The organism is Pseudodesulfovibrio indicus (assembly GCF_001563225.1).
GTDB lineage: Bacteria > Desulfobacterota > Desulfovibrionia > Desulfovibrionales > Desulfovibrionaceae > Pseudodesulfovibrio > Pseudodesulfovibrio indicus.
Genome location: NZ_CP014206.1, coordinates 2167006 through 2223601, shown reverse-complemented (window position 1 = coordinate 2223601; position 56596 = coordinate 2167006). Strand labels below are relative to the sequence as shown.

Sequence of the window (56596 nt, the reverse complement as noted above, 5' to 3'; positions counted from 1 at the left end):
GAGTCCACCTGGTCGGTGAGGAGCATCTGGAGGCGGATGGGCATCTTCTTGACCTCGGTCCGGACGAAGTACCCCTGGTCAACGCCGAGGCTCATTTCCAGCTTGTCGGCCAGGAACTCCATGACCGTGGACTTGGACAGGGCCAGGGAGCCCCCCCTCATACCGCCCAGGTCGCGGTCGCGGTTGGCGGGCGCGAGCGCGATGCCGAACATGGGATAGCCGGGCGTGGTCCGCCAGGAGGTCAGGGCGATGTGCATGGGCACGCCCTGGTTGAGCAGCAGATAGGTGGCCACCAGGTCGCCGAAATAGCCGTCGATCTGGCCGGTCTGCATGGCCGTGTCGCGCTCCAGGGCGGACATGAAGTTGACCAGGGTGACGTCCAGCCCGTTCTCGGCGAACAGGCCGTCCTTCTCCGCCACCTGGAGCGGCAGGGTATCGATGACCGGCAGGATGCCGAACCTGATGGAGACGGCGTCGGCGCGGGCGGCGGTCGCCATGGCCAGGATCAGGGCCAGGGCGAGGAAGAGTTTTTTCATGGTCGTTCCCCTCGAATTTGATGGCGGGCTATTAGCATGTTGCTCGGAGAAAAGAAAGGCGGGACAGCTCGCGCTAGCCCGCCTTCTCGCACGGTCCCGACCGGGACCGGACCTAGCCTCAGCCGTGGGATTCGTGATCCCGCTTCAGAAAACTGCGCGCCACCAGCAGGAGCGTGATCACGGCGGAGGTCACGCCCACCCAATGGGGCAGCAGCTCGCCCACCTCGGAGACCACGGCCCGGATGTCCAGGCCGAGCGCCGCGTAGAGATGGTCCGTGGCGTAGGCCAGGGCCAGGGAGCAGACGATGATGGACCCCACGTACAGCCCGGCGGCACGCCTGCCCAGCGTCTTGAGCATGACCGTGATGGTCGCGCCGTTGGTGGCCGGACCGGCCAGCAGGAAGACCAGGGCAGCGCCCGGCGAAAGCCCCTTGAGCAGCAGCGAGGCCGCGATGGGCGTGGACGCCGTGGCGCAGACGTACAGAGGCAGCGCCACCACCAGCATGGCCAGGTAGGAGAGCAGCCCGGTGCCCACGTAGCGGTCCAGGGCGTCGGCGGGCATGGCCGCGGAGATGACCCCGGCGATGAGCACGCCCACCAGCAGCCAGCGCCCGATGTCCGAGATCATCTCGCCGAAGGCGTACTCCATGCCGCTGCGGAACCGGGCCGCGACCGACTCTCCGGGCGGGACGGCGCAGGACCCGCCGCAGCCGCAGCCGGTGCAGGCCGCCGAGCTGTCGGACAACCCCGCAAGAGGCTGCGGCTCGGCCTTGCGGTCCGGAAAGGCGTTGATCAGTACCCCGGCGAACACGGCGGTCACGGTGGCGGCCAAGGGCCGGATCACGGTCATCAACGGGTCGATGAGCGCGTAGGTCACGGCCATGGAGTCCACCCCGGTCTCGGGGGTGGAGATCATGAACGCGGTGGTCGCGCCCTTGCTCGCGCCCTGCTTGCGCAGCCCGAGGGCGGCGGGCAGCACCCCGCAGGAGCACAGGGGCAGCGGCACGCCGATCACGGCGGCCTTGACCACCGAGCCGACGGAATCGCCCCCCAGGTGGCGGGCCATGAAGGAGTCGGGCACGAACGCCTTGAGCAGTCCGGCCACGAAAAAGCCGAAAAGGACATACGGCCCCGCCTCCACCAGAACGTTCCAGGAAGCGGCCAATATGCCCGTCAACAGATCGATCATTCGAAAATCCTCACACCTACGTCTTGTTCATGAATGAGTAGGTATTCATAAAATTGAACAAAAAAAAGGAGGAGGCGGGCTACGCCTCTTCCTTGATGTGGTCGAGTCCCTGCGAGACCAGGTTGCGCACGTGGTCGTCGTCCAGGGAGTAAAACACGTTTTTGCCTTCCTTGCGGTAGCGCACCAGCTTGGCGGCGCGCAGCAGCCGGAGCTGGTGGGAGATGGCGGACTGGGACATGTCCAGCACCTCGGCAAGGGCGCAGACGCACAGCTCGCCCACGGACAGGGCGAACAGGATGCGCACCCGGGTATAGTCACCCAGCGCCTTGAACAGCTCGGCCAGGAACAGGAACTCCCGCTCGGAAAGCATGGACTGCTTGGCCGAGGCCACGTTTTTGGCGTGCTGCTCGGTGTCACTGCATGCGATGTTCGACATTTCACTCACCTCGTATGAACATTCACTCATTTGTCATAACAGTATAACCAAGCGTTGCCGGATGTCAACCCCTCCCCGCTTCCGCCCGGCGGCGCGCGGTGCGCCGCCGGGCGACGGGGGGCCTAGCCCAGGCCGAGGCGGTCGAGGGTCAGGAGCTTGCGCCCGGAGTGGTCGAGGATGCGCTCGATCAGTTCGGCGTGGGACAGCCCGGCCTGCCGGACCTCGGCCAGCAGCCCGCCGACGACCTTTTCCTCGGCCAGGTAGCTGCGAACCACCTGGCGCACGTCGCGCAGGGAGACCAGCCGGTCGGCCCAGCCCATGCCCTCCTGGTACAGCATCTTGGCCGAGATGTAGGAGGCCAGCAGAGCCAGCTGGTGCGCCCTGGGCAGGTCGTTCACGATCCGCTCACGGAACCGCTCCACCAGGACCTGCGGGCAGTAGGCGAGCAGGACTTCGACAAGCTCCGGGTCGTCGGCCACCCGGTCCACGGACTCCATGAGTACTGCGTCCACGCGGTCGGCCAGGGTGTTGATGGACTCGGACAGGGCATAGGAGAGCTGGGTGATGGTCCGCTCTCCCCCGGCCAGCCTGTACTCGCGCATGAGCACCCGCGCCTCGGACCGGGCGCGCAGCCGGAGGATGTCCAGGAGCTGGGCCACGTAGTCGTCCTTGATCTCCAGGAACTCGGCCTCGCTCAGGATCAGCCCGGCCAGGATCTCGTAGGACGAGCAGATGACCCCGGTCTTGTTCGCCGAAGGGCCGGGCACGACGAGCGCGCCCGCCTGCTCCAGATGGGCGCGGGCGTCGGCGGAGATGAAGATGTTCGCGCCCTCGACGATGCCCCTGGCCGAGGGGGTCCCGTCCTTTTGCAGGAACTCCTTCCAATTGGACATGTTCACGGTGTCGGGCCTGCCGCCGGACGGGATGAAGATGTCGGCTACCACGGTGTTGTGCAGGGAGTTGCGCAGGCGCGTCCCGTCCGGATTGGCGGTGGACACGGCCAGCGCGCCCTGGCCCTTGAGCTTGGCGCGGTTGAAGTCCGCGGCCTTGAGGTCGTTGTCCATCAGCCGGAGCAGCTCGGCGTGGTCCATGCCCTCGGGGTCGTAGACCGCACCGTGGCCGTCGGTCATGGCCACGATGCGGGCGTTGTCGCCGTACTCGCGCATGAGGATGCGCATGACGTTGGAGGCCACGTCGCCCGCCGGGCCGCCCGTGAGCTTGACCGTGAAAGGCTGCTTGCGCGGGTCGATGCCGAGCGTGTGCAGCAGTTCCTCGGCGAAGACGATGACCCCCTCGGAGGTCACGCCGTATTTCTTGTGGGCGATGCCCGCCCCCGGCTTGGAGCTCATGAAGGCGCTCGGCCACTTGTAGCCGCGCTTGGCGGCCCGCTCGGCCATCCACTCGATGTGCGCCGGGGTGATGTTCTCGTCCGGGCCGAGGAAGATGATCTCCTCGCGGCCCAGGTAGTCCACGATGCCGGGCTGGACGAAACCGTCCGCGCCCTCGGGGATGACGAGCAGGTCCAGGAAGGAATCGACCATGGACTTCACCGCCAGGTCGATGTTGCCGTCCGGGCCGAGGAGGATGACCGCCTTGGACCCGCCCTCCGGGATGTCCTTGTTCTTGAACTGCTGCGCCTTGGCCAGCTTGGTGACCTCGTCGAAGAGGCGGTTGGACTCCACTTCGAACTGCTCCTGGCTCCAGGTCCGGACCACCCGGACCCCGCCGCGCGCCATGTCGCGGTAGCGCACCTGGAAGCCCCAGCTGTAGGGGCCGTGGAAGCAGTAGATGCCGAATGGCCGCTCCGCCCGGGGCAGCGGCGCCAGGATAAGCGGGTCCAGCCGGAAACTCAGGCCGAACTTGTGCTCCAGATAGTAGTTGGTCCGCAGGGTGTAGCGGAAGAACTTGTAGACGTAGTTCAGGATGTCGCGATGGATGGCGTTGCCCACGTCCTTGAGGGCCGCGCGCACCCGGCCGCGCAGCGTGGCCATGGCCTCCTCGCGGTTCCCTTCGAAGGCGGGATTGAACCGGGCGTCGAAGAACTCGAACAGCAGCTTGGTCACGTCCCTGTGCTTGAGCAGGGCGTAGACCACGCGGCTGGACGGATAGGCGTGCAGGTCCCTGCGGATGAGGAACTGGTGGGCGAATTCGCCGGCGGCCTGCATGAGCATGACCTGGCCCAGCTCCCACCCGTCCTCATAGGCCAGGGCCTCCAGACCGTGGGCCGCGAACCACTTGCACATCTCCAGCTGGCGCTCGATGCGCCGCCACCGCTCGCCCTCGGGGTCCAGGTCGATGCGGTTCGTGTCGAGGTAGAAGCTCATGATCGAGATGGACGGCTTGTCGCCCCGGTCGAACTCGTCGGCATAGGCCCGGTCGACCGGCACGCCTTCGCGCGCCAGGACGTTGACCACCCGGTGCAACAGCCCCTTTCTGGGCGGCTGGACCATGGCCACGGAGATGCGGTCGAACCCGTCGTGGATGTTCTTCTCCAGCAGGACCTGGACCCGGTCGTGGCCCTCCACGCAGCCGCAGGTCCGGAAATGGCGCACGGCGCGGCCCGGCTCGAACTTCTCCAGGTAATCTTCGTTGACCTGGCCGAGAAACCGGGTGAACCCTTCCAGCTCGCCGGAATCCAGGGAGATGTTCCCGGCCTTGGCCTGGGCCAGGATTTCCTGGAGCTGGACGTTGTCCGCCGCGCAGGCGGGCTGCGGCCCGACCACGAAGGTGTCCAGCCGCAGGGTGTCGTCGCGGCTGGAATAGATGCGCGCGGTCTGGATGTCCATGTCGCGGTACTGCTTGAGCACCCAGCCGAGGGTGTCCATGTCCCCGCCGGGGGAGATGTGCGTCACCCGCGAACCGCACGGGCTGTGCAGGGCGATGGACTGCTTCTCCTCGCGGACCATGCCCGAAAGCAGCGCCCGCAGGTGCTGCAACTGCTCGTCCTCGCTGTGGGTGAGAAAATAATATTCCGGCATCTCGCCGTAAAACCACGGAATGAGCTCCTCGGCCGAGTCTTGCAGGGTTTTCACGAGCTTATCCTGAATTTTCGCTTGCTCGGTCGGATACTTCCCGTTCATTGTTCTTCTCCCTTGTGTTTGGGGGACAGTTTATTTCCCTATCGTTGTGCATGGGCCGATGCATTGCGTCAACCCCCTGCGCCGGTTCCCCCCAACCGATCGAGACGTTATAAATGTGAGCGTTATCAATCTAATGGCGTGGACATAAAAAAGGCGAAAGCGTATGAATGGGTATCACTCAGACTCGGGGACGCCGTCCCGAAACGGGAGACAGACATGAGCAAAAGCGCAATCGATACCGGAATTCTGTTGGAAACAGGCACCAACGAGCTTGAAATCCTGGAATTCTATATCAATGAAATCCGCAAGCCCGGCGAGGACCCGGTTCCCAACTTCTTCGGCATCAACGTCGCCAAGGTCATGCAGGTCATAGAGACGCCCAACCTGGAGCCGCCGGAATCGGCGCCCCACCCTTCCTTTATGGGCACCATCCCCCTGCGCGACCTCATCCTGCCCGTGCTGGACCTGTCGGTCTGGCTGGAGCTGGACATGCCCAAGACGGAACGGGACATCGTCATCGTCACCGAGTTCAGCAAGTCCGTGACGGGCTTCCTGGTCTCCGGCGTGACCGAGATCCACCGCGTGGGCTGGGGCGAGGTCATCCCGCCGTCGAGCATCATTTCCACCAACACGGACGCCATCGTCGGCCTCATCGACAAGGGCGACTACTTCGTCCAGCTCCTGGACCTGGAGACCATCCTGTCCCAGTTCGAGCCGGACGACGGCGTGCAGATGGCCGTGTCCGCCCATGAGTACAAGGTCCTCGTGGCCGACGACTCGGCCACCATCCGGGCCATGATCAAGTCCAACCTGGCCGAGGCCAACTTCAAGCCGCTGATCACCAACAACGGCGACGAGGCGTTGCGCACCATCCTCAACCTGAAGGCCAAGGCAGAAGAAGAGGGCAAGGACATCACCGAGTACGTGGACCTGGTCATCTCGGACATCGAGATGCCGCTCATGGACGGGTTCAGCCTGACCAAGAACATCAAGCAGGATCCGGTCTTGCGCAAGCTGCCGGTGATCCTGTACTCTTCCATCATCACGAACGAGCTGCGGCACAAGGGCGAATCCGTGGGCGCGGACATGCAGATATCCAAGCCCGATCTCCACACCATCCCGCAAGTCGCACTGGAACTCATTGAAGGTGGTGCAGGTTGATTCAACGAGGCGACGAGGTTCTTGAAATATTCCTTGAGGAAACGGCCGAACGGCTCGACTCCATCGAGTCGGGCCTTCTCCGTTTGGAAACGTGCGGCCTGGACTGCAGCCAGGAGACCATCAACTCCATCTTCCGCGATGCCCATTCGGTCAAGGCGGGCTCCAATCTCCTCAAGCTGACCAACGTCGAGGACCTGGCCCACAAGCTGGAGAACGTCCTGGAGATGATCCGCAAGCAGAAGATCAGCCCCTCGGAGATCATCGTCACCGCCTGCCTGGAGTCCGTGGACAAGCTGCGCGAGCTGATCGAGAACGTGGAGCGCAGCGAGACCATCTCCACCCGGCTGCACAAGCACATGCTCGAAGCCGCGGTACAGAAGACCCTGGACGGGGAATAAATTCCTTTTCCAAATGGAAAGGCCGCACCCGGACGGGCGCGGCCTTTTTTTCGTTCTCGTGAAGGCCTAATTCCGGAATTTCGCCAGCAGATCCTGGGCGTCGCTCATCTGGCCGAACGACGTGTTCTTGAAGACCTCGCTCTCCACGGCCTTGAGGAACTCCTCGTAGGTCATGACCCGGAAATCGAGCATCACGCCCTTGACCCGAAAGTACAGTTCGAGGAAGGCCAGCAGCGGCTCGTCGGCCAGGCACCGGGCCACTTCCTGGGCGCTGGCCAGAGTGGTGAACGGCTTGTTCGCCCCGCCGACGTGGAACATGTCCAGGCCGGATTTTCCGTCCGTGACCACGCCCAGCAGGTTGAAGGTGGACAGCTTGGCCTTGAACTCCTCGGTCAGGTCCGGGAAGGCCAGAATCTCCTTCTTGGGGAACATCCCCACAAAGACCATCTGCCCGTTCTCCTCGGCCATGGTGTGGCGGAAGACGCTCTCCTCCCGGTTCTTGCGGGCCGCCTTGACGGTCTCGTAGAGATCGCAGGCAAAGGCGAGTTTCAGTTCCTGGGTGATCTTTTCGTCCATGTGGTTCTCCCTCAGATGATTCCGTGCAGGGGGCCGCCCTTGGCTCCCAGTTCGTCCACGCGCCGTTCCACCTCGGGGTCCGGTTCCAGCGGCGGCGCGTGATAGGTCTTGAGCCGGGCGTCGATGACGATCGCCTTTTCGGCCCCCCAGTGCTTGGCGTGGGTGAAGCCCCCCGCGCCGTAGATGTCCGTGGCCGGGTCCGAGCGGGTGAAGGTCACCCACAGGAAATTGTCCCAGTTCGCGGCGGTGAAGTTCGCGTCGTCGGCCACCACGATCATGGGGAACCGCTCGATGCCCTCCACCCGGGCGAACAGCTCGCCCAGCCGCTCCAGGGCCGGGTCCTGCTGGTCGCGCTTGCGGCGGTGCTTGGGTCCCTTGAGGACCAGGATGCCGGGCGCGAAGACCTGCGGGTCGCGGAACCCGCGCGGCAGGTCCAGGCCGGACGGCAGCTCGGTCCCCAGCTCCCGCTTGCGGCTCCCGGCCGCGGCGAAAACCAGCTTGGACCCCTGGTTCAGGCTGATGCCGGAATAGTCCAGGGTGTCGATGGTGGTCCGGGTGATGAAATGGAGATCGCGGGTCAGGTCCGCCCGCTCCAGCAGGTGGCGGAAGAAGCCCGGCACGTCGTGGCAGGTCAGCCCGTAGGGCAGGTCCTCCCGCGCCGCGATGAGCACGTACTTGGAGAGCGAAGTCTGGGTGTTGCCGAGCAGCGCCATGGCGTTGGTCAGAAGCTCCTGGGGCTGGCGCTCCGCCGCGTAGGGGACATACCGCTCGCTGCCCACGGCCAGGAGCAGCGGGTGCACCCCGGCCGCGTCCACGGCGTGGACCTCGTGCACCCCGGAGAAGACCGACGGGACCAGCTCGGCGGTCAGCTCGTGCACGAACTGGCCGAACATGGTGTCCTCCTGCGGCGGACGGCCCACGGTGGTGAACGGCCAGACCGCGTCGTCGCGGTGAAAGACCTTGTCCACCTTCAGGACCGGGAAGCCGTGGGCCAGGCTGTAGTAGCCCAGATGGTCGCCGAAGGGGCCTTCGGGCTTTTCCTCGCCCAGGGTCACATGCCCGCAGATGCAGAAATCCGCCTGGGCCGGGATGGGCAGCCCGCCGGGCCGGCGGACCATGGGGATGCGGTGGCCGCCGAGCGCCCCGGCGAAAAAGAGTTCGGCCAACCCCTCGGGCAGCGGCATCATGGCCGCCAGGGTCATGGACGGCGCGCCGCCGACCACGACGTTCACCTTGAGGGGCACGCCCCGCCGGATGGCCTCGGCGTGGTGGTGCCCGATGCCCCGGTGGATCTGGTAGTGCAGCCCCACTTCGCGGTCCTTCTCGTACTCGTTGCCGGTCAGCTGGACGCGGTACATGCCGAGGTTGGACCCCGCGAAGCCGGGGTTGGACGGGTCCTCGCTGTAGACCTGGGGCAGGGTCACGTACGCCCCGCCGTCCATGGGCCACGACTTGAGCCGGGGCAGGCTCGAAACGGTCGTCTCGTTGGCCGTGACCGGGCCGGACCCGACCCGTCTGGGCAGGGTGTGCCAGGCGGTCACCGGGGCCTTGAGATACCGCCACGGATGCTTGAGCAGCTCCATGGGGTCGAGCTTGAGCTTCATCAGCCGCTCCACCGTCTCGAGGGTGTCGCGGAAGATGAAGCGCATGCGCTCCCGCGTGCCGTAGATGTTGGCGGCCATGGGGAAGCGGCAGCCGCGCACGTTGTTGAACAACAGCGCCGGCCCCTTGGCCTGGAAGACCCTTCGTTGGATGGCGCCGATCTCAAGCTCCGCGTCGACGGACTTGTCGATGCGGACGAGATCGCCCTTGGCCTCGAGCGCGTCGAGGCAGTCTCGCGTGTTCCTGTATCCCATTGCGGTTCCCGTTGAATTGGTTGTGGCGAGACAATCTAGACGGAAAAGGAGGAAAAGTTAAGCGGAGAATCGGGAAGCGCGCGCGGTCCCCCATGTGGGCGGGAAACCGCTATTGTCGCGACGAGGGCGGCTGCCAGACGCAATCGAAGAGGACGGGGTCCGCCTGCCGGAAGGACGGATGGGAATCCTCGTCGAGAGGCTTCATCCACCTTGAGGCGAGATTGCGGCAGGTGTTGCAGAATTCCTCGGGATACGTGCAGACCAGGCAATAGGGCCTGTAGTCGTCGCAGCTCAAGGAATTCCAGGGACGCTGGTGCCCGAGGATGCACTTCTTGTGGTGGAAGACACACTCCAGGCAATTGTTTGACATCGTTACCATTTTACGCATGTTATACACCTCCGAACCGGGTATGATCTCAGTTTCACATGCAATCACAGGCAGCGCATTTTTAGTATTATAATCCGTCCGGAACTCGGCGAAAAATGAGGCCGTCCCCCCCGTTTTTCGCCCCAACTTACCGAAAAGACGGGCGGTCCGGCGCGTCCCTCCGCCGCCACTTGTCATTTGCGGGGCATCTGCTAGATTCGCCGGAACAAAACCGGAGGGCGCCTATGCCGTTGATGCAATGGGACGAGACCATGTCCGTGGGTTTGGATGAACTGGACGAGCAGCACATGGAGCTGATCGCCCTGATCAACGAGGCGTTCGAGGCGATCCAGCGTAGCGACGAGTCTCGCCTGATGGAACTGGTGGACCACATGCGCGAGTATGCCGAGGTACATTTCGAGACCGAGGAGTCGGTCATGCGCAGCTGCGGCTTCCCGGAGTTGGATGCCCACCGGGAGATGCACGGCCAATTCGCCGAGAAGGCGGAGGATTTCCGGCGCACCATGCGGTCCAGGACCAACCTGACCGAGATCTTCATCTTTCTGAGCCGCTGGCTGACCAACCACATCATGGTCGAGGACCGCAAGCTGCTCCCCTACCTCCCCCCGCGCAACGACGAAGGCGCGTAGCCCGGCTGGTCCCGAAAAAGAAAAAGCCCCTGCATCGGCAGGGGCCTTTTTTCGTTTCGCGGTGGCGGGCTATGCAGGATTCGAACCTGCGACCTCTTGCTCCGGAGGCAAGCACTCTATCCAACTGAGCTAATAGCCCGCGGGAAGGAAGTAGCTATACTTCGCCTACTCCTTTGTCAAGACTATACTATGCGCGCCGGAAATGAAACAACGAACCGCAGGGAAACGGCGCAGGCCGGTTTCCCCTTGCAAAAAAGTCTAAAAAAAGTCTATATCACACAGCAACGGATCAGGGCAGGAGTTCCCATGGGCACGAAACGCATCATCCTGGGGGTCAGCGGCGCCAGCGGCACCCTCTACGCGGAAGCGCTCGTCCGCGCTCTCGGCGGACGCAGCGACGTGGAGCTGCACGTCATCATCTCCGCCGCCGCCCGCAAGGTCCTGGCCGTGGAAACCGACCTCGCCCCCGAGGCCCTGGAACGCGGCGCCGCCGGGGTGCACGCCCCGGAGGACATCGCCGCCCCGCCCGCCAGCGGCTCCTGGAAGCACGACGGCATGATCGTCTGCCCCTGCTCCATGGCCACCCTGTCCGCGGTGGCCAACGGCTACGGCCACAACCTGCTGCACCGCGCCGCCGACGTGACCCTCAAGGAGCGCCGGAGACTGATCCTGGTCCCGCGCGAGACCCCGCTCTCGGACATCCATCTGCACAACATGCTCGCGGCCTCACGGGCCGGGGCAGTCATTCTACCGGCCAGCCCGGGCTTCTATCACCGCCCGGCAACCATCGAGGACCTGACCGCCCACTTGGCCGGAAAGATCCTCGATCAACTGGATATCCCCCACGACCTGTACCGGCGATGGGGGGAGTAGGAGAAGCGCCAATGGAGATTACCTGGTTCGGCCACGCGAATTTCAGACTCAAGGCCGCCGACGCCACCCTGTTCATCGACCCCTTCTTCGTGGGCAACCCGAGCGCCCCCGCCGACTACAGGGACATCGATGAGTGCAACCTGATCCTCGTCACCCACGACCACCACGACCACATCGGCCAGACCCTGGAGCTGGCCATCAAGCACGACGCCGAGGTGGTCGCCATGTTCGACATCATCCGCGACCTCATCGAGCTGGGCCTGCCCGAGCACCTGGGCGTGGGCATGAACATCGGCGGCACGGTCACCCGCCTGGGGCTGGACATCAAGATGGTCCAGGCCATGCACTCGTCCGTGCACGGCATGCCCGCGGGGTTCATCATCACCGACCCCAAGGGGTTGTGCGTCTACAACTCCGGCGACACCGGGCTGTTCGGGGACATGGAGCTGTTCGGGAAATTCCACGACATCGACGTGGCCATGCTGCCCATCGGCGGACGGTTCACCATGGACGCCCGGCAGGCCGCCTACGCCTGCTCGCTGCTCCAGTGCAAGAAGATCATCCCCCAGCATTGGGGGACTTGGGGCATCCTGGACCAGAACACCAAGGCGCTGGCCGAACAGCTCGCCCTGGTCGCGCCGGGCACCGAACTGCTCGAACTGGCCGTGGGCAAACCGGTCACGCTCTAGGCGCGCCTCGAACGCCTCAATCTCCGCCCGGGCCCGTCCCTTGAGGCGGCCGTCCGGTTTCGCCGCCCCTGAGATCGCGGCCATGTCTTCGACGGACAGCTCGAAATCGGCAATCGCCAGGCTTTCGGCCGGCCGCTTCGGCTGCGGAAATCAGCGGGTGGCGCGCAACGCCTGGAGGGCTTCGAATATCTTTCCGCCCCGCTTGGGGCCGATGCCGGGCAGCCCGGCGATCGCCGCGCCGTCCGCCTCCAGCATGGCCTCCAGGGATTCGAAATGGTCCCACAGAATGCGAGCGGTCTTGGGCCCTATGCCGGGCAGGGAGGTCAGCTCGCTGCTCAAAACCGCCTTCTTGCGCGCCCGTCGCTGGCGGCCCAGCACGAAACGGTGGGCCTCGTCGCGGATCTTCTGCAGAAAGAGCAGCTCCGGGCTGCCGGGCTTGAGCGGCATTGGGTTCTTGCGGCCCGGCCGGAAGATCACGTCGCCCAGCTCGCCCGCCCGCCGGGACTCGCCCTTGGCGATGGCCGCCAGCTCCCAGCCGCACTCCAGGGTGCACTCTGCCAGCCCCTTCTCCACCGCGGACAGCTGACCGCGTCCGCCGTCGATGAGCACCAGGTCCGGCCACGGCGGGCCGGACTCCATCCTGCGCCTGGCCCATCCGGCCAGGGCCGCGTAGTCGTCCCCCGCGCCCTCCAGCTCCGGGAAGGCATAGAGCCGCGAGGCCTCCGGGCTGCGCCGCCCGTCCTCGAAGACGACCTGGCCCACGCGCATGTCCGTGCCGCCCAGGTGCGAGGCGTCCACGCATTCGATGCGCACCGGCTCCTCGGGAAGCCTGAGCGCCTTTTGCAGCCGCGAGGCTATGGACTCGCGCACTTCGGTGGCCTGGGCCGCCACGTTTCGGGCGATGCCGAGGAGCTGTTTCTCCTGGGTGGACTTGGGCGGCGCTATGCGCACGCTCGCGCCGCCGCGCTCGGCCAGGACCTCGTCCAGGGGCGTGTCGGCCAGGTCCATGGGGGTGATGATCAGCGACGGAATGAACCGTCCCGGCCCGTAGAACTGGCCGATGAAGCTCTCCACAACCTCCACGCCCTCGTCCAGGGTCAGCCCCGGCCAGAAAAACTGTTTCTGGTCCAGCAGCCGCCCCTGGCGCACGAAGAGCAGCCCGAGCCCGAGCCCCTGCGGGGTCTCGGCCAGGCCGATCACGTCGCGGTCGCGGTTGTCGTGGATCACGGCGGCCTGCCCCTCCACGGTCTTGCGCACGGCCCTGATCTGGTCGCGGTAGGCGGCGGCCCGTTCGAATTCGAGGGCCTTGGACGCCTCCTTCATGCGGCGGGTCAGCCCGTCCACCAGCTCCATGCTGCGGCCCGACAAGAGCATCTCCACCCGGTGCACCATGTCCGCGTATGCCTCGCGGTCCACATCCAGGACACAGGGCGCCCAGCATTGGCCGATGTCGTGGTACAGGCAGGGCCGCACCCGATTGCGAAAGGCGGTGTCCTTGCACTTGCGCAAAGGGAAGACCTTGCCGAGCAGCTTCCAGACCGTGCGCGCGGCCGACGCCGAGGTGAACGGCCCAAAATAGACCGACCCGTCGCGGACCACCTTGCGGGTCATGGACAGCCGGGGGAACTCGGCCGTCCTGTCCAGCCGGAACAGGACGTACTGCTTGTCGTCCTTGAGAACCACGTTGTACCGGGGCCGGTGCTTCTTGATCAGCCCGGACTCCAGGAGCAGGGCCTCCTTTTCCGTGGCCGTGAGCAGGATGTCGATGTGCCGGATGCGGCTCACCAGGGCGCGGGTCTTGGGGGTGTGCGCCGCCGCGTTGCGGAAGTAGGAGGAGAGCCTGCGGCGAAGGTGCTTGGCCTTGCCCACATAGAGGATGCGCCCCCGTCCATCCTTCATAAGATAGACGCCGGAAGTGTCCGGGAAGTTGGCGGCAAAAAATTTGTACTCGGTATCCATGGCGGTGTGGTATTTTTTCAACACAAAATCAGGCGGAACCCACTATACGGGAAAATGCGGAACAAATCACCCTTCGACAAAACGCCAATAACATGTCGTAATTTTTTACATTAATTCAACAACAGGAGCACCGTGAGTTCAATTTTTTGGCCGGTAAAAAAATTTTTACCTTTTTCATTTTTTTGGTCCCAAACCCTTGCAATGGCTCCTGAGGTGGGGTAAACGGAATCCAGTTAGGCGTTAACTTGGTCTTGAATCGCAAAAAAAAGGAAGAACCACTATGAAACGTTTGGTTATGCTCGCAGTCGCCCTGACCCTGGTCCTGGGCATGGCTGTTTCCGCATCCGCCGCTCCCGAGGTTTCCATCTCCGGTAACCTGCTCGTGAACGCCGTGTGGAATGACAACTGGAACTTCGCCAAAAACAATGCCAACAAAGAGTCCATGCGCATCATGGAACGTGCTGACCTGTACTTCACCGTCACCGCCAACGAGAACCTGAAGGGCGTCCTCGGCCTTCGTTCCGACCGCGGCGAGTGGGGCAAGGGCGGCTTCGCTCTGGGTCAGCCCGGCAGCGCTGGCACTGCTCAGATGAACATCCGTGATGCTTACATCGACTTCAACTGGCCCGGCACCGACGTCAACGTCAAAGCCGGTATCTACACCGTTGCTCTGCCGCAGTCCGTCGGCTCCGCTTCCATGATCGTTGCCGAGCGCGCTGGCGCCGTCATGGTCACCGCTCCGGTTACCGACAACGTCTCCGTCCTGGCTGGTTACACCCGCCTGGCCAACGACAACGACACCACCACCATCCCTGGTACCACCATCCCCACCGACAACAGCGCCGCCAACGACGACAACTACCTTGACGGTTACCTGATTGCCGTGCCCCTGAACTTCGAAGGCATCTCCCTGACCCCGTTCTTCCTGTACGGCGCCCTGGGTGACAACTTCAACGGTTCCGGCGAAGATGGCTCCGCTTACTGGTATGGTACCAACTTCACCATGTCCATGTTTGACCCGTTCATCATCAAGGCCGACTTCAACTACGGTAAGGCTGACTACGACACCGACACCCTGGATGCTTCCGGTTGGATGGGCGCCATTGGCCTGGACTACACCGGCTTTGACTTCATGACCGTGTCCGCTTTCGGTGTCTACACCTCCGGTGACGACGACGACGCTACTGATGGCGCCGAGACCATGCCCGTCCTGGACGGCGACTGGGCTGTCGGTTCCTTCTTCTTCGGTGGCGGCCTCATCACCGGTGACGACATCAACGGCAACGACACCTCCCTCGGCTTCTGGACCATCGGCCTGTCCCTGACCGGCATCCAGTCCTTCGCCCAGGGCCTGACCCACGACTTCCACGTCCTGTACGCCGAAGGTACCAACGACACCCGCGCCGCCCTCGGCGCCCGTGGCAACTACCTGACCGAGAAGGACTCCCTGTGGGAAGTTGACTTCAACACCGCTTACGCCGTGTACGACGAGCTGACCCTGTACGGCCAGCTGGGTTACATCAACAGCGACTTCTCCGAGAACGTCTGGGGCGCCAACCTCAAGGACGACGCTTGGAAGGTTGCCACTGGTGTTGTCTACAAGTTCTAAGCTCGCTTAGAACCTTAAGCTGAAAAGCTTAAACGCCAAGTAACGCCAGAGGGCCGGGGAGTGCAAACCCCGGCCCTCTTTTCATTTTGCCGGACAGGACCACCGAACGCTCCCGTCCGAACAGTGAGGAGAACGGCGCGCAACACGCCACGGGCCGCTATTCTTTCCCCCGCCGCTCTCGACTTTTGAACGCCCCTCGGCTATATAATTTCTCCTTGGACGCACACTGCCAATCAATCCTTCAAAAGAGGTCTTCATGCCCTGTAGAGAAATGACCTTTGCCAGCCGGGCCGACTGGGCCGCCATTCAGGGCTGGCTCGAAAAGCGCAAGGACCCGGACACCAAGGTGGACGCCATCGTCCGGGACATCCTCGCCAACGTGCGCGAGCGCGGCGACGAGGCACTGACCGAATACACCCGCAAGTTCGACTGCGAAACTTTCGAAACCGCCGCACTGCGCGTTCCCGCGCAGCTGATCCACGACGCCCTGGAGGCAATTCCTTCGGAAGATATCGAAATTCTGGAAGAAGCCATCCATCGCGTACGAACCTTCCATCTGAACCAGAAGGAAAAATCCTGGTGGACCACCGATGAGGACGGCACGATCCTGGGCCAGATGGTCCGCCCGGTGGACCGCGTGGGGCTGTACGTTCCCGGCGGCCAAGGCGGTGAGACGCCGCTCGTCTCCAGCCTGATCATGAACGCCGTTCCGGCCCAGGTGGCCGGGGTCCCGTCCATCGCCGTGACCTCGCCCCCGCGCAAGGACGGCACCCTGAACCCGTACATACTGGCCACCGCTGCGCTGCTCGGCCTCGACGAGATATTCCTCGCCGGGTCCGCCTGGGCCATCGCGGCGCTGGCCTACGGCACCGAGACCATCGCGCCCTGCGACGTGCTGGCCGGTCCGGGCAACATCTTCGTGGCCACGGCCAAGTCCCAGCTCATCGGCCACGTGGGCATCGACATGGTGGCCGGTCCGAGCGAGATCGCCATCCTGGCCGACTCCTCCGCCACTCCCGCCTGGCTGGCCGCGGACATGCTCTCCCAGGCCGAACACGACCCGCTGGCCGCCTCCATCCTGGTCACCCCGGACACGGAGCTGGCCGCCGCCGTGCGCGCCGAGCTGGTCACCCAGTGCGACGCCCTGCCCCGCTGCGAGATCGCGGCCAACTCGCTGAAGAGCTGGGGCGCGATCATCACCGTGCCCGACCTCGAAACCGGCGCGGAGCTGATCAACCTGCTGGCCGCCGAGCACCTGGAGCTGGCCCTGGCCGACCCGTGGTCCATGCTCGGCTCCATCCGCCACGCCGGAGCGATCTTCATGGGCCACAATTCGCCCGAACCCGTGGGCGACTACTTCGCAGGGCCGAACCACGTGCTCCCCACCCTGCGCACGGTGCGCTTCTCCTCGGCCCTGTCGGTCCAGAATTTCTGCAAGAAATCGAGCGTGATCGCCGCAAGCCCCGGCTACGTCGCCGAGCACGGCGCCAAGATCGCCCGCCTGGCGCGGCTGGAAGGGCTCGAAGCCCACGCCCGCAGCGTGGAACAACGCAACAAGTAATATCATTTTAAAAGAGGGAATATTCATGGCAGCCGTTTTTGAGACCAACATCACCGAGTACCCGCTCATCTCCCGGGGCAAGGTCCGCGACATCTACGAAATCGACGCGGACACCCTGCTCCTGGTGACGACGGACCGTCTCTCGGCCTTCGACGTGGTCATGCCCGACCCCATCGAGGACAAGGGCAAGGTCCTGAACCAGATCACCCTGTTCTGGATGGACATGATGAAGGACCTGGTGCCCAACCACATCATCGCCACGGATGTGGACGAATATCCGGAACCGCTGCGCAAGTACCGCGACCAGCTCCAGGACCGCTCCGTGCTGGCCAAAAAGGCCAAGCCCCTGCCCATCGAGTGCATCGTGCGCGGCTTCATCACCGGGTCCGGCTGGTCCGACTACAAGAAGACCGGCGAGGTCTGCGGCCACAAGCTGCCCGCCGGGCTGAAGGAATCCGAGATGCTCGAAACCGCCCTGTTCACCCCGTCCACCAAGGCGGACCTGGGCGAGCACGACGAGAACATCTCCCTGGACAAGGCCGCCGAGCTGCTGGGCGAGGAGATGATGCGCAAGGTCGAGAAACTGGCGCTCGACATCTACACCCGCGCCCGCGACTACGCCAAGGCGCGCGGCATCCTCATCGCGGACACCAAGTTCGAGTTCGGGACCATCGACGGCGAGCTGATCTTCATCGACGAGGCCCTGACCCCGGACTCCTCCCGGTTCTGGCCCGAAGACGGCTACGTGCCCGGCCAGTCACAGCCGAGCTTCGACAAGCAGTACTTCCGCGACTGGCTGGTGGAGATCGGCTTCAACAAGCAGCCGCCCGCGCCGCGCATCCCGGCCGACATCGCCGCCCGGACCCGCGCCAAATACCTTGAAGCCTACAGGCTTCTGACCGGCGAGGACCTCAAGGTCTAGTGTCGCGTCCTGTTGGTTGCATCATCGGCAATCGGGCGCGGCACGATAGCACCCGTCCGGGTGAAGCGCCGCTGAAAGCGGCGGAGCAAGCCGAAAACCGCGTTTTTCGGACAGCGATCCCAAGCGGAACAATTGTTCGTGTATTTCGCGGACACCATAGGAGGGAGACGACATGCCCGAATGGTTGCAGCTCATAGCCCTGGTGATCGTGGGGCTGGCCGTAGGCCGCCTCATCCGGGGCAAGTTCGGCGGGGGCTGAGGCCCCGGCAGCGACAGGTGCGGTTGGAAGCCGCCCGAAAAGAAAGACGACAAGTAGAGGGATGGGGGGGCCTCTTGACAGACGGCCCGTTTCCCAATATGTAACCCCTCTTGCCTTGCTCTCCCCATGTGGTGGAGGGCCAATGACCAAAAGGAGTACCAAAATGGCAAACAATTACGAGACGCTCGTCCTGCTCTCTCCGGAGCTGGCTGAGGAAGACAGGAGAACCATCCTGGACACCCTCACCGGCATCGTGGATCGCGACGGCGGCAAAATGGTTGAGACCGACGACTGGGGCATGCGCCAGCTGGCCTACCCCGTCCAGAAGCAGACCCGTGGATACTACGTTCGCATGGTGTACGAAGCCCCCGGCGCGCTGGTTGCCGAGCTTGAACGCAACATCCGCATCACCGACGGCATCTTCAAGTTCATGACCGTCAAACTGGCTGCCTAGGAGGTTTCACCATGGCATTTCGCAAGAAATTCACCCCGAGGAAAAAGTTCTGCCGCTTCTGCGCGGACGCCGAACTTCCCCTGGATTACAAGCGCCCGGACATCCTCCGGGATTTCGTCACCGAGCGCGGCAAGATCATTGCCCGCCGCATCACCGGCACCTGCGCCAAGCACCAGCGCCGGCTGACCAACGAAATCAAGCGCGCCCGTCAGATGGCCCTGCTTTTCTACACCACCGTTCACAGCACTGATGTGAAGAAGCGGAGCTCCATGTAGGAGGGAGGACCGATGAAACTTATTTTACGCGCTGACGTCGACTCTCTGGGTCGACTCGGAGACATCGTCACTGTCAAGCCCGGCTACGGCCGCAACTACCTGATCCCGCAGGGTCTGGCCAAGCCGGCCACCAAGGCGAACCTGAAGGCCTTCGAGCTGGAACGCCGCAAACTGCAGGAGCAGGCCGATTCCCTGCGCGCCCAGGCCGAAGGTCTGGCCGAGCGCATCGCCGCCACCCCGATCGAGATCGAGGTTCGCGTTGGCGACGGCGACAAGCTGTACGGCTCCGTCACCACCTCCAACATCGGTGACGCCATGGAAGCCGCCGGCATCGACATCGATCGCCGCAAGATCCTGCTGGCCGAACCCATCCGTTCCCTGGGTGAATACGACATCGAAATCCGTCTGCACCCCGACGTCATGGGCGAGCTGAAGCTTGCCGTGGTCCGTCATGGCGGCCCCGTTGTCGAGGAAATTGAAGAACCCGCAGAAAAGGCCGAGGCCGTCGAGGAATCCGTAGCGAATGCCGAAGACGCCGAAACCGCAGAGGCCTAGATCAGGCCAATACGCTGATAATCCGGAAGAGGCCCTGGACAGGGCCTCTTCCGATCTCTTACGCAAAGTCCCCCCGCACTCCCTTGAAGCGGAGCAGGCCGTCCTCGGCGGCGTGTTCCAGTCCGAGCACATGTTCCACCAGCTGGTGGACATCATCGGCCCGGACGATTTCTATTCTCCCGTCCACCGCGACATCTTCAAGTCGTTCGTCCAGCTCTACGACGACCACCAGCCCATCGACGTGATCACCGTGGCCAACCAGTTGGCCAAGAACGACACCCTGGACACCGTGGGCGGGCCGGTCTATCTGGCCGAACTCTCCGATTCCGTGGTCAGCGCCTCCAACGCCCTGCACCACGCCCAGATCGTGCGCGACAAATGCATCCTGCGCGAACTGATCGACATTTCTAGCGGCATCATCTCCAACTGCTTCTCCTCGCGCGACGTGGGCGAGGTCCTGGACGAATCCGAGAAGGAAATCTTCCGCATCGCACAAAGCAAGGAGATGCGCGGCCTGATGTCCAGCGGCCAGCTCGTGCCCAAGGTCTTCGACGAGCTGACGGCCCGCTTCAACAACAAATCCGTGGTCACCGGCATCCAGACCCACTATCACGACTTCGACGCCATGACCGCCGGGTTGCAGAACTCCGACCTGATCATCATCGCGGGCCGCCCGTCCATGGGCAAGACCGCCTTCGCCCTGAACGTGGCCCTGCGCGCCGCGGCCCGGTCCGAGTGTCCCACGGCCATCTTCTCCCTGGAAATGTCCATGGAGCAGCTCATGACCCGTCTGCTCGCCGTGCAATCCAAGGTGGAGCTGTCCAACCTGCGTACCGGCTACCTGGACGACTCGGACTGGAACAAGCTCTACGAGGGCGCGGACGTCCTGAGCAAGGCCCCGATCTACATCGACGACACCCCGGCCCTGTCCACCCTGGAGCTCCAGGCCCGCTGCCGCCGCCTCAAGGCGGAGCACAACCTCGGCCTGATCGTCATCGACTACCTCCAGCTCATGCGCTCCAGCGCCCGGCCCGACTCCCGCGAGCAGGAGATCTCGGACATCTCCCGGCACCTCAAGGCGCTGGCCAAGGAGCTGGACGTGCCGGTCATCGCCCTGTCCCAGCTCAACCGCAAGGTCGAGGAACGCACGGACAAGCGGCCCATGATGTCGGACCTTCGCGAATCCGGGGCCATCGAGCAGGACGCGGACATCATCATCTTTCTCTACCGCGACGCCGCGTACAACAAGAGCGAGGACAACCCGCTCAAGAACCACGCGGAAGTCATCATCGGCAAGCAGCGCAACGGTCCCACCGGCCGCTGCGAGCTCTTCTTCAAGAAGGAATACACCCTGTTCGAGAACATGGACGCCACGGCCTATCCCTCCGAACTGCCCGAGGGATTCCACCAGGACTCCGACTAACCCTAATCCTGCGGAACCGCTATGTACTACGATCCAGTAGAAGCCATGGACCGCGCCGCCCTGGAGGAACTCCAGGTCGAACGCCTGCGAGAGACCATCGAGAACGCCAAACGCTCGCCCTTCTACGCAGAGCGGTTCAAGTCCATCGACCCGAACGACATCAGGACCCCGGCCGACGTGGCCAAGCTGCCCTTCACCACCAAGGACGACCTGCGCAGCCAGTATCCCCACGGCCTGCTGACCAAGCCCCTTGAGGAGTTCGTGCGGCTGCACGCCTCCAGCGGCACCACCGGCACCCCGGTGGCGGTCTTCTACACCCAGAAGGATCTGGATACCTGGGCCGACCTCATGGCCCGGTCCATGTACTGTTGCGGCTGCCGCAAGACCGACGTGCTCCAGAACACCTCCGGCTACGGGCTGTTCACCGGCGGTTTGGGCATCCACTACGGGTCCGAGCGCCTCGGCATGCTGACCATCCCGGCGGGCGCGGGCAACACCAAGCGCCAGATCAAGCTCATCCGCGACCACCAGGTCACGGTCCTGCACATCATCCCGTCCTTTGCCCTGTATTTCGCCCAGAAGGTGCGCGAGGAAGGATTCGAGCCCGAGGACATGCCGTGGCGCATCGCCCTCATCGGCGCCGAGCCGCACACCGAGGAGGCCCGCGCCAAGATCGAGAAGCTGATGCACATCAAGGCGTACAATTCCTACGGCCTCTCCGAGATGAACGGCCCGGGCGTGGCCTTCGAGTGCGTGCACCAAAACGGCATGCACCTGTGGGAGGACGCCTACATCGCCGAGATCATCAACCCCGAGACCGGCGAACCCGTGGCCGAGGGCGAAGTGGGCGAGCTGGTCATGACCACCCTCACGCGCGAGGGCATGCCGATCATCCGCTACCGCACCCGCGACCTGACCCGGTTCATCCCCGGCAAGTGCGAGTGCGGACGCACCCACCGGCGCATCGACCGCATCACCGGCCGGGCCGACGACATGATGATCTTAAAGGGCGTGAACATCTATCCCATGCAGATCGAGCAGTGCCTCATGGCCATGCCCGAGGTGGGCCAGAACTATCTCATCGAGCTGGTCAGCGACGGCATCTCCGACCAGATGAAGGTCAAGGTCGAGATCAAGGACGAATTCTTCGTCGAGGACATGCGCGCCCTGCAAGGCTTGCAGAAGCGCATCGCCAAGAATCTGTGCAGCGAGATCCTGGTCACCCCGCGCGTGGAGCTGTGCCAGTCCGACTCCATCCCCAAGGCCGAGGGCAAGGCCGTCCGCGTGGTGGACCTGCGCGACAAGGAATAGGCCCGCATGGAATACTTCTGGGCCATCCTGCTCATCCTGGGGCTGATGCTCTCCCAGGTGCTCCAGATATTCAGCCTGCCCGCCAACTGGCTGGCCCTGGCTCTGGTGGCGCTGTGGAAGTACGTCTACCCCGAGTCCATGACCTGGAACTACGTGCTCCTGCTCGGCGTGGCCGCGGCCATGGGCGAAGCGCTGGAGTTCGCGCTCCAGGCCTGGGGCGCGGGCCGCTACGGGGCGTCCGTGCGGGGCAACCTGGGCGGCATCGTCGGGGCCATCGCCGGAGCGATCTTCGGCGCGTCCTTCCTCTTCGGCCTGGGGGCGCTCATCGGCGCCCTGGGCGGCGCGTGGCTCGGCTGCCTGGTGGCCGAAATGCCCGGCCGCACCCGGCCCGAGGCCTTGCGCGCCGCCAAGGGCGCGTTCGTGGGCAAGGCGCTGGGCTTCACGGTCAAGACCGCCATCGGCGCGTCCATGGTCATCCTGTCCATCCCCCGCATCTGGCCCTAGGCAGGGCTCTCGCCTATTCCATAACCCCGTTCTCGACGAGGTACTCGATCACCCGCACGGTGTTGGCCGAGGCCATGGTCCCGCCGAGCGAGACCGCCACTGCGCACGATTCGAGGATCTCGCCCGCCGTGGCTCCCAGCTCCAGGGCCGCGTTGGTCTGGAAGAGGATGCACCCTCGGCAGCCGCTGACCAGCGCGCCGACAAGGGCCATGAGCCGCTTGTGCTTCCCGCCGACCTCGCCGTCCTTGTACACCTCCATGGTGTGCGCCTCCTGCGCCTGCGTCAGTTCCGGCATGGCCCGCTTGAAGGCGGCCCAGTTCCTTTCGATGTTCTTCCGAAGTTCCGTCTGATTTTCGAGCATGGCGTCTCCTTGCTTTTGTTTCCGTCACTATGGCCGGGCGCAAGGCATTCGATAAACGAATTATTTTCATTTAAGACATAAGCATGCTTGATGAGACATCCTTGATCCAACTCCCGCCCGACCTGCTGCGTACCTTTGTGGCAGCGGCCGACAGCGGCAGCTTCACCCGGGCGGCCCCGCTTGTTCACCGCACTCAGTCGGCGGTGAGCATGCAGATGAAACGGCTGGAGACCGACCTGGGAAGGGAGCTGTTCCGGCGCGAGGGACGCGGTGTGGCCCTGACGACCGAGGGCGATGTGCTCTACAGGTATGCCCGGCGGCTGCTCGACCTGCACGACGAGGCCCTTGTCGCCATCGGCACCCCCCGGATGCACGGCGTGGTCCGCTGCGGCGCGCCCGAAGACTACGCCACCCGCTATCTGCCGGGCGCGCTCCAACGGTTCGCCGCCGCCCACCCGAGAGTTCAGGTGGACGTCTACTGCGATGACTCCTCAAGGCTGCGGGAAATGTACCGGGCCGGTGAGCTGGACGTCGTTCTGACCACCGAAGAAACCGCCGGGGCCGTGGATTCGCGCCCGCTGCCCCTGGCCTGGCTGGTGGCCGACAGAGGAGCGCCCGTGGAGCGCCGCCCATTGCCCCTCGCCCTGTACCACCAGGGCTGCCTGTACCGGCGCAACGGGCTGGCCGCACTGGAGCGGGCGTCCATCCCCTACCGCGTGGCGTATGGCAGCCCGAGCATGACGGGCGTCCTGGCGGCCATCCGCGCCGGGCTTGCCGTGGGGCCTGTCTCCGTGGGCACGGTGGCCGAGGGCTGCCGCCTGGCCGTGCCCGGCGACGGATTGCCGGAAATCCGGCCCGTCGCCATTCAACTCAGGGCCGGACGGAACAAGAGGCCGGCCATCCTGGAGGCCTTCGCCGGGTTCATGCGCCAGGAACTGCTCCTCGTCCCCTAACGGGAGCCGAGGATCTTGGGCAGCTTCTCCCCGGCAAGGTCGTAGCCGTAGCGGATCATGGGCGCGGCCTTGTCGAAGTCCATCAGGCTCCCCAGGTTGATGGGGATGTCCAGCACCGCGTCGGGCGGATAGGCCGCGATCTTCTGCCGGGCGATGGTCCCCTGCATGGCGTCGAAGGACTTGTAGAGGATATCGTAGGCGCGGAATTCCTTGCGCTTCATGGAAATCTTGTCGGTCAGGCTGCCGATGAAGTCGGCCACGGCATTGGACAGTCCCGAACCTTCCTCCTCTCCCGAAACCTTGTCTGCGGATATCTCCACGCCTTTCACCGGAGGGGCGCAGAGATTGACCGCGATGGTGAAATCGTTGCGGTCGCTGAAGGTCGGGGCGATGGGCACCGGGTTGAGGATGCCGCCGTCGATGATGTCCTCGCCGTCGATGACCACGGGCTTGAAAAAGATCGGCAGGGCGATGGACGCCTTGACCGCGTCGAAGACCGGTCCCTGGGTGAACCAGACCTCTTTGCGCCGGGAGATGTTCGCGGCCACGGCGGTGAAGTTGATCGGCAGGTCCTCTATGCGCGCCTCGCCCACCAGGTTGCGCAGGGTCTCGATGAGCCGGTCGCCCTTGATCAGCCCGTCCAGGCCGAAGGAGACGTCCAGCAGGGCGAGCATGTCCCGCTTGGTGATGGCGCGCGCCCAGCGCTCGTATTCATCGAGCTTGCCGATGGCGTGGATGCCGCCCACCAGCGCGCCCATGGAGCAGCCCGAGATGGCTTTGATCTCGCAATCGTGTTCCTCCAGCCAGCGGATGACGCCGATGTGGGCCAGCCCGCGTGCGCCGCCGCTGCCCAGGACCAGGGATATGGTTCTTTTCTTCATGGATTCTCCCGGACGGCCGAAGGCGGTTTCGCCCTGCCGTCCCGCTGTTTGCGAGGCCAGCCTACACAATTTCGACTTGCCATTCACTACCTTTTAAGCGAACCTTTCATGCCCTTTTCGGGCATGGAGAGAACCTTTTTTCACCGGGTGAGCCAATGACTGCCGATCTGTTTCCTTCCTACCGCGGACACATGGAATACTTCTGCCTTGGTTGCGGCAAGCGATTCCCCACGGACGAGCTGTACTACACCTGCCCCGACTGCGGCGGCGTGTTCCTGCTCGACAACCTGAATTTCGACGAACTCAAGAAGACCTCCGGCGAACAGTGGCGCGCCATCTTCGACGGCCGCGCGGCCTCCAAGAAGATCGCCCTGCGCGGCGTCTTCCGGTTCTACGAACTGATGGCCCCGGTGCTGGAGGAAGAGGACATCGTCTACCTGGGCGAGGGCAACACCCCGGTCATCGAGTCCAGCCCCACCCTGCGGGCGGCCACCGGCCTGCGCACGGCCTACAAGAACGACGGCCAGAACCCGTCCGCGTCCTTCAAGGACCGGGGCATGGCCTGCGGCTTCTCCTACCTGCGCTCCCTGATCCGCAAGAACGGCTGGGACCAGATCCTGACGGTCTGCGCCTCCACCGGCGACACCTCGGCCGCCGCCGCGCTCTACGCCTCCTACGTGGGCGGAGCCATCAAGTCCGTGGTCATCCTGCCCCACGGCAAGGTCACCCCGGCCCAGCTGGCCCAGCCGCTCGGCTCCGGGGCCGTGGTCCTGGAAGTGCCCGGCGTGTTCGACGACTGCATGAAGGTGGTCGAGCACCTGGCCGACAACTACCGCGTGGCCCTGCTCAACTCCAAGAACGCCTGGCGCATCCTGGGCCAGGAGTCCTATGCCTTCGAATGCGCCCAGTGGTACGACTGGGACATGAAGGGCAAGTGCATCTTCGTGCCCATCGGCAACGCGGGCAACATCACCGCCATCATGGCCGGTTTCCTGAAGCTGCACGCCCTGGGCGTGATCACCGACCTGCCGCGCATCTTCGGCGTGCAGTCCCACCACGCGGACCCGGTCTACCGCTACTACGCCGTGGACGACCCCAAGGAGCGCGCCTACAAGCCCATGAAGGTCAGCGCCTCCGTGGCCCAGGCGGCCATGATCGGCAACCCCGTCTCCTTCCCGCGCGTGAAGTACTTCGCCGAGAAGTTCGAGGCCGTGGGCGGCAAGGAAGCGTTCCAGGTCATCCAGGTCACCGAGCAGCAGATCATGGACTCCATGATCCAGGCCAACCGCAACGGCCACATCGCCTGTACCCAGGGCGGCGAGTCCTTTGCCGGGGCCAAGCGGGCCTTGGAGCTGGGCCTGGTCTCCAAGGACGAGCTGTGCATCCTCGACTCCACGGCCCACCAGCTCAAGTTCGTGGATTTCCAGAACATGTATTTCGACAACGCCTTCCCGCCCGAGTTTGAGGTCCAGCCGGACATGGCCCTGGCCAACAAGCCGCAGCTGATCATCTCCCCGGAGGAGAAGGAAGCCCTGTCCGAGGCGGACTACACCCGCAAGACCGCCGACCTGGTGGTCGCCAAACTCGGACTGGAAAAGAAATAGCCGGAGCCCACGCATGAAGAAGGAACGGGCGGACCAGCTGCTGGCCTCCCAGGGCCTTACCGAAAGCCGGGAAAAGGCCAAGCGGCTGATCATGGCCGGAAAGGTCCATTACATGGACCATGGACAGAAGACGCCGGTGACCAAGCCGGGCCAGCAGTTCGCGCCCGACACCGAGTTCGTGGTCCCGGACGACGACCGGTTCGTGTCGCGCGGGGCGTACAAGCTGCTCACGGCCATCGAGGAATTCTCCATCGGGTTCGAGGGAAAGGTCGCGCTCGACGCGGGCGCTTCCACCGGCGGGTTCACGGACTGCATGCTCCAGTACGGGGCGACGCGGGTCTACGCCGTGGATGTGGGCTACGGCCAGCTGCACGAAAAGCTCCGGCAGGACGACCGGGTGGTCAACCTGGAACGGACCAACGTGCGCCACGCCGAACCCGACCTGATCCCGGAGACCGTGGACGTCATCGTGGCCGACGTGTCCTTCATCTCCCTGACCAAGATACTGCCCGCCTGCCTGCAGTTCCTGCGGGCCGGGGGCGAGTTGGTGGTGCTCATCAAGCCGCAGTTCGAGGTCGGGCCGGGCCAGACCGACAAGGGCGTGGTCCGCGACGAGGGGCTGCGCAAGGAGGCCGTGGACACGGTCCTGCGCTTCTGCACCGACGAGTTGGGGCTCACCGTCCTGGGCGTGGTGCCGTCGAAGATCCTGGGGCCCAAGGGCAACCAGGAATACATGGCCTACATGCAAAAGCCTGAATAGCCGCCATGTTCCAGGGACTCGTCTTCGCGGTCATCTCGGCCGCCTGCTTCGGCTCCATGGCCATCCTGGTCAAGCTCGGCTACGCGGCGGGCATGTCCGGGCCGGTGATGATGCAGTTCCGATTCTCCTTCGGCACCCTGCTCCTGTTTTTCTACCTCTTGGCCAAGGACCGGACCCTGCTGCGCATCTCCCTGCGCGACCTGGCCAAGTGCGCTTTTCTGGGGATGGTGGCCTACTGGACGCAGACCACCTGCTTCGTGGCGGCGCTGGAGACCATCCCGGCCTCGACCACGGCCCTGGTCCTGTACGGCCACCCCATGGTCGTGACCCTGCTCTCCGGCCTGTTCCTCAAGATGCCCGTCAACCGGACCATGCTCCTGTCGCTGGGGCTGGTCATGACCGGCTGCTGCCTGGTGTTCTACGACGCCTTCCTGCGCGCGGTGGACCCGACCGGACTGGCTTACGCCCTGGGGGCCATGGCCACCTTTTCGGTATACCTGATCCTGATGCAGGTGCTGCTCAAGAATATCCGTCCCCTCAAGGCGACCTTCTACATCATGCTGGGTGCGGCGGTTTCCTTCACCCTGTCGGGCGACGTCACCGCCTGGATGCGGCTGGACGGCGGCCAGCAGACGGCCATCGCCCTGGCCCTGGGGCTGATCCCCGGCGTGATGGCGGTGGCCTTCCTGTACACGGCCATAGAGAAGATCGGCAGCGCCTACGCGTGCATCTTCTCCTCGGTCGAACCGATCATCACCCTTTCGGCGGCCGCCGCGTTTCTGGGGGAGCAGGTGGTCTGGCTGCAAATGGGCGGCGCGGGTTTGATCATCTTCGGCATCGTAGTGCCGAACCTCCGCCGCAGAAGGCCCCAGTTGGCCTAGCCGGACCGGTGGATCATTCCCGCCGGTCCATGTGCTTGCCGAGCACCTTGAGGTGGGCCTTCTCCTCGCGGGCCAGTATCTGGAGGACCTTTCGGGTCTCCTCCACCTTGGACCGCCGCACACAACGCAGGTAGTAGTCCAGGGCCTGGGCCTCGACCATGGAGGCGAGCTGGAGCACGCCCTGGTCGTCGTCGAAGGCCCCCGGAAACTGATCCAGAAATTCGCCGATGGGTACCCCGCCCTCGACCTCCTCGGCCAGGTTGCGCAGGGCGGTCTCCTCGAACTCGTCCCGGCTCATGGGCTCGTCGACCACACGGGTGTACAGCTCGTACAGGGTGTCCTTGTGCTTGTCCTCGAACCCGGCCAGCTCCATGAACAGCTGGATGCGCTCCATGGTCTCGGCCATGTCCGCGCGCTCCACGTAAAATATCTGGAGGGCGTCCTCCATGGCGTAGGCCTTGAGCAGCACCTCGGCCGGGCTTTCCGCCCCTGTGTAGGCGACCAGCCCCAGCTCCATGGGGCCGAAGGCGGAATGGCCTTCCCAGGCGGACATACCGCCCACGAGGTTGTTGATGTCCTCGAAGCCCTGCCCTTCCAACAACGCGGCGGCGGCCATGCTCCGCCCGCCGGAGGCGCAATAGACGAGCAACGTCCCCTCGGGGTCCAACTCCTGAATGCGGTCCGGGAGCTCCGGCAGGGGGATGTGCAGCGCTCCGGGGAGATGGTCCTCCTCGTATTCCCAGTCCTGGCGGACATCGAGAAGGGTGTAGGCATCGGGCTTGCCTGCTTCCATGAATCTGCGGGCCTGATCGGGCGTCATCTGCGATATGGTCGACATGATTCCCCTCCATGGGGCTGATTTGGTCCGATGAACAGAGAAAAGAGCCACATTGGTCGAAAAACTCTAGGGCAGGACGGCTCGGCCCGTCAATATGGACGGAAAGGGCTAGAGAAAAAGCATCAGGGCCACGACGGGGAGCAGGAACGAAGCGGCAATCCAGTCGCGCCCCGTCCAGACGAAGTCCGAAGCCCAGGCATCGGCGCCGTCCAGGCGGCGACAGGCCACGGCCAGGGTCTGGTTCCAGGTTTTTTGGCCGAGGTTGCGGATCACGGCCTGGGGCACGATGCGCATGCGGGCGAAGAACCCCGCCTCCGGACAGCGCCGGGCCGCCACCTCGCGGACCTGGGACATGGAGGCCAGGCAGGCGGGCAGAAAATGGACCATCAGCGAGAGGGACAGGGCCACGCGCCAGGCGCGCTCTCGCCCGAGGACCGGACGCAGCGCCCAGGCCACGGCCAGGCCGAGGGACCGGGCCGAGGTGGACAGGGCCAGGGTCAGGCCGAGCAGGAGCAGCGCGGTCAGCCGGACCGACAACTGGGCCGCATCCATGGCGATGTATTCCGAAGGGACGCCGCCCAGCGCGTCCAGCCCCCCCTTGACCGCAACCCAGAGCAGGACGAAGGACAGCAGGCTGCGGACCATCTTCCCCCCCACCGCTTGCCCGGCGGCCAGCGGCACGGCCAGGAAGAGCAGGAACAGGGCACAGGCCACCGCCATGAAGATGTGGACCTTCCACAGACAAGGGCCGATGACCAGGGCGGCCGCCAACTTGAGCCGAGGGTCCAGCCCCCGGACAAAGGCTGCAATCGGGGACATCAGGCGGGCTCCCCGTCCCAGGGGACGACGGTCCGGCAGGCGGTCCACGAACCGGGCGCGCGCACGCCGTGTTCCGCCACGCGGTCGAGCACGGTCTCGGCCGGGCCGTTCAGGGCCAGCACGCCGTTGTCGAGCACGGCCAGGCCGTCCACGAGGTCGATGAGGCTCTCCAGGTCGTGGCTGGCCACCACCTGGGTCAGCCCTGCGGCGCGGTTGTCGCGGATAAGGGCGCGCATCTCCTTCATGCCCGGATAATCGAGGCCGGAAAACGGCTCGTCCAGGAGCAGGACGCGCGGCTTGTCGAGCAGGGCCGCGGCCAGGCAGAGCTTGCGCTTGGTTCCCCAGGACAGGGTCTGCACCGGGTGGTCCCAGTACTTGAGCAGGTTCAGCCGCTCGGCCATGGCCCGGGCCTCCTCCACCACCTCCCCGGACCGCTTGCGGCCCAGGAGCAGGTCCTCCTCCACCGTGGCCCCCAGGATCTGGAGGTCGGCGTCCTGCATGACCAGACGGCAGACCGAGCGGATGGACCCCTCGTTGCCGGGACTGACCCGCCCCGCCACTTCCAGGGATCCCCTGGTGGGTGCGAACAACCCGGCCATGAGGGCGAGCAGCGTGGATTTGCCGCTGCCGTTGGCCCCGGCCAGCCCGAGCAGCCCGCCCTTGGGCAGGACCAGGGATATGTCGGAAAGGACTTCGTCGCCGGAAGGATAGGCGTAGGTCACGGTATTCAGATCGATCATGATTTCCTCTCGAACAACAGTTCAGCATCCTCGGGGAGACTGTCAACGGAAGAACAAAAAAAAGCCCCCGCCTGAGCGGGGGCCGTTTTCTCCATGGCCCTGCCGCTAGAAGCTGTAGCCGATGGAAGTGCCCAGACCCCAGGTGCGTCCGCCCTTGAAGTCCACGCTGTAGGAAGTGCCAGCTGCATCAGCCATGGTCATGCCGGTGCGGGCCTTGGTGATGATGTACATGCCAGCGAGGTCAAGCGTCCATTTGTCCCAGTTGTAGCCCGCACCCAGAGTGAACATCTGGCGGTCGTTGGCAGGCAGCATCGGGGAGGCGTAGTCCCCGCGGGTCGGGGTTTGGTCGTAGACGTAACCCGCGCGCAAGGCGAAGTAATCCGTGAACAGGTATTCAGCCCCCAACTGGAAGCGCCAGGTGGACTTGTAGTTGAAGTCCTCGCTCTTGTCGGGAAGGGTGAACCCGGAGAAGTCGAACTCGATGCGGTCGAACTGCTCCCACTGGGTGTAGACCACGTCGAACTCGATGGTCAGGTCCTCGATGGGCGTGAAGCCGAGGCCGAGGTTGTAGCTGGCCGGGAAGTCGGCGGTCATCTTGCAGTTGCCGTCGGCGTTCAGGCCGAACCCGTTGCCCGTGACTTGGGCACTGCCTTCACCCTCGAAATGGACGGGAGAACGGTAGGACACGCCCAGGGAAAGCATATCGTTGATGTCGTAGAGCAGACCGAGGTTGAAGGCCACGGAGGTGCCGCTCACGTCGGTCTTCAGGCCGCCGCTGCCGAATGCCGCGGGCAAGTCCTTGCGCACGATGAAGCTGCCCTTGATGATCTCGATGCCGCCGCCGATGGAGAGGTCGTCGTTGACCTTGTAGGCAGCGCTCGGGTTCAGGGAGAAAGTCTCGAGCAGGGCGTCCTTGAGCAGGGTCGAACCGGCCCAGTCGTTGTTGTAGTCGGTGCCCAGGCCGAAGCGGGTGAAGACGCCGACGCCCAAGGTCCAATCGTCGTTGAGCTGGTGGGTGACGTACCCGTGAGGAACCGGGAACACCTGGTTCTGGGTCTGGTTCTTGTTGCCGTTGATGTATACGTCGGAAGACGGCGAGATGGCCGTCACGCCCGCGTAGACGTTGGTTCCCTCGAGCCTGGTCATCTGGGCCGGGTTGTAGGCGACCACGGAGGCGTCATTGCCGGTGGCGTAGTTGGCCGTACCCATGCCCAGGGCACGGTTGCCCCACTCGTACAGGGCGAAGCCTCCGGCATGGACCATGGAAGTGGTCGCCAGCAGACAGACCAGGAAACTGAAAACAAAGAATGCGGATGCGCGTTTCATCCTTCCCCCTTAGGCAGTCGCCGCGCTTGCGGCGGTGTCTTGTCAATGTCTCCGCCACCCTCCCAGATGCTGCGGGCCATCCCGCCCGGAAACATTGATGTTATTTTTTGCACAAACTGCCCATCCATACACGAGCACCAAATAAATGTAAAACGGAAAAGCCTTTTCAAACAGCTGTTTAACAGTTTTTTCCCGAACCGGAAAAACCCGTTTCCGGGCGGCACAATTCTGGCAATCCTCAAGGGGTGACCGAAAACCGGGAAAGTATTTCCCAGACGGAACGGAGGTGCGCATGCGGGAACTGATTCCCACTTTGGATACCAAGGAGAAGAGCTTCCACGGTCTGTTGGCCGTGGGTGCGCTGGCGGGCGTCATCGAGGGGTCCATCCGCTACGGATTGACCTTGCACACCGCGTTTCCGGGCATGCTGCTGACCCTTCTGGGGGCCTTTTTCGGGGGGTTCACCGGCTTTTTCCTCAAGGACTGCCTGCGCACCTGGCGCGGCCTGAAGCCCTATCGAGGGATCAACAACGACGGCTGGGTGATGGGCGGCTTCCTGGGCGCGCTGGCCGGCACCCTGCTCCAGGTGGCGGCCAGCCCGGACGGAGCCAACCTGGTGATCGGCTCGATTCTGGGGGCTTATGCGGGCGCGGCCTGCGGCGCCATCCCCGACGAAGTGGTCACCCCCATCCTCCTCCGCATGCTGGAAAAAGCGCCCGGCAAGCCCTGACGTTGCGTTCGCGCCAGGGTCCCTTGCCGGACGCGCAGGCTCATTACTTCATTTCAACCCAAATGACAGCGCCCATTTCGAGTTCACGGCCCTCATAGGGCTTCTCGGCGGTGTTCAGACCGGCAAACCCCCACCATCCCTTCCAGGGACAAGCGAAGGTGAACACGCCCTGGCCGTCGCACAGCACTTCCTGGGTGACCATGCGGTCGTTGGGCGCCTGGCGCTTGCCGTCCTTGTTGTAGAACTCAACTTCCACGCGGGTGTAGGGAGCGGGCTTGCCGTTCACCAGGACCACGCCCTGGAAGACGTTACCCGCATAGTTCCCGAAGGGCCGAGTCAGGGGCACGATCTCGGTATCCAGGCCGACCGGCGTGTTCCATTCCTCACCCTCGCCATAGGCGTCCACCACGACCTTGGTGATGTGCCGGATGTAATTGTTCTCCGCGTCCTCCTTGTAGGGGACCGGGTCGAAGACGAAGGTCAGCAGACCGGGCCGCTTGGCGGTATACGCAGTCTTCCATGCCGGGAAGTCCATGACCTTGGTCTCCTTGAGGGTGGACAGCAGATCGACGCGGTCGCCGTTGTCCACGGTCATGAAAAAGGCGGCGGGCTTTTCCAGGACCATGCCCTGGCCCTCGAAGGGATGGGAGAAGGACAGGGTCAGCTCGACGGTCCGCTTCTCCTGGGTCAGCTCGTCGGTGTCCGGGATGAGCATGCCGAAATGGGCGAACGCATTGCCCGCGAAAAGAATTACGCACAGGGCCGCAAGGGCGGCAGTCAGCTTTTTCATCATACGCTCCTCATAAGCAGTGTGTAGAACAACTCAAGATTGTTGATCGATCGATGCATACTCGTATCAAATTCGTGCCACTCGTCAAGCAAAAAAAAGGATTCGGTCTTCAGCGCATCGCCGGAGGAATCATTTGTCGAGGGAGCGCCAGCGCTTGGCCAGGGCCACACCGGAGAGATTGTGCCACAGGCTGAAAAGCGCGCCCGGCAGAGCCGAAGCCGCGCCGAAATGCTTCACCGCCAGGGCCACGCCCAGGCCGGAGTTCTGCATGCCCACCTCGATGGCCAGGGTACGGGCATCGCGCCTTTGGCAGCGCGCCAGCCGGGCCAGCCCGTAGCCAAGGGCCAGGCCGAACCCGTTGTGCAGGATCACGGCCAGCAGGGCCAGGAAGGGCAATCCGAGGAGGGTGGCCTGGTTCAGGCCGATGATGCAGGCGATGAGCAAGGCAATGACGATGATCGACAGGGACGGGAACCAGCGCAGGAACGGCTCCAGCCGCCGCCGGAGCAGCCGCCGCAGTATCAGCCCGTCGATCAGGGGAAAGACCACGATCCAGAACACGGACTTGACCATGGACAGGAATTCGATCTCCACCTGGCGTTCCAGAAGGAAATAGATGATGGCCGGGGTCAGCACCGGGGCCAGGCAGGTGGAGGCCAGGGTCATGGTCACGGACAGGGGGACGTTGGCCTTGGCCAGGTAGGCGATGACGTTGGACGCCGTGCCGCCGGGACACGCCCCGACCACGATCATGCCGATGGCGATGTCCGCAGGCAGCCCCAATACAGAGGAAATGGCCACGGCCAACCCGGGCATGATGGCGTATTGCAGGACCATGCCCAGCCCGACCACGGGCCACTTGCGCAGGATCTGGGCGAAGTCGCCGAACTCCAGGGTCAGCCCCATGCCGAACATGATGACGCCCAGCCCCAGGGGGATGTGCGGCTTCACCCAGGTGAAGGAAGGCGGATAGGCCAGCGCGACCGCGCACAGGGCCACGGCGATGGGGATGAAGTTTTTTTCGATGAGACGGGGTACGGCTTCGAAAATCATGCCCGTGGGGTGGCCCAAAAGCGCGTTTTTGTCAATGCGGGGACAAAAATCAGCCGTCCAATGCCCCGCCGCAGCTCGATCCCGCCCCTGCCGTGCAGCCGAGACAATGCGGCCCGGTGACGATGACCCGCTCCACCATGGCCGTAAGGTCGAATTCGTCCAGGGAGGACGGCGCACCGTCGGCCAGGGGCAGCCCGAGGGCCTGATTGAAATCGCAGTCGTAGAGCCGCCCGTCCCAGCCCACATTCACCTGATGGCGGCACATGAGCCCGGAAACCGTGGCGGGATTGAAGGAGCTGTCGAGCAGATGCATGTACTCGGCGTCGCCGCCCTCGGACTTGAGGGTCTTCATGAACCGGCCGATGGGCAGGTTGGTGATGGTCAGCAGCCGGTCGAAGACCACGCCGTGGCGGGACGCCATCTCGCGCTTGTAGTCCTGCTCCAGGCACGCCTGGCCCGGAGGGAGCGCCGGGCCGCCGGGGTTGAAGACCAGATCGAGGGTCAAACCCTCTCCCCTGCCGTAGCCCAGCCCGTTCAGCCGCTTGAGCATGCGGATGGAGCTCGCGTAGCAGTGCTCGCCGCGCATGCGGTCCACGTTCTCCTCCAGGTAGCACGGCATGGAGGCGACCAGTCCCACGCCCTTCTCGGCGAAAAATTCCGGATAGTCGCCGCACCCCGGCTCCTCCATGGCGGACAGGTTGGTGCGCACCTGGACCGTATGGCCCGCGTCCGCCAGTGCGGCAACGAAACCGCGCAGGTTCGGGTTCAGTTCGGGCGCGCCGCCGGTGATGTCCACCAGCTTCGGGCGGATGGCGTCGGCCAGGCCCGCAATGCGGTGCATGGTCTCGGCGGACATCACCTCGTCCCGCGCCGGGGAACACTCCAGATGGCAGTGAATGCATGCCTGGTTGCATCTGAGGCCGACGTTGACCTGCAATATATCCAGATCGGCGGCGTGCAGCGGCCCGCCGACCTTGGCGTCAAAGCTGTTCATATAGAGTCCACCTTTTGTTGTTATTATTTAAATATATGCATAAACCCGCAGGATTGGCAACACCCTGCGGCGGGGAGGCCCGACGCCGGAACATCGGCCGGGAACGCAAAGGAAGAGTTGACGAACCGGCGGGAACGCTGTAGGAAAACCCTTCCCGATCAGAGGGAAGCCGGACGGCGGTCGCGCCGAGAACCCCGTCAGATCCGAGAGGAAGCAGCGGTATTGGTTGCTCCCGGGTGTCCGGTTTCCACTCAAAGGCGCGTTCAGCGATGAACGCGCCTTTTTCATTTGGGAAGGGAAAACTATTCGTTGCCGAGCCTGGCCGAGATTTCCTCGAGCAGGGCCAGGGCCTTCTTGAAGTCGTACTCCACGATGTGCTTGAGCATCTGCGCCACATCCACATGGTAGTCGCGGGGCCAGACCAATTCGCGCACGCCCTTGCTTTTCTCGCGGCACTCCACGGGCGCGCCCTGAGCCAGCGGCCGCTTGAGCTTTTCCAGGCTGTCCAGCAGGGTCTCGACGGAAGCGGGCTTGCCCTCGGTGGGCAACCCGGAGTCCTCGCCGCCCTCGGCCTTGAGCACGCTGATGCTTTCCACCACCTGGTCCAGCTTGGCGGTGAACAGGGCCAGAGAGTCGACCACGTCCTCGTGCTCGTCGTCCAGCCCCTTCTCCAACTCCGAGGCGGCTTCGAAGAGCTCCATGGCCCCCAGCATCCCCGAGGTCCCCTTGACCGAGTGGGCCAGGGCCACGGCGTCCTGCCGCCGGTTCTCCTTGAGGGCCGTGGCGATCTGCTCGGCGGCGTCGGCATACTTCTCATCCAGCAGGAGCAGCAGCGTGCGGTAGAGCTTCTCGTTGCCCCTGGCCCGCTTCAGCCCGAGCTCCACGTCGATGCCCGCCATCACCAGGGGGACGGTCAGGCTCTTGGCGGGCTGCGATTCAACCGTGCTCTGTTCCGGCTGCCCGGCTCCCTCTTCCTCCCCCTTGGGGCTGAGCCACTTGAGAAGCACGGCAAACAGATCGTCCGGCTCGAACGGCTTGGCGATGTGGTCGTTCATGCCGACATCTCGGCTCTTCTCGATATCCGCGACCATGGCGTGGGCGGTCATGGCGATGATCGGCAGGTCCTTGAACCGCTCCTGACCGCGGATGCGCCTGGTGGCCTCGTGACCGTCCATGACCGGCATCTGGATGTCCATGAGCACCAGATCCACCTCATGCTTATCCAAAAATTCCAAGGCGTTCTCGCCATTAAAGGCCTCGTAAACCTCCACGCCGACCGAGCCCAGTATCTCCAAAGCCACCTGGCGGTTGATCTCGTTGTCCTCCACCAGCAGGATACGCGCCCCGGCCAGCCCGGCCAGAGGTTGCTCCTGCGCGGACGGCATCCGCAGGGTGACCATGCCCTTGCCAAGGGTCTCCACCACCAGGTTGAAAAGGAAGGATTGGTTCACGGGCTTGAAGAGCAGACCCTTGAAGCCCAGCTCGTTGGTCTTCTTGACCAGGGTGGCGTTGCCGTAGGCCGAGACCATGAACATGGGCGGCTTGACCTGAATATCGTCGTCGCGGAGCACCGCCTCGGCGGTTTCGAGACCGTCCAGGCCGGGCATGCGCCAGTCCACCACGAACAGCTTGAAGGCGTCGTCGCCCTGGCTGGCCCGGAGCTTGTCCAGAGCCTCCCTACCGGATTTGGCCAGCTCCACGGTCAACCCCATGTGCTCCAGCATGCCCTTGAGGATGATCCGCGAGGTGGGGTTGTCGTCCACCACCAGCGCCCTGGTGCCCTGCAGTTCCTGCGGCAGCACCACTTCCTCGTCCCGCTCGTCGAACAGGGGGAAGGTGATCTCGAACCAGAACAGGCTGCCCTTGCCCACCTCGCTCTCGGCGCCGATGGCCCCGTCCATGAGGCTGACCAGCTGGCTGCACAGGCTCAGTCCGAGGCCGGTGCCGCCGTACTTGCGGGTCGTGGAGGCGTCGGCCTGGGTGAAGGGCTGGAAGAGCTCCTCGATCTTGTCCGGCTTGATGCCGATGCCGTCGTCCTTGACCGTGAAGCGCAGCCGGGCCGCGTCGTGGCCCTGCTCCACTGCGGAGATGGACACGACCACGGCCCCTTCCTCGGTGAACTTGACGGCGTTGTTGCACAGATTGATGAGAATCTGGGCCAAACGCATGGGGTCGCCCTGTATGGCGGTCGGCACGTCCGGGGCCACGTCGATGAGAAATTCCAGCCGCTTCTCGTTGGCCCGGGGCGAGACGATGGTGGTCAGTTGCTCCAGGACCTGGTCCAGCCGGAATCCCACGGCCTCCACCGAGAGCATGCCCGCCTCGATCTTGGACAGGTCGAGGACGTCGTTGATGATGCCGAGCAGGGACTTGGCCGAGATGTCGATCTTGTTCAGGTAGTCGCGCTGGGTGGCGGTCAGCTCGGTCATCTTGATCAGATGCGTCATGCCGATGATCGCGTTCATGGGCGTTCGGATCTCGTGACTCATGTTGGCCAGGAATTCGCTCTTGGCCTGGGTGGCCTTTTCCGCAGCCTCCTTGGCCTTGATGATCTCCTTCTCGGTCTGCTTGCGGATGTGGATCTCCGAGGTCAGCAGCCGGTTGGTCTGGTTCAGCTCCTCGGTGCGGGCGATGACGCGCTGCTCCATCTCGTCGTAGGCCATTTTCAGCTCGGCCTGGGCGATGCGCAGGGCCGTGATGTCCGTGATCATGGCGAAGACGCCGGAAAATTCGTTCTTGTCGTTGAACTGGGGCGTGGCCGAGACCAGGGTCCAGATGTCGCTGCCGTCCTTGCGCACGAACCGCCGCTCGTATTGCGAGGCCAGGCCGGAGCGCCGCTTCTCCACCTCAAGGGCGTGCTCTTCCAGATCGTCCTTGTCGATGATGTCCGTCACCTCCATGCCGACCAGCTCCTCCTCGGCATAGCCCAGCATCCGGGCAAAGACCTGGTTGACCATGGCGATCCGCAAGGACTCGTTGATCATGACGATGCCTTCGATGCTGGTCTCGAACAACCGGCGGTACTTCTCCTCGCTGACCCTGAGCTCGGTCTCGCGCAAGCGGACCTGCTCGGCCATCTCGTTGAACTTGGAAAGGATGCGCTGGATCTCCTGAAAGCTCTCCTCCTCGAAGGTCTCGGAATACTTGCCCTCGGACAGGGCCTCGGTCCTTCGGATGAGCTGCCCCAGCGGCTTTCGCAGATTGCGGTTGAGGAGAATCCGGGTCGAGAGGCCGAGGACGATGACCACCGAGAGCAGGGACAACAGGCTGATCCAGGTGGTCTCGTAGACCTTTTCCTGGAATATCACTGGCGTCAGGCCCAGCTCGACCACACCGACCTCGATGTTGTCGTAGCTGACCTTCTTTTCCTTGAGGATGGTCTGGCCCTTGGTGATCTCGCCGTAGCGATATATCTCGTTGCCGCGGTGGTCCCTGACCTGGATGTAGACCACGATGTCGATGTTGGCGAAGGTCTCGCAGAGGCTGACGACGGATTCCTCCTCCATGTGCCAGAGGTAGGATTCAAGGCTGTTGGAGAGATGGGTAAGGGCCTCGTCCGCGCGCTGCTCGAACTGCGCCTCCGACTTCTGGAAGAGGACCACGAAGATGACCGAGGAAATGGCAATGGACGAAAGGAAAACGACGACCACGAGGCTCGCCGTCAGGTGCTGGACCAGGGATCGTCTCCCTCTCTGTTTCTTGCTCAATGCCATTTTGGGGACCTTTTGCAACGATGGAACCTCAACGCGGCTCTTCATGCAATTATAATCATCTACGCGATATATATGGAAACGGCGGAAAAGGAAACACTCAAAGGGGTAAATTCGAGGCTCCGGCCCGCACGCGGCGGACCGGAGCCTCGATTCCCTCGTGGCGGGACTTCGCCCCGTCTCCGACGGCGCGGCATGGAAACGATTACCAGGAACTTCCCAGCCATTTGTCCAGGACGGGCTGCAACAGCCCCGACTGTTCCAGCTCGCGCAGGGCGTTCTCCATCCTGTCGCGCAGCTCCGCGTTGCCCTTGGCCACGGCGAACCCCACCGGAGAGCCGGGATCGCCCACGTCGATGACCCGCACGGCCATGCCGTAACGCCTGGCCAGGGAAAGCCCCACGGCCCTGGGCGCGATGACCGCGATCACGTTCCCCTGGAGCAGCATGCGCATGGACTCGTCCTTGGTGCGGGTCTTGACGATCCGCACGGTCCGCAGCAACCCCTCCTCCTGAAGACGCCGTTCCACAAAGGAATGGCGGTCGCCCGCCACGGCCTTCAGATGGAGGTCCTTCAGCCCGTTGATGGACCGGTCCTCCGCGCGGACGAAGAGGACCACCCGGCGGCTGTAATAGGGGGTGGTAAAGTCGAAGAAAACCCTGCGCTCGTCGTTGATCTCCATGCCGGCCACACAGTCCAGCCGATCCAGACGCAGGCTCGCGACCACGTTGTCCCAGATTCCCGGCTCAAAGGCGGGCTTCGCCCCCATGCGCTCGAAGACCATTCGCGCGACCTCGACGTCGAGCCCGTCCGGCTCACCGCCTTCATCGAGATATTGGTACGGAGGATAGCCCAAGGCCATGCCGCAGTGGTAGACCTCGTCCAGGGCTGCCGCCGGCCGGGCAAGACAACTTATCATCAGGCAACAGAGAAGCGCCCGGAAACATGCAATGGGAATACTCCGCATCCCAAAAACTCCAATGGATTCCCGAGCCGTCTCCACAAGACGGCCCTCCGCCGAGAACAAGCGTAGCACAGCGTCCCCCGACGGACCAGCCCTTTCCCTCGACGCGAGTCCAGGGACCGCCCCGCGCGGCCGCCCCCGGCAACGGTCCGTGCGACGGCGGGAAGGCTCGCCCATGGCGTCAAAAACGCAACCCCCACCACGGCCCTCGCACCGGGAAGGCAGAGCCGACGGGCATTGGTATCGATCTTGCTTTAATCTCACGCAAAAAACCGAGCGCTCCGACATACGGGAAGGAGATAACATGAAAGCAGTAATTCTTGCGGGTGGCTACGGCACCAGGCTGAGCGAGGAGACACACCTGATCCCCAAGCCCATGGTCGAGATCGGCGGGAAGCCGATCATCTGGCACATCATGAAGATCTATTCCTTTTTCGGCATCAATGAATTCGTCATCCTGCTCGGTTACAAGGGCAACATCATAAAGGACTATTTCACCCATTATTTCATCTATCAGAACGACGTCACCTTCGACATAGCCAACAACGAGTACATCGTTCACAACAAGGTGGCCGAGCCTTGGAAGGTCACGATGGTCGACACCGGGGACGGCACCATGACCGGAGGACGGCTCCTGCGGGCCAAGCGGTACCTGGAAGGTGAGCGGTTCATGCTCACCTACGGAGACGGCGTGGGGGATGTCGACATGAACAAGCTGCTCGCCTTCCACGAGGAAAAGGGAGGCGTGGCCACCTTGACATCCGTTCTGCCGGAGGGAAGATTCGGTAGCGTGGTGGCCGACTCCGACGGTTCGGTGCAGACATTTTTCGAAAAGCCCAAGGGCGACAAGCAGTGGATCAACGCGGGGTTCTTCGTCTTCGAGCCCGAGATCTTCGACTATATCAAGGACGGGGACGACACCATTCTCGAACGCAGGCCGCTAGAGGATCTCTCGCGGGACCACATGCTGTACACCTACAAGCATGACGGCTTTTGGAAGGCCATGGACACGCTTCGGGACAAGGTCAAACTGGAAGAACTGTGGCAAGGTGAAGCGCCGTGGAAACTCTGGACATAGGACGCCTTTTCGGGGGGATATACAAGGGGAAGCCCGTGCTGGTCACGGGCCACACCGGGTTCAAGGGGTCCTGGCTGAGCCTGTGGCTGGAGCGGATGGGGGCAAAGGTCTTCGGCTACAGCCAGAGCCCGTTGACCTCGCCGAGCCATTACGAACTGCTGAACCTGGGCCATCCGGAAGTCATCGGCGACGTCTGCGACTACCCAACGCTGCTCGATGTCTTCCGGGAATTTCAGCCGGAAATCGTTTTTCACCTGGCCGCGCAGCCTCTGGTGCGCGCATCCTATGCGGACCCGCTGCTGACCCTGAACTCCAACGTCATGGGCACGGCAAACATCCTGGAAGCCGTTCGGCAGACCCCTTCCGTTTCCGCCGCAGTGATCATCACCTCGGACAAGTGCTATGAGAACGTTGAATGGGACTGGGGGTATCGCGAGGCCGACCGCCTTGGCGGACATGACCCCTACAGCGTCTCCAAGGCCTGCGCCGAGCTGGTCGCCACCGCCTATCGCCGGTCCTTTTTCTCGAAGGAAGGAAGCCCGCTGATCGCCTCCTGCCGCGCGGGCAACGTCGTCGGCGGAGGCGACTGGTCCGAGGACAGGCTGATTCCCGACATCGTCCGGGCCATCACCGGTAAGACCGAAATGACCATCCGCAACCCCGGATCGACACGCCCCTGGCAGCACGTCCTGGAATGTTTGAGCGGCTATCTCCTGCTGGGGCAAAGGCTGCTCGAAGGCCGAAAGCAGTTTGTCGGGGCCTGGAACTTCGGCCCGCAGCTGAACGGCAACCTGACCGTCGAGGAGGTGGTCCGCGCCGTCAAGGACATCTGGCCCGACTTCACCTTCACATGCAACCAACCCGGGGGCAACGAGCCGCACGAGGCCAAGCTGCTCTATCTCGACAGCACCCGTGCGCGGCGAAGCCTCAACTGGAGACCGGTCTGGAGCGATGTGTCGCCGGCCCTGGAAAAGACGATCCAATGGTACAAGGACTATTACACCACCGGAGATATTGTTTCCAAGGCCCAGCTCCTTCAATACGCCGAAGCGGCCGTGGCCCAAGGGATGGGGTGGACCGAACATGCTTGAACTCAGACAGTTGGAGCTGCCTGGCTGCCTTGAACTACAGCCCGTGGTCAGGCCGGACGCGCGCGGTCTCTTCGTGAAGACGTACAGCGAGGAGCTGTTCGAGAAGCACGGCCTCTGCTGCGACTTTGCCGAGGACTACTACTCGATCTCGAACAGGAACGTCCTGCGCGGCATGCATTTCCAGACGCCCCCGACGGATCATTTCAAACTCGTCTACTGCTCAAGGGGGGAGGCGCTCGACGTCATCCTCGACCTGAGACAATCCTCGCCGACATTCGGCCGGTACGCAGAGCTGCGCCTGTCGGGCGACCGGGCGAACATGGTCTATCTCCCGCCGGGCATTGCGCACGGCTTTCTGTCCCTGGCCGACAACACCACGATGCACTACAAGGTTTCCACCGGTTATTCCCCGGCCCACGACAGCGGCATCCTGTGGAACTCCTTCGGCAAGGACTGGGGCGTCGCCGATCCGATCATCTCGGAACGGGATCGGTCGTTCCCGCCCCTCAGTCAATTCGACACATGCTTCAAGTAAGAGAGTTGAATATGTCGACCACCTCGGATTTGCACGCAGAGATAATGGCTCTTGTGAACAGATACTACGAAGAAGCCTTTGCGCGACCCGCCGACTTCGTCCCGCAACAGACGCAGGTCAACTATGCGGGAAGGGTATTCGACGCAAAGGAACTCACCAACCTGGTCGATTCCGCGCTCTGTTTCTGGCTTACGGCGGGCAAATACACGGCCGAGTTCGAGGCCGCTTTTGCCGAGTACCTGGGCGTCAAAAAGGCTTTGCTGGTCAATTCCGGGTCTTCCGCCAATCTCCTGGCGTTCATGACCCTGACCTCGCCCCTGCTGCGGGAGCGGATGATCCGCCCCGGAGACGAGGTCATCACCGTGGCGGCCTGCTTCCCGACCACGGTGGCTCCGATCATCCAATATGGGGCCATCCCGGTATTCGTCGATATCGACAGGGAGACGCTCAACGTAGACACGTCCAGACTCGAAGCGGCGCTGAGCCCCAGGACCAAGTGCGTATTTCTTGCCCACACCCTCGGGAACCCCTTCAATATCGCTTACGTCAGGGATTTTTGCACCAGGCACAACCTCTGGTTGATTGAAGACAATTGCGACGCCCTGGGTTCTCTCTACCAGGGCCGGAAAACCGGAACCTTCGGCGATATCGGAACGAGCAGCTTTTATCCAGCCCATCATATCACCACGGGCGAGGGCGGCGCGGTGTATACCAGCGACAAGCTGTTGCACAGGATCATGCTCTCCCTGAGGGACTGGGGCCGCGACTGCTGGTGCGCACCGGGCGCCGACAACACCTGCAAGCACAGATTTTCCAAACAATTCGGCCAGCTGCCCGAGGGGTACGACCACAAGTACGTGTACAGCCACTTCGGCTACAACCTGAAGGCCACGGACATGCAGGCCGCCGTAGGGTGCGCCCAGCTGGCCAAACTGCCGGAATTCGTGGCCGCCCGCCGCTCCAATTTCGACTACCTGGCGGGCGCACTCGAAGAGGTTCGGGATCATGTTCACTTCATCAAGCCGGAACCCGGCTCCGAGCCGTCCTGGTTCGGTTTCGGATTGAGCGTCAAGGATGATTCCCCCTTCACCCGCAACGACCTGGCGGAGTTCCTGGAAAGCAGGAAGATACAAACCCGCAATCTGTTCTCCGGCAACATCCTGAAACACCCCTGTGTTGATCATTTGACGGAAGGCAAGGAATACCGCGTTGTCGGCGGGCTCCCCAACACCGATTTCGTCATGAACAACACGCTCTGGATCGGAGTCTATCCGGGCATGGACGCCCCCCGCCTCGACTACATGGCCCAACAGATCAAAGCGTTCATCAAACGATTCGGACGGGAGGCGTGATGCGCATACTGATCACCGGCGCGACCGGATTCATAGGCAATCACGTCGTCACCGAGCTCGTGAAATCCCATGGTTCGGGAAACGAGATCGTCGCGACGTCCACAAGCCTCGAAAAGGCCAGAAAGACCTCATGGTATTCCGATGTGGAATACATGGCGCACGACATCTACGACCGGACGGTCGACCCCTACGAGCTTTTCAACAAACCGGACGTGCTGATCCACCTGGCGTGGAGCGGCTTCCCCAACTACACGCAGGCGTCCCATTTCGAGCATGTGCTCTTCGAGGAATACAGATTCCACAAACACATGATCGCCTCGGGGCTCAAGAGGCTCGTCTACGCAGGCGGGACCTATGCGGAATACGGTAACCACGACGGCTGCATGAAGGAGGAAGCCTTGTCGGACCCCACCACTCCGTACAGCATCGCCAAGGACACGCTCAGAAAGATGCTCGCCCTGCTCGCACAGGACGCCACGGGCTTTTCCCTTTGCTGGTGCAGGCTGTTCAACGTGTATGGCGAAGGGCAGAACAAGGGTACGTTCCTGGCGCAGCTGATTTCCGCCATCAAGAACAACGAGAAGTCGTTCAACATGTCGGCGGGGGAGCAGCTGCGGGACTTCATCCCCGTGGTCGTCGCCGCAGACCGGATCGCCAAATTGGCGGCGGCAGCCGAAGCCGAGGGCATTTACAACATATGCTCCGGGACCCCCACTTCCCTTCGCACCCTGGCAGAGACGACAATCGAACGGATGAACGCCTCGATTCACCTCAATCTGGGCCACTATCCGTACAACACCCATGAACCGATGGCCATTTGGGGCGATGGGACCAAATATGCCGACCTCCAGTTATAGCGGCGGCATCGACCGGGATATTGCCGTCATCGGGGCCGGGCCTGCGGGGTTGGCCTGCGCCTACACCTTGCAAGAGCAGGGCGTCGTTCCCGTTGTCCTTGAAAAGGACGCCACTTACGCGGGGCTGTGCGGCAGCTTCGAACGCGACGGCTATACCTTCGACAAATTCATCCACGCGGCATTCAGCAAGGAGACCTGGGTCAATCGGATTTTTGCCGAGGCCACGGACTTTGAGACCCACAACAATTTCGCCATAACCAATTATTGGAGCCGACACTGGGTCACGCATCCGATAATAACCAACCTCGCTCCCCTGCCCTTTTCCGTCAAATCCAGGTGCATCCTGGATTTCATCAAGCGCGGAAGACGCCCCCGGTCCGATGATCACAACTATGAGCAATGGCTGCGCGCTCAATACGGCGATTATTACGTCGACAATTTCCCGCTCAAATACACTCGCAAGTACTGGACCGTGGAAGCGGCGGAACTCGAAGACAAATGGGTCGGATCGCGCCTCTACAATCCGAGCCTGAAGGAAGTGATGGTCGGGGCCCTGTCGCGAAATCCCCCGCAAAAGCACTACTTCAACGAAGTCCGTTACCCGGTCCGGGGGGGATTCCAGTCCTTCTTCAGCCATCTGGCCCAAAGCGTGGACATACTCTATGACCACACTATCGTCCGTTTGGACGCCCGCTCCCGCAAAATCACCTTCGACACCGGCGAAACCGCGCAGTACGAAACCATCTTTTCCTCCATGCCCCTTCCCGAGCTGTGCAAGGCAACCCCGGACCTGCCGCGGGAAATCACTTCCGCCTGCGATCGATTGTCGGCCACCAGCGGGGTCATCGTTTCCCTCGGGCTGAAAAGCAGTCCCCGGTTTTCCGGTCTGTACTTTTATATCTATGATGAGGACATCCTGCCGGCCCGGGTCTATTCCCCCAGCCGCCTGAGCTCCTCCACGACGCCGGACAAACGCCATTCCCTGCAGGCGGAAATTTACTTTTCGCCGAAAAAGTTGCGCCGTGATTCCTTCGAGGCACTCCTTGAGCACACCATCGCCAAACTGGATGCCATGGACGTCATCGACAAGCGGGACGTGGACTTCACCGATGTCCGCCCCATCCCCTACGCCAACGTCATCTTCACTCCCGAAATATACGAGGCGCGAGAGGCCGTGATCGGCTTTTACAGGAAAAACAACATCATCCCCATGGGCCGCTTCGGTGAATGGGATTACTTCTGGAGCGACCAAAGCCTGTTAAGCGGCAGGAACAACGCCCTGTCCTGGCTTAGAAGCCGGGAAGCCGTGCAGGGCGGGAAGGGATGATGAGCATGCCCGAAACGAACCAGCCCCGGCTGAACAAAACCAAGGACGCGCCGGAAACGATCGAGCTGGCCGCTCTTGGCAATGCCCTCGTGGAAGAAGGGAAGCTCGACGAGGCGGAAAGGATATTCCGGCAAGGCGCCCTCCGTTTCCCGGACCAGGTCGTTTTCTATGAGCGGATGGCCCGCATTGCGACCCGCAAGGATCAGCACGAAAAAGCCTCCAGGATATGCAAGCACATCGTGGACAGGTTCCCCAACTTGAGCGACGGCTACGCCTGGTATGCGGACGCCCTGCTGCAGGAGGGGAAATTCGAGGATGCGGAAAAGCACCTGTTGTTTTTCCAAGGCACATTTCCGGACCTGCCCGAAAGCTATGAACGATTGGCGCGCATCTATTGCGAGCAGGGAAACTTTGCGCGCGCCCTGGGCTATTGCAAGGTCCTTCACCGCAAATCGCCCCACTACGCGAGCTGCCCATCGAGCGACGCGAACATGTTTCTGGAACCCCTGTTCAAGGCGAACTTTCAAAAGGCGTTGAACCATGGGCTCACGGTGTCCGCATTCGATGCGCAGAAACACATAAACGACCGGCTGACGGACTTGCTGGTGCTCACCCTGTTCATCGACCAACAGGAAGAGACGCTCAAGAGCCTCGGCAAGGAGTCGGCGCTGATCCCGAGAAATGCTCCGGTTCCCTCCATCGATCACGCCATTCCGAGGGCCGTCTCCATCGACATCGTCCCCACGGTCAACCTGTGCCTGACCAAGATTCTTCACTACTACATCAAGGCGTCCTTCAGCTCGTCGCAGCAGAATTCCTACGTGTTCGAAGATGCGCCCGAGGTCCCTCTGGCCAAACCCCTGATCGGCGTGGTGCCGGACGAACCCAAAACCTTCGAGGCGAAAATCGTTTGCAGCCACAAGGATCACATGGCGCTTTACGACAGGAGCGGCCGCATCATCCCCCAGTCGGTCTTCTTCGGGTTTCGATTCAACGATACGCTTGCGCATTTCCCCATCCCATTGCCCTTCTTCAAGCCCCCTCGCGGAAAAGGCGAGATGGAGCTGGAACAGGAATCGGTCCTCTTCATGTGGGGTTGGGGCGGCCACTATGGCCATTGGATGGAGCAGGGACTGAGCGTCGCCTGGTATCTCTGCAACCGGCCTTGGGACGGAAAATTCATGTTTCCCAAGGCCCTGACCCACGAATGGCAATTCGACACCCTGGAATTATTGAATATTCATCGCGACAGGATCATCCATCCGGACCGGCCCAGGATGTTGCGGCACGTCGTCATCCCCGAACCCAGCAACGTGCTCTACGCCTATGCCAGGGAATGTCACCGGGAGATTTACCGCTTCATGGCCCGAAACGCCCTGCGCGCCCCGGTGGCGAGCCTCTCGCAGGAGGCGCAGCGGGCCCTGCAATTCGACAAGATCTATTTTTCACGCTCCGACCGGTCCCAGGCCGACGCCAACGGACCGGCGGCCAAAATCAAGATGCGGTCGACCGTCGGAGAGCACGAACTGGAGCGAATCCTCCAAGACAACGGCTTCTACGTCTTTCATCCGCACAATTTCACCGAGACGGAAAAAATCCACATCATCAACCGCGCCCGGGTCATGGTCTTCAACGAAGCGAGCTCCCGCTACGCCCTGGCCTACTGCCTGAACAAACCCAGTGTCCTGGTCACGGGGCACACCTTCTCCGACATCAACCTGCAGGATCAACTGGCGGACTACCCGGTCAAATTCTACAGATACCCCATATTCAGCACCGACAACGCGGACCATCGCGGGCTCTGCGTGGTGAACATCCCGGCTTTCCTGGAGATGTTGAAAAGCGAAGGCCTGCTGGACTGACCCCGCGCGGTGCCTGCAACCCCCCAAAGCATTACGGGCGGATACAATGAAAAAGGGCTTACGAGATTTTCTCGTAAGCCCCTTGATATTCGTGGCGGAGAGGAGAGGATTTTAGAAATCACTCACACAAGCCCTAGAATCATTGACTTTTTATATCTGCTTCCGATGCCTTGGTGTAGCAGTTTGGGGAGCAGTTGGCAAGAGGATGGTGGCTCCTTTCTCAGCACAAAGCCCACGTTACTTTTTCACAAAAAAATTCACATGGAGATGTTGACAACTTTTTCGGCTGATTTATTAATAGTCGCAGAAGCCTCTTTAACCCTTTAACCAAACAATATATCAGGAGGTATTGTCATGCTTAGCAAGTATTCACCTGCTAAAAATCTGACCGGATTTGTTAATCATGGGCCTTTTGATATCGCCAGCTTCTTTGAGGAGTTCTGGCGTGACTCACTCGACGGAATGAACACCCGTCGTCATGAAGGCCTCTTTCCCGCAGTGGAAATCTCGGAAAACGATGACCACGTGATGTTGACTGCCGAGCTTCCTGGCGTTGATCCGTCCGATGTTGAGATCACCCTGGAAAACGGTCTGTTGACCATCAAGGGCGAGAAAAAATTCGAAGGTGATGCGAAAGAAAACAGGTACCACCGCTCCGAACGAAGCTACGGTTCGTTTACCCGAGCATTCCGACTGCCTCCGAGCGTGGCTGAAGGAGATGTGTCAGCGTCCTTCGACAAAGGCGTGTTGACGATCTCGCTGCCCAAGCCGGAAAAGTTCAAGGCAAGGAAAATTGAAATCAATACGACTCCGGCAATTGAGGCAAAAGAATCCAAAAAACAATAGCTCTTCGCCTTACACAACTTCAAGAATGGCGGTATGGGTTTCCCTGCCGCCTTTCTTTATGCTCAGAGTATATGCACAAGGAGGTAAGAGAAGAGTCTTATAGCCACGCCCCTTGCCTGTGTTGTTCAGAATTCGTTGATTGCCAGAGTTACCGACCCGCCGCCAAATCGTGAATTTCTTGAGTCGAAAAATGGGTAAGCAATCTTGCAATCGTTGAATCAAAGGTTCTTTCGAAGGCCTTGTCGTTCGCGTAGCTCTTGTATAAATCAAGCTCCCGTTTTCTTTCAGAATTGACGGCAAGCTTGATGAGTTTCTTTAGAGCCAACTCGCTGTTTTGCTGGTCCGGGTTATTGGCAACTTGCTCAGCATATTTCGGATTGTTTACAACGTGTTGAGCGATGTTAATCAGCTTGATTTTCTGCTCTTCTGGAGTTGCGTCCCAACCATCGAAATGGCGTTCATTGAACACCTTGATGATTTCATCGAGAGGGTCTTCTTCCGGTTCCCCATGAACCCCTCTGACGTTCGGGTTCTGGGGAGGAAGCTCTGACTCCTCTGAGTCCAGCTCGATCTTTGCGCCGAGCTTGTTTCGCTGTAAGCCATAGGTCGAGAGGTCGATACTGTTCAAGAGGTCGTCGATTTGATCGTCTTCAGGGTTCTTGACCTTGAGCTTGGGAATCAAGAATTTTAGGAACCAGTGCAGCATCTCCCATTCCATGTTTTCGAAAGGAATGATGCTGGCAACCTGGGAGTAGATTTTTACGAACTGCTTTGCCTTGATCTTGAAGTCGATCTTTTCATCGTCATCAAGGTCTTCTTCAAATCGTTCAACCACCGTATCCAGAATTGGTGAAAGCTGATCGGCTTCTGCCTCTTCAAAAAAGAGCTTGTTGAATGCTTCAACTTCATCCCATTCGTACACTCCGGTAAAGTCGAGCTGTTCCTTGATGTCATGCAGGACATTCACGTCTGTTGGCTCAGACAGGGATGTTGCCGTATAGAACGGGTCAAAGGCGTTCTTGATCTCTTCCACGGAGTTGAAGAAGTCGAGGACAAACGTATCCTTCTTGCCCATCTTGTCGTTGCAGCGATTCAAGCGGGACAAGGTCTGGACAGCCATAACCCCTTGAAGCCGCTTGTCCACGTACATGGTGTGCAGGAGCGGTTCATCAAATCCAGTTTGGAACTTGTTGGCGACAACCAAAATTTTATAGTCGTCCAGCTTGAACTTCTCGGCGATTTCGCCACCAGGGAACCCGTTCAGCGAGTCCTCAGTGTGCTTCACTCCATCCACTGTTTTGTCGCCAGAAAACGCCACCAGCGCGCCGAAGGGCATATTCCGTTCATTCAGCTCTTTTCGAATGGCAAAGAAATAACGAATCGCGCTGTTGATGGATTGCGTCACCACCATCGCTTTGGCTTTGCCTTTGAGTTTTTTCTTTTGCCATACGCTGCTGATGAAATGGTCCACCATGACTTTGGCTTTGGCTTCGATGGTATCAGGATGCGACTCCACAAACGCCTTGAGCTTTCGTTGTGCCTTAGATTTGTCGAAGATCGGATTATCTTCGATGGATTTATGGATTTTGTAGTAGCTCTTGTAGGTCGTGTAGTTGGCAAGAATATCCAGGATGAACCCTTCTTCAATGGCCTGCCTCATGGAGTAGAGATGGAAAGGATTGAATTTCCCGTCTCGGTCCTGGGTTCCGAATTTTTCCAAGGTGGCAGGCTTAGGTGTCGCCGTGAATGCGAAGTAAGAGGCATTGGCATTCATACGACGACCTTTCATGGCGGCAAGAATCTTGTCCTGCCAATCCATTTCCTCTTCCTCTTCTCGTTCTCCGAGGCTGGTGTTCATCTGGTCTGCCGCTCGGCCGCTCTGGGAAGAATGCGCTTCGTCGATGAGTACCGCAAAATTTCTTTCGGAAAGGTCTTCAATGCCTTCCACGATGAAGGGGAATTTCTGAACCGTGGTGATGATGAGCTTTTTGCCTTTTTCGAGATTCTCTCTGAGTTCTCGTGAACTGAAGGCAGGAGCGACAATATTTTTGACTTCGGCAAACTGCTTGATGTTGTCGCGTATTTGCTTGTCCAGCACCTTGCGGTCCGTGACCACGATCACGGAATCGAAAATGTTCGTCGCCCCGGCCTGATTGTAAAGTTCAATGAGCTGATACGCCAGCCAGGTTATGGAGTTTGATTTTCCTGATCCTGCCGAGTGCTGGATGAGGTAGCTGTTTCCCACCCCGTTTGCCTTTGCATGCGCCAGGATTTTTCGAACCACATCGAGCTGATGGTAGCGTGGGAAATAGAGCTTCCGAGTCTTTTTCTTCGTCTTCGGGTCTTTCTCAACCACCTCTTTGCTGAAATGCTCGATGATGTTGGTCAGGCTCAGGCGGGTCAGCACCTCTTCCCACAGATACGCGGTCTTGTGCCCGAGCATATTTGGCGGGTTGCCCTTGCCGAATTTGTACCCCTTGTTGAAGGGCAGGAAGAAGGTCTTTGCTCCATCAATCTTGGTGGCCATGAACACGAGGTCCGGGTCCACGGCAAAATGAACGAGACACCTCCTGAACTGAAAAAGCGTTTCTCTGGGGTCACGGTCATTGCAATACTGCTTCCTGGCGTGATTGACGTTCTGTCCGGTCCAGGGATTTTTCAACTCAAAGGTTGCTATGGGTAGACCATTTATGGAGAGCACCATGTCCACGGACTTGTGCGGCTCGCCGACAGAGTAGTGAACCTGTCGGGTGATGGTGAAGATATTTGATTTGAAAAGCTGAATAACCTCTGGGTTCAAGTCATTGTACGGAGCCCGGTAGAGGAGCGTCAGGTGGGCATTGTCAATGGACAGCCCTTTCTTGAGTACGGACAGAATTCCGTCCGATTTGATTTTGCGGTCCAGCCGTTCAAGAACCATGCGCCGCCAATTATGTTGCGAGGAGAGCTTGTCCAATTCCTTTGGTTGAGTCGCCTCCAGGAATCGCCAAAACACTTCGGTATCAATCGCAAAGTGCGAATCGAAATTGGCAGGATTCCCAGCTTCATATCCATCAGCAAGGAATGCGTTTTCAATATGGCTCTCAAGAGCCGCTTCATTGGTTTGGCTGGGCATGGTGACTCCTAGACCTTGATCTTTCCTGTGACTGCTGAGGAGATTGTCGTCTTCTTATATTCATCAAGAGTCTTGATTTCCTTCTCAACTGAAGAAATAAGTCCATTGATTTCGGTTTTTGTTGCTTCCACATGAGTTGCAATTTGAGCTTGTTCTGTTTTGCTAGGCAGCGGGAGCTTGAAATCACCGAGTTTTGATTTATTGGTCGAGGCTAAGTTAGTTGTTTTATTTGCCGTCCAAGTAAAATAATGTCTTCCACAATCTGACTCCATGACTGTCGAGACGTACTCTTCCAGCGCATAAACGTTATTTACACGCACAGCAAATATGTGGTTTTGGTGAAGACATTCCTCGATTTCACCTTTCCACACAGTACCTCTGCCGAGCTTATCAATGTCACCACCTTCGGTGACTAGTATGTCATTGGGTCTTAGCTTGTAAGATTCAGCAATAGCTGGTGGCAACCTGAGTTCTGCAACATCTTCTAGGTCAAAATACCCATACTGAACGTTGGCAACTCGTAAATAGGGGTAGTCCCGTTGATTGTTCCCTGAATACGATTTCCCAAGGGTGATGCCACTTTGAAAAGAGCTAATATGCTTCAGCCGCTTCACTTCCCAATGCGCCGGAATCTCCCCAATCCATTCAACTCCGCTATCTTTCATGGGTGCATCTGGACTCAGCCCTTTGGTCACGGCCTGATTGATAAGAATGGACTTCTGCTCCTGAAGCAGCTCAATGAGCTTTTGCTTCTTGGCAATGGCTTCGTCGATTTCGGCTGTTTTTTGGTCGAGGAAGGAGACGATCCGTTCCATTGTGTTCTTTGGAGGTAAGGGAGTGTAAATGCCCTTAAAATCTTCGTATCTCAGACTGTTCATGTCATCGCACAATCCGTAAGAAAGACGATTCGACTCAATGAGGAATTGGTCACTTCTCAGAAGGTAATGGAAAAATCTGGAATACGCTTTGTCACGAGGGCTCAGGACAATGTAGGCAGGGCTGACAATCCCTTCATACTCTGACATGCCCACAGCCCCCTGCCACATGCGCATTTTATTATACGCAAGATAGCCGGGCTTCAGGAGTTTGTATTTACTTTTATCTTCATTGGAACTGTCTTTTTTGGTTGTGATCTCGGTTTGTTTGATTACACCTCTTTCAATCGTAACGGAAAGCAGCTCTTTGTCTGGATGGTTAACCATTTTGCGTTCATCGAAAATTCCCAAGTTCCGTTCAACATCCCATTCCTCAGGAATCTCGCCAAGCCATTCGACACCACTATCTTTATACGATTCATATCTGGGTAGCTGCATCATTATTGCGCTCCCTCAAAGTTCATCAGCTTTTTCAGCAAACCATCGGTTTCCGATTCCAACTGAAGAATGTCGGCGGCAACCTCCTCCAAAGAGCGCAGCGGGGTGTGCTTGTAGAAATGCTTGTTGAAGCTGATCTGGTAGCCGATCTTGGTCTTTTCAAGATCAATCCAGGCTTCTTCCACATGCGGACGGACCTCGCGCAGGAAGTATTCATGCACGTCTTCCTCAAGTGGAACCACTTCGGAATCCCGAAGCTCACTGTCTGCTTCGTATTCAATGAAGTGGTCTTTTTTATCCGTCGGATAATATCCATAATCAGGCAGGTCGTCTTCATCAGCTCTGAGCCTGTCTAGAAGCTGGTCGAGCTTGTCGCCTTTGAGTTTGTGAACTTTCTTGATGACTTTTTCCGCGTTTTCATCACGCCAGCTCATAGCGTTCAGAATTTGCTTTTTCTGCGGAGCGGCAAGCTTGATCTTCAAGCTCTTGAGGGTGCTGTTAATTTTGTCCACGAACACGTTATAGTCCATGAACAATTCATCGCCAATTGCGTCAGCAAGCCTCTGAGCCACCTCCATGAGCTTTTTTTGCTCACGCCATCTGGTCACCGAGAGCAATGCGCCTTTGTTCTTGGCGGTGATGCTGATTTCTTCCCGGTCGATATAGCTTTCAATGCGGTCCTTGTGCTGCTTCAAGTCCTCGTACACGTCATCACCAAATTTTGCGTAAGCCCATTCCGAGATTTCCCGGATTGCTGGCATAAAGCGGAGAGAGGCAATGCGCTCTGGTGTGAATTGCGCGGCAAGACGCAAGGGCCTGTCCACAACGATCTTGTAATATCCGAAGTCGCTATTCTTGAAGACCTTGGATATTTCATTCTGATCCATGCTCAAATAGAGCTTGGTAATCTGGTCAACATGATCAGGTGAAAGCTCACAGTTTTTAGCCCCAAGATTTTTTCGAAGCGCACGATACAACTCCGAAGCGTTGATGAGCTGAATCTTGCCTCTACGCTCTGTTGATTTGTTGTTGGAAAGTATCCAGATATAGGTGGTGATACCGGTGTTGTAGAACAGGTTTGTGGGAAGCTGAATGATGGCTTCCACCCAATCGTTTTCAATGACGTGCCTTCGGATATTGCTGGCCCCGCCTCCCGCGTCGCCCGTGAACAGGGAAGATCCATTGTGAACGCAAGCAATCCGTGATCCCAGAGGGGATGAAGACGGACTCTTCATCTTGTTGACCATCTCCATCAGGAACAGGAGCTGACCGTCAGAAGAGGCCGGGGTAGCATCCTCCGTGTTTTCGTCTCCCCAATAATCTTCCAGCCGCACCATAAAGCGAGGATCGACGATTTCTTTGCCGTCTTTGATGAACTTTGCATCCGAACTCCAGGACTTCCCGTAGGGAGGATTGGAGAGCATGAAATCGAACTTCATGCTGGAAAACTCATCGGTAGCCAGGGTCGAGCCAAACTTGATGTTCTCGGGATCATTGCCCTTAATCATCATGTCCGATTTGCAGATGGCGTAGGTTTCGCCGTTCACTTCTTTACCGTACAGATACACGTCAGCGGTGGTTTTGACTCCGCCTTCAGGGTCTGTGATGTACTTCTCGGATTCCGTGAGCATACCGCCCGAACCACACGCCGGATCATAAATGGTCAGGACGGGAGGGAGGTTCCCGTTAACCGGCTTGAAGAGCAGGTTGGTCATCAGGTGGATCACTTCACGGGGCGTAAAGTGCTCGCCAGCCTCTTCGTTGTTCTCTTCATTGAATTTGCGGATCAATTCCTCGAACACATAGCCCATGCCGAGGTTGGTCAACGCCGGGAGCAACCGACCATCCGAGGCGCGTCCAGGCTCTGGGCTCAGATTGATCTCCGGCGAAACGAATTTTTCGATGACATCAAAGAGCACGTCCGCAACAGCCATTTTTCTGGCTTGGCTACGCAGGTCAAAGTGCTGGATGATCTCTTTTACGTTGTCACTGAATCCATCGAGGTAGTTGTTGAAGTTTGCTTCAAGTTGGGACGGATTGTTCAGGAGCGATTTTAAAGTGAACAAAGAAGTGTTGTAAAAGACATAACCAGACTCTTCGCATAACGGGCTTGAATCCAGCACCGTCATTCCAACTTCTTCTCTCTGATATTTTACTTCTTGAAGTACAGCTTCTTTGCTTGGCTCAAGCAGACAATCAAGTCGTCGAAGTACAAACATGGGGAGGATGACATCTCTATATTTTCCTCGGACAAAGACATCTCTGAGGCAGTCATCAGCAATCGACCAAATAAAAGAAACCAGTTTGTTATGTGCGGTATGGTCCATGAATATTCCGTTATATTTCAATTCAATTTTTGAGTATGAAGGAGAGTAGTTTGTCGCTCTCATTTTTTAGAGGCAACAGTATAGATTTTTGATTAGAACAGCAAACTATAAACCTCTAAAATGACACAAAAGTTACTTCATTGGCTTTGTAATTGTTTGCCAGCGTTCCTTGATCGTATATCACTCCACCCGATATTTGCTCCGTAGTCGTCAACCGACCGTTGGCAAGCTTCCCGGTCACTAGATGATTGATACGGATGAATAAAAAACAACATGCTATGTGGCAAGCATTCTGTAGAGCGTCTGACGGCTCACCCCGTACTCCTGCGCCAGAGCCTTCTTCTCTGCTCCTGCCGCCACCTTGTCCTTGATCTCCTGGACCTGTTCAGGTGACAGCGTGGGCTTCCTGCCCTTGTATTTCCCTGCGGCTTTGGCCTTTGCTATTCCCTCGGCCTGACGCTCTCTGATGATCGACCGCTCAAACTGCGAAACAGCCCCAAGCATCTGGAAGAGGAGCGTTTGGGTAGCATCCATCTTCCCGTTGAACGTCCAGCCTTCCTTGTGGAAACGAACGGTAACGCCTCTCCCAGTGAGTTCCTTCACGAGGTCTTCAATGTCTCTCATGCTCCTGGCGAGGCGGTCCATACTGTGAACATGGAGCGTGTCACCGTCACGGAGGTAGTCGAGACATGCTTGGAGTTGCGGCCTCTTGGTGCTGGCTCCGCTGATCTTGTCTTCATACCGTTTGTCTAGTTCTACCCCGTCAAGCTGACGGTCGGTGTTCTGGTCTACCGTACTGACTCGGATGTATCCAATGTTCTTGCTCATGCTCCCTCCAGTGGTTCA

50 protein-coding genes, 1 tRNA gene and 1 other RNA gene (1 of these 52 cut by a window edge) are annotated in these 56596 nt (G+C 61.0%); 28 read left to right on the top strand and 24 right to left on the bottom strand.

Translation table 11 applies throughout. The features are described 5' to 3' along the window. From AWY79_RS09800 to AWY79_RS09785, 4 genes are all read right to left on the bottom strand, one after another. Window positions 1-536: the 5' portion of an ABC transporter substrate-binding protein gene (locus tag AWY79_RS09800; RefSeq protein WP_066803007.1), read on the bottom strand. It extends 391 nt beyond the left edge of the window; the window shows 536 of its 927 coding nt (coding positions 1-536); the start codon lies at window positions 534-536; the stop codon falls past the left edge of the window. A gap of 118 nt (window positions 537-654) precedes the next feature. Continuing rightward, complete coding sequence (locus AWY79_RS09795; RefSeq protein WP_248845107.1) at window positions 655-1722, bottom strand: SO_0444 family Cu/Zn efflux transporter; 1068 nt, start codon at window positions 1720-1722, stop codon at window positions 655-657. 82 nt (window positions 1723-1804) lie between these two features. Further along, window positions 1805-2161, bottom strand: a complete 357-nt coding sequence (locus tag AWY79_RS09790) for an ArsR/SmtB family transcription factor (protein ID WP_066803002.1) — start codon at window positions 2159-2161, stop codon at window positions 1805-1807. Between the two features lie 122 nt (window positions 2162-2283). Beyond that, window positions 2284-5193 (bottom strand): NAD-glutamate dehydrogenase domain-containing protein, encoded by a 2910-nt coding sequence (locus AWY79_RS09785; protein WP_233490894.1) that lies wholly within the window; start codon window positions 5191-5193, stop codon window positions 2284-2286. A gap of 264 nt (window positions 5194-5457) precedes the next feature. On the opposite strand from AWY79_RS09785, the gene AWY79_RS09780 reads away from it, so the two are divergent. Next, entirely contained in the window at window positions 5458-6402 is a 945-nt protein-coding gene (locus AWY79_RS09780; RefSeq protein WP_066802997.1) for a chemotaxis protein, read from the top strand. Next, entirely contained in the window at window positions 6399-6800 is a 402-nt protein-coding gene (locus tag AWY79_RS09775; RefSeq protein ID WP_335343120.1) for an Hpt domain-containing protein, read from the top strand. The genes AWY79_RS09780 and AWY79_RS09775 overlap by 4 nt, the downstream gene beginning before the upstream one ends. 66 nt (window positions 6801-6866) lie before the next feature. Here the strand turns inward: AWY79_RS09775 and AWY79_RS09770 are convergent, their stop codons facing one another. From AWY79_RS09770 to AWY79_RS18365, 3 genes are all read right to left on the bottom strand, one after another. Then, window positions 6867-7376, bottom strand: a complete 510-nt coding sequence (locus AWY79_RS09770; RefSeq protein ID WP_066802994.1) for a hypothetical protein — start codon at window positions 7374-7376, stop codon at window positions 6867-6869. 11 nt (window positions 7377-7387) lie between these two features. Next, window positions 7388-9232 (bottom strand): UbiD family decarboxylase, encoded by a 1845-nt coding sequence (locus tag AWY79_RS09765; protein WP_066802991.1) that lies wholly within the window; start codon window positions 9230-9232, stop codon window positions 7388-7390. A gap of 109 nt (window positions 9233-9341) precedes the next feature. After that, on the bottom strand, window positions 9342-9602 hold the full coding sequence (locus AWY79_RS18365; protein ID WP_233490893.1) for a hypothetical protein: 261 nt from the start codon (window positions 9600-9602) through the stop codon (window positions 9342-9344). Between the two features lie 242 nt (window positions 9603-9844). On the opposite strand from AWY79_RS18365, the gene AWY79_RS09760 reads away from it, so the two are divergent. Then, window positions 9845-10249: a bacteriohemerythrin gene (locus tag AWY79_RS09760; RefSeq protein WP_066802980.1), complete on the top strand. Its 405-nt coding sequence runs from the start codon at window positions 9845-9847 to the stop codon at window positions 10247-10249. A 62-nt stretch (window positions 10250-10311) separates the two neighbouring features. On the opposite strand, the gene AWY79_RS09755 is transcribed toward AWY79_RS09760, so the two are convergent. Further along, window positions 10312-10388: transfer RNA gene (locus AWY79_RS09755), tRNA-Arg, on the bottom strand. Window positions 10389-10555: 167 nt separating this feature from the next. On the opposite strand from AWY79_RS09755, the gene AWY79_RS09750 reads away from it, so the two are divergent. Both AWY79_RS09750 and AWY79_RS09745 read left to right on the top strand, forming a co-directional pair. After that, the gene (locus AWY79_RS09750) at window positions 10556-11122 is read left to right on the top strand and encodes a UbiX family flavin prenyltransferase (protein WP_066802977.1); all 567 of its coding nucleotides are present in this window, start codon (window positions 10556-10558) and stop codon (window positions 11120-11122) included. A gap of 11 nt (window positions 11123-11133) precedes the next feature. Continuing rightward, window positions 11134-11811, top strand: coding sequence for a metal-dependent hydrolase (locus AWY79_RS09745; RefSeq protein ID WP_066802974.1), 678 nt, complete (start codon window positions 11134-11136; stop codon window positions 11809-11811). A 150-nt stretch (window positions 11812-11961) separates the two neighbouring features. On the opposite strand, the gene uvrC is transcribed toward AWY79_RS09745, so the two are convergent. Beyond that, a complete protein-coding gene (uvrC, locus tag AWY79_RS09740; protein ID WP_066807151.1) occupies window positions 11962-13770 on the bottom strand; it encodes an excinuclease ABC subunit UvrC in 1809 nt (602 codons plus the stop codon). Window positions 13771-14050: 280 nt separating this feature from the next. Between uvrC and AWY79_RS09735 the strand changes: the two genes are divergently transcribed. From AWY79_RS09735 to AWY79_RS09695, 9 genes are all read left to right on the top strand, one after another. Beyond that, window positions 14051-15379: an outer membrane homotrimeric porin gene (locus AWY79_RS09735; protein ID WP_066802972.1), complete on the top strand. Its 1329-nt coding sequence runs from the start codon at window positions 14051-14053 to the stop codon at window positions 15377-15379. A 256-nt stretch (window positions 15380-15635) separates the two neighbouring features. Further along, window positions 15636-16940 carry a histidinol dehydrogenase gene (gene hisD / locus AWY79_RS09730; RefSeq protein WP_066802970.1) on the top strand — a complete coding sequence of 435 codons (1305 nt, stop codon included), beginning with the start codon at window positions 15636-15638 and terminating at the stop codon, window positions 16938-16940. Window positions 16941-16965: 25 nt separating this feature from the next. Then, on the top strand, window positions 16966-17862 hold the full coding sequence (locus AWY79_RS09725; RefSeq protein ID WP_066802962.1) for a phosphoribosylaminoimidazolesuccinocarboxamide synthase: 897 nt from the start codon (window positions 16966-16968) through the stop codon (window positions 17860-17862). 422 nt (window positions 17863-18284) lie between these two features. Further along, the gene (rpsF, locus tag AWY79_RS09720) at window positions 18285-18575 is read left to right on the top strand and encodes a 30S ribosomal protein S6 (protein ID WP_066802959.1); all 291 of its coding nucleotides are present in this window, start codon (window positions 18285-18287) and stop codon (window positions 18573-18575) included. 11 nt (window positions 18576-18586) lie between these two features. After that, entirely contained in the window at window positions 18587-18850 is a 264-nt protein-coding gene (gene rpsR, locus AWY79_RS09715) for a 30S ribosomal protein S18 (protein WP_014321549.1), read from the top strand. 12 nt (window positions 18851-18862) lie between these two features. Beyond that, on the top strand, window positions 18863-19405 hold the full coding sequence (rplI, locus tag AWY79_RS09710) for a 50S ribosomal protein L9 (protein WP_066802956.1): 543 nt from the start codon (window positions 18863-18865) through the stop codon (window positions 19403-19405). Further along, window positions 19374-20828, top strand: a complete 1455-nt coding sequence (gene dnaB, locus AWY79_RS09705; protein WP_066802953.1) for a replicative DNA helicase — start codon at window positions 19374-19376, stop codon at window positions 20826-20828. Before rplI ends, dnaB begins: the two co-directional genes overlap by 32 nt. Window positions 20829-20849: 21 nt before the next feature. Next, a complete protein-coding gene (locus tag AWY79_RS09700; RefSeq protein WP_066802950.1) occupies window positions 20850-22139 on the top strand; it encodes a phenylacetate--CoA ligase family protein in 1290 nt (429 codons plus the stop codon). Window positions 22140-22145: 6 nt separating this feature from the next. Beyond that, on the top strand, window positions 22146-22643 hold the full coding sequence (locus AWY79_RS09695) for a DUF456 domain-containing protein (RefSeq protein ID WP_066802946.1): 498 nt from the start codon (window positions 22146-22148) through the stop codon (window positions 22641-22643). Window positions 22644-22656: 13 nt separating this feature from the next. On the opposite strand, the gene AWY79_RS09690 is transcribed toward AWY79_RS09695, so the two are convergent. Then, window positions 22657-23004 (bottom strand): carboxymuconolactone decarboxylase family protein, encoded by a 348-nt coding sequence (locus AWY79_RS09690; protein WP_066802944.1) that lies wholly within the window; start codon window positions 23002-23004, stop codon window positions 22657-22659. Between the two features lie 101 nt (window positions 23005-23105). On the opposite strand from AWY79_RS09690, the gene AWY79_RS09685 reads away from it, so the two are divergent. After that, window positions 23106-23957 (top strand): LysR substrate-binding domain-containing protein, encoded by an 852-nt coding sequence (locus tag AWY79_RS09685; protein ID WP_233490892.1) that lies wholly within the window; start codon window positions 23106-23108, stop codon window positions 23955-23957. Here the strand turns inward: AWY79_RS09685 and AWY79_RS09680 are convergent. After that, the gene (locus AWY79_RS09680; RefSeq protein WP_066802939.1) at window positions 23954-24838 is read right to left on the bottom strand and encodes a patatin-like phospholipase family protein; all 885 of its coding nucleotides are present in this window, start codon (window positions 24836-24838) and stop codon (window positions 23954-23956) included. The genes AWY79_RS09685 and AWY79_RS09680 overlap by 4 nt on opposite strands. Window positions 24839-24993: 155 nt before the next feature. On the opposite strand from AWY79_RS09680, the gene thrC reads away from it, so the two are divergent. From thrC to AWY79_RS09665, 3 genes are read left to right on the top strand one after another with little or no spacing between them, the layout of a single operon-like run. Beyond that, the gene (gene thrC / locus AWY79_RS09675; protein WP_066802937.1) at window positions 24994-26442 is read left to right on the top strand and encodes a threonine synthase; all 1449 of its coding nucleotides are present in this window, start codon (window positions 24994-24996) and stop codon (window positions 26440-26442) included. 13 nt (window positions 26443-26455) lie between these two features. Further along, a complete protein-coding gene (locus AWY79_RS09670) occupies window positions 26456-27202 on the top strand; it encodes a TlyA family RNA methyltransferase (RefSeq protein WP_066802935.1) in 747 nt (248 codons plus the stop codon). A 5-nt stretch (window positions 27203-27207) separates the two neighbouring features. Further along, a complete protein-coding gene (locus AWY79_RS09665; protein ID WP_066802932.1) occupies window positions 27208-28083 on the top strand; it encodes a DMT family transporter in 876 nt (291 codons plus the stop codon). A gap of 13 nt (window positions 28084-28096) precedes the next feature. Here AWY79_RS09665 and AWY79_RS09660 read toward each other — a convergent pair whose 3' ends face one another. The 4 genes from AWY79_RS09660 to AWY79_RS09645 all read right to left on the bottom strand — a co-directional run bounded on the left by AWY79_RS09660 (window position 28097) and on the right by AWY79_RS09645 (window position 31806). Further along, window positions 28097-28921, bottom strand: a complete 825-nt coding sequence (locus AWY79_RS09660) for a rhodanese-like domain-containing protein (RefSeq protein WP_066802928.1) — start codon at window positions 28919-28921, stop codon at window positions 28097-28099. A gap of 108 nt (window positions 28922-29029) precedes the next feature. Beyond that, window positions 29030-29740 carry a cobalt transporter gene (locus AWY79_RS09655; RefSeq protein ID WP_066802920.1) on the bottom strand — a complete coding sequence of 237 codons (711 nt, stop codon included), beginning with the start codon at window positions 29738-29740 and terminating at the stop codon, window positions 29030-29032. Continuing rightward, window positions 29740-30480 (bottom strand): energy-coupling factor ABC transporter ATP-binding protein, encoded by a 741-nt coding sequence (locus tag AWY79_RS09650; protein WP_066802916.1) that lies wholly within the window; start codon window positions 30478-30480, stop codon window positions 29740-29742. Before AWY79_RS09650 ends, AWY79_RS09655 begins: the two co-directional genes overlap by 1 nt. A gap of 105 nt (window positions 30481-30585) precedes the next feature. Beyond that, the gene (locus AWY79_RS09645) at window positions 30586-31806 is read right to left on the bottom strand and encodes an OmpP1/FadL family transporter (protein WP_066802914.1); all 1221 of its coding nucleotides are present in this window, start codon (window positions 31804-31806) and stop codon (window positions 30586-30588) included. A gap of 292 nt (window positions 31807-32098) precedes the next feature. On the opposite strand from AWY79_RS09645, the gene AWY79_RS09640 reads away from it, so the two are divergent. Next, complete coding sequence (locus AWY79_RS09640; protein WP_066802910.1) at window positions 32099-32536, top strand: hypothetical protein; 438 nt, start codon at window positions 32099-32101, stop codon at window positions 32534-32536. Window positions 32537-32579: 43 nt separating this feature from the next. Here the strand turns inward: AWY79_RS09640 and AWY79_RS09635 are convergent, their stop codons facing one another. The 3 genes from AWY79_RS09635 to arsS form a co-directional block, all read right to left on the bottom strand. Continuing rightward, window positions 32580-33326 (bottom strand): DUF4198 domain-containing protein, encoded by a 747-nt coding sequence (locus tag AWY79_RS09635; RefSeq protein WP_066802904.1) that lies wholly within the window; start codon window positions 33324-33326, stop codon window positions 32580-32582. Between the two features lie 129 nt (window positions 33327-33455). Continuing rightward, the gene (locus tag AWY79_RS09630) at window positions 33456-34379 is read right to left on the bottom strand and encodes a bile acid:sodium symporter family protein (protein WP_066802903.1); all 924 of its coding nucleotides are present in this window, start codon (window positions 34377-34379) and stop codon (window positions 33456-33458) included. 49 nt (window positions 34380-34428) lie between these two features. Next, entirely contained in the window at window positions 34429-35373 is a 945-nt protein-coding gene (arsS, locus tag AWY79_RS09625; protein ID WP_066802902.1) for an arsenosugar biosynthesis radical SAM (seleno)protein ArsS, read from the bottom strand. A gap of 161 nt (window positions 35374-35534) precedes the next feature. On the opposite strand from arsS, the gene ffs reads away from it, so the two are divergent. Next, window positions 35535-35628: signal recognition particle sRNA small type (gene ffs, locus AWY79_RS09620), an RNA gene on the top strand. Window positions 35629-35675: 47 nt separating this feature from the next. Here the strand turns inward: ffs and AWY79_RS09615 are convergent. Both AWY79_RS09615 and AWY79_RS18360 read right to left on the bottom strand, forming a co-directional pair. Further along, the gene (locus AWY79_RS09615) at window positions 35676-39086 is read right to left on the bottom strand and encodes a hybrid sensor histidine kinase/response regulator (RefSeq protein ID WP_158509889.1); all 3411 of its coding nucleotides are present in this window, start codon (window positions 39084-39086) and stop codon (window positions 35676-35678) included. 202 nt (window positions 39087-39288) lie between these two features. Continuing rightward, on the bottom strand, window positions 39289-40002 hold the full coding sequence (locus AWY79_RS18360) for a transporter substrate-binding domain-containing protein (RefSeq protein WP_158509888.1): 714 nt from the start codon (window positions 40000-40002) through the stop codon (window positions 39289-39291). Between the two features lie 349 nt (window positions 40003-40351). On the opposite strand from AWY79_RS18360, the gene rfbF reads away from it, so the two are divergent. From rfbF to AWY79_RS09570, 8 genes are all read left to right on the top strand, one after another. Continuing rightward, on the top strand, window positions 40352-41125 hold the full coding sequence (gene rfbF / locus AWY79_RS09605; RefSeq protein WP_066802897.1) for a glucose-1-phosphate cytidylyltransferase: 774 nt from the start codon (window positions 40352-40354) through the stop codon (window positions 41123-41125). After that, window positions 41107-42216: a CDP-glucose 4,6-dehydratase gene (gene rfbG / locus AWY79_RS09600; RefSeq protein WP_066802896.1), complete on the top strand. Its 1110-nt coding sequence runs from the start codon at window positions 41107-41109 to the stop codon at window positions 42214-42216. The genes rfbF and rfbG overlap by 19 nt, the downstream gene beginning before the upstream one ends. Next, on the top strand, window positions 42209-42751 hold the full coding sequence (locus AWY79_RS09595) for a dTDP-4-dehydrorhamnose 3,5-epimerase family protein (RefSeq protein ID WP_066802895.1): 543 nt from the start codon (window positions 42209-42211) through the stop codon (window positions 42749-42751). Before rfbG ends, AWY79_RS09595 begins: the two co-directional genes overlap by 8 nt. Continuing rightward, window positions 42739-44103 carry a lipopolysaccharide biosynthesis protein RfbH gene (gene rfbH, locus AWY79_RS09590; RefSeq protein ID WP_335343119.1) on the top strand — a complete coding sequence of 455 codons (1365 nt, stop codon included), beginning with the start codon at window positions 42739-42741 and terminating at the stop codon, window positions 44101-44103. Before AWY79_RS09595 ends, rfbH begins: the two co-directional genes overlap by 13 nt. Further along, window positions 44103-44960, top strand: coding sequence for an NAD-dependent epimerase/dehydratase family protein (locus AWY79_RS09585; protein WP_066802889.1), 858 nt, complete (start codon window positions 44103-44105; stop codon window positions 44958-44960). Before rfbH ends, AWY79_RS09585 begins: the two co-directional genes overlap by 1 nt. Next, window positions 44941-46287: a protoporphyrinogen/coproporphyrinogen oxidase gene (locus AWY79_RS09580; RefSeq protein ID WP_066802887.1), complete on the top strand. Its 1347-nt coding sequence runs from the start codon at window positions 44941-44943 to the stop codon at window positions 46285-46287. The genes AWY79_RS09585 and AWY79_RS09580 overlap by 20 nt, the downstream gene beginning before the upstream one ends. 5 nt (window positions 46288-46292) lie before the next feature. Further along, on the top strand, window positions 46293-48149 hold the full coding sequence (locus AWY79_RS09575; RefSeq protein WP_158509887.1) for a tetratricopeptide repeat protein: 1857 nt from the start codon (window positions 46293-46295) through the stop codon (window positions 48147-48149). A 354-nt stretch (window positions 48150-48503) separates the two neighbouring features. Continuing rightward, entirely contained in the window at window positions 48504-48995 is a 492-nt protein-coding gene (locus tag AWY79_RS09570; RefSeq protein WP_066802885.1) for an Hsp20/alpha crystallin family protein, read from the top strand. Between the two features lie 148 nt (window positions 48996-49143). On the opposite strand, the gene AWY79_RS09565 is transcribed toward AWY79_RS09570, so the two are convergent. The 4 genes from AWY79_RS09565 to AWY79_RS09550 form a co-directional block, all read right to left on the bottom strand. Continuing rightward, entirely contained in the window at window positions 49144-52110 is a 2967-nt protein-coding gene (locus AWY79_RS09565) for a type I restriction endonuclease subunit R (protein WP_066802884.1), read from the bottom strand. 8 nt (window positions 52111-52118) lie between these two features. After that, the gene (locus AWY79_RS09560; protein ID WP_066802882.1) at window positions 52119-53426 is read right to left on the bottom strand and encodes a restriction endonuclease subunit S; all 1308 of its coding nucleotides are present in this window, start codon (window positions 53424-53426) and stop codon (window positions 52119-52121) included. Beyond that, entirely contained in the window at window positions 53426-55750 is a 2325-nt protein-coding gene (locus tag AWY79_RS09555) for a type I restriction-modification system subunit M (protein ID WP_066802880.1), read from the bottom strand. The genes AWY79_RS09560 and AWY79_RS09555 overlap by 1 nt, the downstream gene beginning before the upstream one ends. Before the next feature lie 276 nt (window positions 55751-56026). Then, window positions 56027-56578, bottom strand: coding sequence for a recombinase family protein (locus tag AWY79_RS09550; protein WP_066802878.1), 552 nt, complete (start codon window positions 56576-56578; stop codon window positions 56027-56029). Between the last annotated feature and the right edge of the window lie 18 nt (window positions 56579-56596).

Excerpts from the sequence above, each read along its gene's own strand:
- rpsF (WP_066802959.1), top strand. The coding sequence starts at position 18,285 with ATGGCAAACAATTACGAGACGCTCGTCCTGCTCTCTCCGGAGCTGGCT.
- rplI (WP_066802956.1), top strand. The coding sequence starts at position 18,863 with ATGAAACTTATTTTACGCGCTGACGTCGACTCTCTGGGTCGACTCGGA.
- AWY79_RS09780 (WP_066802997.1), top strand. The coding sequence starts at position 5,458 with ATGAGCAAAAGCGCAATCGATACCGGAATTCTGTTGGAAACAGGCACC.
- AWY79_RS09565 (WP_066802884.1), bottom strand. The coding sequence starts at position 52,110 with ATGCCCAGCCAAACCAATGAAGCGGCTCTTGAGAGCCATATTGAAAAC.
- AWY79_RS09630 (WP_066802903.1), bottom strand. The coding sequence starts at position 34,379 with ATGATTTTCGAAGCCGTACCCCGTCTCATCGAAAAAAACTTCATCCCC.
- AWY79_RS09650 (WP_066802916.1), bottom strand. The coding sequence starts at position 30,480 with ATGATCGATCTGAATACCGTGACCTACGCCTATCCTTCCGGCGACGAA.
- AWY79_RS09765 (WP_066802991.1), bottom strand. The coding sequence starts at position 9,232 with ATGGGATACAGGAACACGCGAGACTGCCTCGACGCGCTCGAGGCCAAG.
- AWY79_RS09725 (WP_066802962.1), top strand. The coding sequence starts at position 16,966 with ATGGCAGCCGTTTTTGAGACCAACATCACCGAGTACCCGCTCATCTCC.
- AWY79_RS09645 (WP_066802914.1), bottom strand. The coding sequence starts at position 31,806 with ATGAAACGCGCATCCGCATTCTTTGTTTTCAGTTTCCTGGTCTGTCTG.
- AWY79_RS09750 (WP_066802977.1), top strand. The coding sequence starts at position 10,556 with ATGGGCACGAAACGCATCATCCTGGGGGTCAGCGGCGCCAGCGGCACC.
- AWY79_RS18360 (WP_158509888.1), bottom strand. The coding sequence starts at position 40,002 with ATGATAAGTTGTCTTGCCCGGCCGGCGGCAGCCCTGGACGAGGTCTAC.
- dnaB (WP_066802953.1), top strand. The coding sequence starts at position 19,374 with ATGCCGAAGACGCCGAAACCGCAGAGGCCTAGATCAGGCCAATACGCT.
- AWY79_RS09635 (WP_066802904.1), bottom strand. The coding sequence starts at position 33,326 with ATGAAAAAGCTGACTGCCGCCCTTGCGGCCCTGTGCGTAATTCTTTTC.
- rfbF (WP_066802897.1), top strand. The coding sequence starts at position 40,352 with ATGAAAGCAGTAATTCTTGCGGGTGGCTACGGCACCAGGCTGAGCGAG.
- rpsR (WP_014321549.1), top strand. The coding sequence starts at position 18,587 with ATGGCATTTCGCAAGAAATTCACCCCGAGGAAAAAGTTCTGCCGCTTC.
- AWY79_RS09570 (WP_066802885.1), top strand. The coding sequence starts at position 48,504 with ATGCTTAGCAAGTATTCACCTGCTAAAAATCTGACCGGATTTGTTAAT.
- AWY79_RS09770 (WP_066802994.1), bottom strand. The coding sequence starts at position 7,376 with ATGGACGAAAAGATCACCCAGGAACTGAAACTCGCCTTTGCCTGCGAT.
- AWY79_RS09640 (WP_066802910.1), top strand. The coding sequence starts at position 32,099 with ATGCGGGAACTGATTCCCACTTTGGATACCAAGGAGAAGAGCTTCCAC.
- AWY79_RS09555 (WP_066802880.1), bottom strand. The coding sequence starts at position 55,750 with ATGGACCATACCGCACATAACAAACTGGTTTCTTTTATTTGGTCGATT.
- AWY79_RS09760 (WP_066802980.1), top strand. The coding sequence starts at position 9,845 with ATGCCGTTGATGCAATGGGACGAGACCATGTCCGTGGGTTTGGATGAA.
- AWY79_RS09585 (WP_066802889.1), top strand. The coding sequence starts at position 44,103 with ATGCGCATACTGATCACCGGCGCGACCGGATTCATAGGCAATCACGTC.
- arsS (WP_066802902.1), bottom strand. The coding sequence starts at position 35,373 with ATGAACAGCTTTGACGCCAAGGTCGGCGGGCCGCTGCACGCCGCCGAT.
- AWY79_RS09700 (WP_066802950.1), top strand. The coding sequence starts at position 20,850 with ATGTACTACGATCCAGTAGAAGCCATGGACCGCGCCGCCCTGGAGGAA.
- AWY79_RS09670 (WP_066802935.1), top strand. The coding sequence starts at position 26,456 with ATGAAGAAGGAACGGGCGGACCAGCTGCTGGCCTCCCAGGGCCTTACC.
- AWY79_RS09745 (WP_066802974.1), top strand. The coding sequence starts at position 11,134 with ATGGAGATTACCTGGTTCGGCCACGCGAATTTCAGACTCAAGGCCGCC.
- AWY79_RS09790 (WP_066803002.1), bottom strand. The coding sequence starts at position 2,161 with ATGTCGAACATCGCATGCAGTGACACCGAGCAGCACGCCAAAAACGTG.
- AWY79_RS09690 (WP_066802944.1), bottom strand. The coding sequence starts at position 23,004 with ATGCTCGAAAATCAGACGGAACTTCGGAAGAACATCGAAAGGAACTGG.
- AWY79_RS09595 (WP_066802895.1), top strand. The coding sequence starts at position 42,209 with ATGCTTGAACTCAGACAGTTGGAGCTGCCTGGCTGCCTTGAACTACAG.
- AWY79_RS09695 (WP_066802946.1), top strand. The coding sequence starts at position 22,146 with ATGGAATACTTCTGGGCCATCCTGCTCATCCTGGGGCTGATGCTCTCC.
- thrC (WP_066802937.1), top strand. The coding sequence starts at position 24,994 with ATGACTGCCGATCTGTTTCCTTCCTACCGCGGACACATGGAATACTTC.
- AWY79_RS09660 (WP_066802928.1), bottom strand. The coding sequence starts at position 28,921 with ATGTCGACCATATCGCAGATGACGCCCGATCAGGCCCGCAGATTCATG.
- AWY79_RS09580 (WP_066802887.1), top strand. The coding sequence starts at position 44,941 with ATGCCGACCTCCAGTTATAGCGGCGGCATCGACCGGGATATTGCCGTC.
- AWY79_RS09550 (WP_066802878.1), bottom strand. The coding sequence starts at position 56,578 with ATGAGCAAGAACATTGGATACATCCGAGTCAGTACGGTAGACCAGAAC.
- uvrC (WP_066807151.1), bottom strand. The coding sequence starts at position 13,770 with ATGGATACCGAGTACAAATTTTTTGCCGCCAACTTCCCGGACACTTCC.
- AWY79_RS09655 (WP_066802920.1), bottom strand. The coding sequence starts at position 29,740 with ATGTCCCCGATTGCAGCCTTTGTCCGGGGGCTGGACCCTCGGCTCAAG.
- AWY79_RS09560 (WP_066802882.1), bottom strand. The coding sequence starts at position 53,426 with ATGATGCAGCTACCCAGATATGAATCGTATAAAGATAGTGGTGTCGAA.
- AWY79_RS09615 (WP_158509889.1), bottom strand. The coding sequence starts at position 39,086 with ATGGCATTGAGCAAGAAACAGAGAGGGAGACGATCCCTGGTCCAGCAC.
- rfbH (WP_335343119.1), top strand. The coding sequence starts at position 42,739 with ATGCTTCAAGTAAGAGAGTTGAATATGTCGACCACCTCGGATTTGCAC.
- AWY79_RS09665 (WP_066802932.1), top strand. The coding sequence starts at position 27,208 with ATGTTCCAGGGACTCGTCTTCGCGGTCATCTCGGCCGCCTGCTTCGGC.
- AWY79_RS09680 (WP_066802939.1), bottom strand. The coding sequence starts at position 24,838 with ATGAAGAAAAGAACCATATCCCTGGTCCTGGGCAGCGGCGGCGCACGC.
- hisD (WP_066802970.1), top strand. The coding sequence starts at position 15,636 with ATGCCCTGTAGAGAAATGACCTTTGCCAGCCGGGCCGACTGGGCCGCC.
- AWY79_RS09735 (WP_066802972.1), top strand. The coding sequence starts at position 14,051 with ATGAAACGTTTGGTTATGCTCGCAGTCGCCCTGACCCTGGTCCTGGGC.
- AWY79_RS18365 (WP_233490893.1), bottom strand. The coding sequence starts at position 9,602 with ATGTCAAACAATTGCCTGGAGTGTGTCTTCCACCACAAGAAGTGCATC.
- AWY79_RS09575 (WP_158509887.1), top strand. The coding sequence starts at position 46,293 with ATGCCCGAAACGAACCAGCCCCGGCTGAACAAAACCAAGGACGCGCCG.